Below are 57,671 nucleotides of genomic sequence, written 5' to 3'. Positions count from 1 at the left end.
ATTGCCCGAGGCGTTCTGCACGCCGCTGTTGTCCAGGATGATCAGGTTGGCGGCGTCGGTGATGTTGGCGGTCGGCGTGAAGGTTGCCGTCCAGGTGACGCCGCCATCGCTGCTGCTCACCGCGCTCAGGGCGCCGTTGGCGATGGTCAGGTCGGCGTTGCTGAAACCGCTCACTGCTTCGCTGAAGGTGATGGTCACCAGCGAGGACTCGCCGACGTTCAGGGCATTGTCGGCGACCACGATGGTGGCGGTCGGTAACACGGTGTCGATGGTGAAGTTGGCGGAGTTGCTCGTACCGCTGCCGGCGTTGCCTGCGAGGTCCGCGACTGCGCTGTTGTCCAGGATGATCAGGTTGGTCGTGTCGTTGACCGTGACGTTCGGCGTGAACGTCGCCGTCCAGGTGATGCCTCCGTCGCTGCTGCTGACCGCACTCAACGTACCATTGGGAACACTCAGATCGGCGTTGGTGAAACCGCTCACTGCCTCACTGAAGGTGATAGTCACCTGGGTCGTTTCACCGGCAATCAGGGTTGAATCGGCCATGACAATGGTCGCGGTCGGGCGTTGGCTGTCGACCGCGTAATTGTTCGAGTCCGTGGTTCCGCTGCCGACGTTGCCCGCCCCGTCGATCACACCGCTATTGTCCAGGGTGATCAGGTTGCTGGTGTCGGTGACGCCAACCGTCGGAGTAAATGTCGCGGTATATGTGATGTTATCGCTGGTGCTGAGATTGCTCAGAGTACCGTTGCTCACCGTCAGGTCGGCCAGGGAAAAGCCGGTTACCGCCTCGGAGAAGGTGATAGTCACCACCGAGGTTTCGCCCACCGCCAGCGCCGTGTCCGCGACCACGATGGTCGCCGTCGGGCGCACGGTGTCGATGGCGTAGTTGTTGGAATCGGTGGTGCCGCTGCCCGCGTTGCCCGAGATGTTCTGTACGCCGCTGTTGTCCAGGGTGATCAGGTTGTTTGCGTTGGTGATGTCGGCGGTCGGCGTGAAGGTTGCCGTCCAGGTGATGCCGCCATCACTGCTGCTCACTGCGCTCAGGGTGCCGTTGGCGATACTCAGGTCGGCGTTGCTGAAACCGCTCACGGCCTCGGAGAAGGTGATGGTCACCAGCGTGGTTTCGCCGACACTCAGGGCGTTATCGGCGACTACGATGGTGGCGGTCGGCAACACGGTGTCGATGGTGAAGTTGGCGGAATTGGTCGTACCGGTGCCGGCGTTGCCCGCCAGGTCGCTGACCCCGGCATTGTCCAGGGTGATCAGGTTGGTCGTGTCGTTGACATCGAGGGTTGGCGTGAACGTCGCCGTCCAGGTGATGCCGCCGTCGCTGCTGCTCACCGCACTCAACGTGCCGTTGGGAACACTCAGATCCACGCTGCTGAAACCGCTCACCGCCTCGGAGAAGGTGATGGTCACCAGCGAGGTTTCACCCGCGCTCAGCGTCGTATCGGCCAGCACGATCGTGGCGGTCGGGCGCAGCGTGTCGATGGCATAGTTGTTGGAGTCGGTGGTGCCGCTGCCAGCGTTGCCCGCCAGATCGCTGACCCCGGTGTTGTTCAGGGTGATCAGGTTGGTGGTGTCGTTGATGCTCGAGGACGGCGTGAAGGTTGCCGTCCAGGTGATACCGCCGTCACTGCTGCTGACGTTGCTCAATGTGCCGTTGGCGACGGTCAGGTCTGCGTTGGTGAAACCGCTCACCGCTTCACTGAAGGTGATCGTCACCAGGGAGGTTTCACCGATGGCCAGCGTATCGTCGACCACGACGATGTTCGCCGTCGGGCGCACGGTGTCGATGGCGTAGTTGTTGGAATCGGTGGTGCCGCTGCCCGCGTTGCCCGAGCCGTTTTGCACACCGCTGTTATCCAGAGTGATGACGTTGCTGGTGTCGGTGATGGCATTGGTCGGGGTGAATGTCGCGGTCCAGGTGATACCGCCATCGCTGCTGCTGACGATACTCAAGGTGCCATTGGCGATGCTCAGGTCGGCATTGGAGAAACCGCTGACGGCTTCGCTGAACGTGATGGTCACCAACGACGTTTCACCGAGTAGCAGCTCGGTGTCGGCCACCGCGATGGTGGCGGTCGGCAGCACGGTATCAATCGTGTAGTTGCCGGAGTTGGTGGTGCCGCTGCCTGTATTGCCGGCCACATCGGTCACGCCGGTATTGGCCAGGGTGATGACATTGCTCGAATCATTCACGCCGACGGTTGGGGTGAAGGTCGCGGTCCAGGTGATGCCGCCATCACTGCTGCTGACCGCGCTCAAAGTGCCGTTGGCGATGATCAGGTCGGCGTTGGTGAAACCGCTTACTGCTTCGGAGAAAGTAATGGTCACCAGCGAGGTTTCACCCGCGCTCAGCGTCGTATCGGCCAGCACGATCGTGGCGGTCGGGCGAACCGTGTCGATGGCATAGTTGTTGGAGTCGGTGGTGCCGCTGCCGGCGTTGCCCGCCAGGTCGCTGACCCCGGTGTTGTCCAGGGTGATCAGGTTGGTCGTGTCGCTGATGCTCGCCGAAGGCGTGAAGGTTGCGGTCCAGGTGATGCCGCCGTCGCTGCTGCTGACTGCGGTCAGCGTGCCGTTTGTGATCGTCAGGTCCGCGTTGGTGAAACCGCTGACCGCTTCACTGAAGGTGATCGTCACCAGCGAGGTTTCGCCGATTCTCAGCGCCGTGTCCGCGACCACAATGGTGGCCGTCGGGCGCACGGTATCGATGGCGTAGTTGTTGGAGTCGGTGGTACCGCTGCCCACGTTACCGCTGGCGGCAGCCTGCACACCGGTATTGTCCAATGTGATCAGGTTGGTCGTATCGGTGATGCTGGCAATCGGAGTGAAGGTGGCGGTCCAGGTGATACCGCCGTCGCTGCTGCTCACCGAGGTCAACGTGCCGTTGGCGATGGTCAGGTCGGCGTTGGTGAAACCGCTCACGGCCTGGTTGAAGGTGATGGTCACCAGCGACGTTTCACCAATTCTCAGCGCGGTGTCCGCCACCACAATCGTCGCGGTCGGCGGGGCAGTATCGATGGCGTAGTTGCCCGAGGAACTGATCCCGCTGCCGGTGTTGCCCGCCAGATCCGCCACGCCGGTGTTGGCCAGGCTGATGACGTTGGTCGCGCTGATGATGCCTGCTGTCGGGGTAAACGTTGCGGTCCAGGTGATGCCGCCGTCGCTGCTGCTCACCGAGGTCAACGTGCCATTGGCGACGCTCAGGTCGGCGTTGGTGAAACCGCTGACCGCTTCACTGAAGGTGATGGTCACCAGCGAGGTTTCGCCCGCTGTCAGTGTTGTATCGGCCAGCACAATGGTGGCGGTCGGGCGCACGGTGTCGATGGCGTAGTTGTTGGAATCGGTGGTGCCGCTGCCGGCGTTGCCCGACAGGTCGCTGACCCCGGTGTTGTCCAGGGTAATCAGGTTGGTCGTGTCGTTGATGCTCGCCGAAGGCGTGAAGGTGGCGGTCCAGGTGATGCCGCCGTTGCTGCTGCTCACCGCAGTCAACGTGCCGTTGGTGATGGTCAGATCCGCGTTGGTGAAACCGCTGACCGCTTCACTGAAGGTAATCGTCACCAGCGAGGTTTCACCGATTCTCAGCGCCGTGTCCGCGACCACAATGGTCGCCGTCGGCCGCACGGTATCGATGGCGTAGTTGTTGGAGTCGGTAGTGCCGCTGCCGGCGTTGCCGCTGGCGGCAGCCTGCACACCGGTATTGTCCAATGTGATCAGGTTGGTCGTATCGTTGATGCTGGCAGTCGGAGTGAAGGTGGCGGTCCAGGTGATACCGCCGTCGCTGCTGCTCACCGAGGTCAACGTGCCGTTGGCGATGGTCAGGTCGGCGTTGGTGAAACCGCTCACGGCCTGGTTGAAGGTGATGGTCACCAGCGACGTTTCACCAATTCTCAGCGCGGTGTCGGACACCACAATCGTCGCGGTCGGCGGGGCAGTATCGATGGCGTAGTTGCCCGAGGAACTGATCCCGCTGCCGGTATTGCCCGCGAGATCGGCCACGCCGGTATTAGCCAGGCTGATGACGTTGGTCGCGCTGATGATCCCTGCGGTCGGGGTAAACGTGGCGGTCCAGGTGATGCCGCCGTCGCTGCTGCTCACCGAGGTCAACGTGCCATTGGCGACGCTCAGGTCGGCGTTGGTGAAACCGGTCACGGCCTCGGAGAAGGTGATGGTCACCAGCGAGGTTTCGCCCGCTGTCAGTGTTGTATCGGCCAGCACAATGGTGGCGGTCGGGCGCACGGTGTCGATGGCGTAGTTGTTGGAATCGGTGGTGCCGCTGCCGGCGTTGCCCGACAGGTCGCTGACCCCGGTGTTGTCCAGGGTAATCAGGTTGGTCGTGTCGTTGATGCTCGCCGAAGGCGTGAAGGTGGCGGTCCAGGTGATGCCGCCGTTGCTGCTGCTCACCGCAGTCAACGTGCCGTTGGTGATGGTCAGATCCGCGTTGGTGAAACCGCTGACCGCTTCACTGAAGGTGATCGTCACCAGCGAGGTTTCGCCGATTCTCAGCGCCGTGTCCGCGACCACAATGGTGGCCGTCGGGCGCACGGTATCGATGGCGTAGTTGTTGGAGTCGGTAGTGCCGCTGCCGGCGTTGCCCGCCAGATCAGCCACGCCGGTGTTGTCCAGGGTGATCAGGTTGGTCGTATCCGTGATGCTCGCCGACGGCGTGAAGGTCGCCGTCCAGGTGATGCCGCCGTCGCTGCTGCTCACCGAGGTCAAGGTGCCGTTGGTAATGGTCAGGTCGGCGTTGGTGAAACCGCTCACCGCCTCGGAGAAGGTGATGGTCACCAGTGAAGTTTCGCCGATTCTCAACGCAGTGTCCGCCACCACGATGGTCGCGGTTGGTCGGAGTGTATCGATGGCATAGTTGTTGGAGTCGGTGGTGCCGCTGCCGGCGTTGCCCGACAGGTCGCTGACCCCGGTGTTGTTCAGGGTGATCAGGTTGGTTGTGTCATTGATGCTCGCGTTCGGGGTGAACGTGGCGGTCCAGGTGATGCCGCCGTCGCTGCTGCTCACCGAAGTCAAGGTGCCGTTGGCAATCGTCAGGTCGGCGTTGGTGAAACCGCTGACCGCTTCGGAGAAGGTGATCGTTACCAGAGAGGTTTCGCCGATTCTCAGCGCCGTGTCCGTCACCACGATGGTGGCCGTTGGACGCACGGTATCGATGGCGTAATTGTTCGAATCGGTAGTGCCGCTGCCGGCGTTGCCCGCCAGGTCGCTGACCCCGGTGTTGTCCAGAGTGATCACATTCGTGGTGTCAGTGATGCTGGCGGTCGGAGTGAAAGTCGCTGTCCAGGTGATGCCGCCATTGCTGCTGCTCACTGCGGTCAAGGTGCCGTTGGCAATCGTCAGGTCGGCGTTGGTGAAACCGCTGACCGCTTCGTTGAAGGTGATGGTCACCAGCGAGGTTTCGCCGATTCTCAGCGCCGTATCCGCGACCACAATGGTCGCCGTCGGCCGCACGGTATCGATGGCGTAGTTATTGGAGTTGGTGACACCAACGCCGGCGGTGCCCAGACCGTTGATCACCCCGGTGTTGTCCAGGGTAATGACGTTGCTCGTATCGGAAAGACTGGCGGTCGGCGTGAACGTTGCCGTCCAGGTGATGCCGCCATCGCCGCTGCTTACGGCCGTCAACGTGCCGTTGGCGATGGTCAGGTCCGCATTGGTGAAACCGGTCACGACCTCGGAGAAAGTGATCGTCACCAAGGACGTTTCGCCGATGCTCAGTGTGGTGTCAGCGACCACAATGGTCGCGGTCGGCGGCGGCGAATACGCGGTGTTGAGTACACCTCCGTCGTTGTAGATGGTCGCAACGGAGGTCGGCGAGGTGCCGGTTGTCCCCCCGCCCTGCGCGGTACCGCCTGCACCACTGGCCGCGGCATTACCGGCCAGGGCCGCGAAGTTGGCTGCCGTGATCAACAATGTGCCTTTGTTCCAGATCGCACCGACGCCCCGGCCGCCCACACCGCCATTGCTGGCATTGCTGCCCTGGCCACCGCCACCGCCACCGCCGCCACCGGCGCCAATGTTGTTGCTAATGGTCGACGTGCCAATGATGGTGATGGTGCCGCTGCTGGCGTTGTAGATCCCGCCCACCGCGTTGCCGCCAGCGCCACCCACCTTGTCCCAACCGGCCCCGCCGCCGCCACCGCCAATGGAAATCGTGCCATTGGTGGCCGTCGAACCGTTACCGCCGTTGCTGTAATAGGAAACGCCCACCCCACCAGCACCGCCAGTGGTGGTACCGCCGCGACCGCCCATGTGGGTCGCGTCATAACCGCCGCCGTAACCACCGGCGCCACCGCCGCCCGCACCACCACCCAACGTGCCGGTACCCGGCCCTGCCGAACCGCCATGCCCGCCACCCTGGCCGCCCAAACCGCCGCCGCCACCACCGCCACCGCCGTAAAAGGCGCCCGTGACACCACCGCCACCGCCGCCACCGGAAGCGCCGTTGGAAGTCACGGTTACGTTTTTCAGGGTAAGAATACCGGCGTTGAAAATGCCACCGGCCATCGCGCCCGAGGCACCGTAGCCACCGTTGCCGCCCGTGCCCGACACCAGGCCCCTGGTGATCACCAGGCCATCGAGTGTCACGGTACTGCCAGATGCCACTTCAATCACTCGGGTCCTGTACTGACCATCGAGAATCACGTCAGCCGCGCCATCGTTGTTCAAGTCGCCATCAACGGTGATGTTCTTGTTGATCAGCAGTTCGGACGTCAGCTGCACCGTCATGCTGCTGTTAAAGGTGACTAGGTCACCGTTCTGCGCCGAGGCGATGGCGGCACGCAGCGAGCCGACGCCCGTATTGGCGTTGTTGGTGGCGGTCCAGGTGGCCAGGCCCCATTGGTAATCACTCATGGCTTGTGTCGACAGCACGTTGGCGCTTTCGATGTTGCCGGTGACGATTTCCAGATCCCAGTCGCCGCCCACACCGGTGCGGTTGCTCGAAGCCGCTACATCGCGGCCGGTCATTTGCGCCAGCGAATCGACAAAGCTCAGGCCACGCTCGCCTTCGGCGGTGTAGCAGCCGTAGATCAGGATGTCGCCGCCAGCGTTGATGTCCTTGCCGATTTGCGCCAGCACCGCGCTGCGGGCGGCGACGTTGTCGGCCGACAGATAGCTGTCGCCCAGCCACAGGTCGCCGGCGTTGCCGTGGGCGATGATCTGCACCGAGCTGACGCCCTGATGCTGATCGAGGTAGTCGGCGATCTGTTGCAGTCCATCCTTGCCCGCGTCCAGCTTCACGACCTGGGTCCCGGGGGCGACGCCCTGGAGCAGGCTGTCGGCTTCTTTCACCCGGGAGTCAACGAACACCACGCTCTGCCCCGGCACCGCAATGGGGCTGGCGGCCGGTGTGGCATCGGCCTGGCCGTGGGTGTCCTTGCTGGCCGTCGGGTGATCGGCGGTCGGTGCCTTGGCGGCATCTGCTGTGGAATGGCTATCGGCCTGGGCCGCGGTATCGGCCACCGTGGCGGCGACAGCGCCGTCGAACAGCATGCGCGGTTCAAGGGACATGATCATGGGCGCCGCTGGCGTCCGTTGGCCTTCGGTTGCCCGTGACTTTGCCTTTGCCCCGTCAAAAATGGTCCACCACATGCTGCTCACCCGAATTCGAACGAATATACGTAAGGCATCAATGAAAAACGCCGCGATCAAATGTTCGCGGCGTCGGACTTCATACGAATGACATTGGCGGCGCTGGCAGAGCCATCGAGCCAAAAGGACAAGTCTGAGTATTGCTTGAACAGATCCGGCGGCAGGATGGTGCGCCGGGCCTGGACGGCAACCTTGGGCCTGACCTTGTGCAGGCCGTTCACCCCGAGGGCTTGATCGAATTCCGGGGCGTCGTATGCCAGGTTTTCGAAGTCGTGCTCGAACCAGGGTTCGTCGACAAAGTCGTAGACCAGCCGCAGCACCCGCTCCGGAGCCTGGGTCAACAAGTCATAGTCGATGATCAGCAAGGAGTCGGCATGTTCGCCGTAATAGGCTTCCTTGAGCGCCGCCCAGGCAAATCCCACCAGCCGATTGCGCTGGGCCAGGGTTTCGCAACGGCTATAGACGGTGTTGCGCTCGACGGCATCGCCGAAGAGCTTGGTGTTTTCATAGGGATTGGCGCGGTAAAGCCGCTCGATGCTGTCCATGATCCAGGCAACATTGCGCACACAGGCAATCACCTTGGCCCTGGGAAACAGATCGTTGATGGCCGGCAGCCGGGCGCTCCAAAGACGGTTGGTGTCGAACACCACCGACTTGTCAGCCTTGTCGGCGTAGAAGGAGTCAAACAGGCCGCGCAACAGACGGCGGCGCATGTCGGTGTCGATCACCGCGCCGAACTCGCTGCCAGCGCTGCACTGCTCCAGAACACCGGAAAACAGGGAACCCACCGGGCTGGTCATTCCGGCATGGAAACGCGGGTTCTGCAACAGGATTGCAGAAAGCAGGGTCGAGCCCGAGCGCGGCAAACCGGAAATGAAATGAAAATGGTGCAAGTCCCTTCACCGTTTTGATAGTCCTTTGTAGGACAAAGCGTAGTCGATCGATAACGCCTCGACTAGTGGTGTTTTGATATCAATTTGAAGCTAAACCGACCTGATACCGAGCTTTGCGCAACCAGTGAAGGACTTTAACGACGACAACCCTGGGGAAGCGTCCATCGGACAAAACAACCTCGCCACGACACCCACAATCTACGTCTACGCTGTGACGTGGCGTGACCGAGCCACGCAAAGAAAAGGAGTCGACACCCCCAGGTGCCTGGCAGCCGCGTGGCGCGCCAACCACCAACCTGAAGGATGAGGATTCATGGAAGTATTTATCGGCACTATCCAGCCTTTCGCCTTTGATTTCGCCCCCCAGAACTGGGCCCTTTGCAATGGCCAGACGTTGAGCATTGCGCAATGGAGTGCATTGTTCTCGCTGATTGGCGTGAACTACGGCGGCGACGGCCAGACCACCTTCATGCTACCCAACCTGCAAGGCCGCTTACCGATGGCCCAGGGCACCGGTACCAATCTCAGCCCGCGCACCATTGGCGAGATTTCCGGTACCGAAAACGTCACCGCGACCATCGGCAACATGCCTAACCACACCCACCTGTTGTCCGGACTGACCGCCACCACTACCCTGCAACTGGCCAATCCCTCGAGCAACCCCGTAAACGCGCCAACTGCAACCAACTCCTTCATCGGCGCTTCGAGCGGCGGACCGGGGACGGCGAATATCTACTCCGATCAACAAGGAGCGTCGGCGGTGGCACTCAAGGGCGTGAGCACCACCGTCACCGGAGAGATTGCCTCCACGGGCGGAGCCCAGCCCATGAGCGTGATGAACCCGTTCCTGGTCATCAACTTCAGCATCGCCCTGCAAGGGTATTTTCCATCGCGCAGCTGAAGATTCGCCGGGGGCCGCACGCCCCCCGGCACTGTTCATTTTTCGGAGCCTGATCATGTTGCAAGCGGTTCAAAGCCATCATTTCCAGGCCCTGCTGGGCCAGACCGTCGCCCTACGCCTGCCCGACGGCAGTGAATTGCCGATGCAGATCGAACACCTTGAAGACTCACCCGGCGCCCGCATGCGCAACAGTGAGCGCATGCCATTCAGTGTCGAGCTCAACAGCCTGGTCCCGACCGATTTTGTGGACGGTCTATGCATGCTGCAATTGCCGGAATTGGGCGAAGTGGAAAACATTTTCGTTTCCCGGGTGCCTTCGATGGGACGTGATCCGCAGCGAGGCTACTTCTACATCGCCTTCAACTGACCCTTTCTGGCTCGCAGTGCCTTCAGCCTTGCGGATACCACACCAGCCGTTGTGCCGCGACGTTGTATTCCTGCACTGCAAAGCCCAGCGCCAGGTAATGCGCAAGCGCATGGGGATTGCTGGCCCAGACCACCGTCGCCACCGGGCAACGAATCTGTTGGGCGGCTTTCTGCACCCCCTGCAATACCGCCCGCCCATACCCCTGCCCCCGCGCCGCCGGGATGAAGGCCAGATACAGCACGCGAATCTCGTTCGGCCCGAAATCAGTGCTCAATGCGCCGATCGCAGTACCAAGCTTCTCAACCACGTAATGCATGGCATTGGGGAAGTTTTCACCCAGTCCTTGCTCCTGCACCTGGAACTGCTGGGCCACAACCTGCTCGACCACCTCCACACTATCGTCGATCCATTGCAGGTCCGGTCGGGCCGATTGATACAGGCGCTGCAAAAAAGGCCCATCACTGGCTAGCGAAGGCCGTACCACCAAACCTTCGGCTGCCACAGCACTGCTGTTCGCCATCGTCGCTCTCCTTAAAAACCGCTTTCCCTGACCCCCAGCGCCGCCACGCGTCGCCAGGCGCCCCCCAATAAAGACTCGCCACCGCCCTGCAACACGACCACGCCACGCAACGGCTGCACCGGCGTCGGCGCCGGTTCGAGGGTCATCAACCGCGCGCCGTATTGCGCCTGTACCGGCTCGGCCCGTTGATGCTGATCGCGACGCACGGCAATCGGTCCGTGGTGATCGGAAGTCAGTGCCTCCTGATCGACAAACGCCACCCCGTTGGTGTCGATTTCGCTCAATTGCACCGCAATCGCCGGGTGCATCGGATCATCGGCGATAAACCGTCCGGTAGCGCCCGGTACCACGCGCCAGAGCTCTGCCTCGGCCAGATAGCCGCGCAAGCGCACGCCGTCCTCGACCACCCTGGCCAGCGGCTCCCGGGTCGACAGCCAGCGCCCCACCGTCCATTGCGACAGCAGGTCACGCACGGTGCCGGCATGGGGGGCACGCAATAGCAACCGCTCGCGCTGAGCCGCCAGCCCTCGGTATTCGGCGACCGCTTCGGCCAGGCGCTGCTCGACGATGGCGGCATCGGAAGCCGTTTCGCTGCGGCCGGCCTGTCGGCGCATTTGCAACTGCTGAATCTCGATTTCCCGGCGCGCAATAGCCTGGCGCGAATCGAGATCCGGGGACTCCAGCTCGATCAGGACTTCGCCCTGCGCCACCGACTGTCCGTCATGCACCTTCACGGCTTTGATCCGTGCCGCCACTGGCGCGTGCAAGGTGCTGACCCGGCCCGCTTCCAGCATGGCCGGCACCTCGACGGCACTGCGCCAAGGCAGGATAAGCACCGATAACAGTCCGAGCAGCACCAGGCTGCTGAGCAGCACCCGCGGTCCATGCGCCTGCTCGCGGCGGCTCCACCACTGGCGCCACTCACTCATGATGGGCACAAAGATGAACCAGACCAGCTCCACCAGCATCAGGAAAATCCCCAACACCTTGAAAAACAGGTGATAGACCGCCAGAGCGATCCCAAAAAACAATGCCGCGCGCCATAACCACGAGCCATACCCCCAGATCAGCAAACGCCGTTGCATTGTCGGCGACCAAGGCTCCGGCGCCGCTGCGCCGTAGCCGAATAAAAACTCGCGCAGACGCCACCGGCACAGGGCAAACGCCCGACCTTGCAGGTTATCGACCTGCCAGAAATCGCTGAGCAAAAAATAACCGTCAAAGCGCATGAACGGGTTGAGATTGACCACCAATGTGGTGATCCACGTGGCACTGGCGAGCATGAACGCCGCGGTGCGGGCGGGACCGTCGGGCAGCAACGACCACGCCAGCAAGGCAATGCACGCCAACAGCAACTCCGCCAGCACGCCGCCCGCGCCAATCAGCAACCGGGCCTTGCGATCATTGACCCGCCAGGCATCGCTGACATCGGTATAGAACATCGGCAGCAGCACCATGAACGCCACGCCCATGCTCTGCACCCGACAACCGGCGCGCTTGGCCATGAACGCATGACCGAATTCGTGGCAGAGCTTGGCGAAGAACAGGGACACGCCAAAAGCCAATGCACCGCCAAGGCTGAACAAATGCGGAAACGTCGCGATAAATCGCTGCCAGTCCCGCGACACCAGAAACACCCCTAACCCCAGCACAGCGGGTAATCCATAGCGCAGCGCTTGCGGGCCAAAGCGCTCCAGCCAGGGCCAGGCGCGATTGAGAAAACGCTCGGGGCGCCACAGCGGAATACGAAAAAACAGGTACTGATGCAGCAACACTTGCCACAGGCTCCGGCGCTGGGCATCCGCTTTAACGCTGTAACTGGCACGCTGCTGGGGATCGAGGGCGGTAATCAGATCGTGACTGCGCAAAAAAACCAGCAACTGCTCCAGATCCGCAGCGTCCAGCGCCAGTCCCGGTTCGCGATTGGCCGCTTGCAGGACCTGCTCGGGCTCACCCAGCGACCAGTGGCGCAACAAGCGCATCGCCGTAGTACCGAGCTTGAAGTAACGCCCCCGCACCGGGTCGGCCAGCGTCCAGCTGGGCGCACCGTCCAGCGCCGGCGCTGCCGGGGACAATTGCAGGTCGGCACGCAGACCGGGCAGGTTCACTTACAAGCCCACGCTCTGACGTAAACCGGCCAACGGTCGACGCAGCAGGTACAACGCCAGCGGTGCCCTGTCACCGAAGATTTTTGCCGTGCCGCGCAAACCGATGCGCGGAGGCGGCGCGTCGAAATTCGCATCCAGCCGATAAGCCAATTGCCCGCCCGCCGTGGGTTGCGCTTCATAAGCCGAACGTTCGAGCCTGGCCAGATGCCGTTGCAGCGGATCACTGTCGAGGAACAGGGCGACTTCAGCGCCGGGCTCCAGGGATATCGCGTCCCCCACCGCCAGCTCGATACGCAATTGCGCCTGGGTCGGATCGGCGATTTCCATCAGTCGCTCGCCGGTCTGCACCGGCTTGCCAGTCCAGCGTTCGGCATCGGCAAACACCGCAATGCCATCGCGCTCGGCGCGCACTTCGCTGCGCTTGAGCAGTTCACGGGCGTAATCTCGCTCGGCGCGTTTCTGCTCAACCCGGGCAGCCAGCAAATCCAGTTTCGAACTGGACTCGGCATCGGCGAACGAACGCTGGGAGTTGGCCTTGAGCTCCGCCTCGGCAACCCCGAGGGCACGTTCGGCGACATCAGCCTGGGCCTTGAGCGTGGTGCTTTCGAAGCGCAGCAGCAGATCGCCGGCCTTCACCGTCTGATTGGGTTTGACCAGGAACTCGGCAATCACACCGTCCAGCGGTGCGGCCACGACCCGCCCCCCCAGCGGCACCACTTCGGCCGGTGCCAATACGGACTGGCGCACCGGGATGAACAGCCCGAGCAATAGCAACGCGACCAGCAGCGCCTGGCGTTTGCAGGTCCAGCGCAGACGCCATGGCTTGCGCGGTTGCAATGCCTGCCAGGCGTGGCTGTAGGTATCGCCCAATTGCGCCAGCAGGACTTGTTCGGCAGGGTTCCACGCAACATCCCGGGCCAGCCACAACCCGCCGAACACCTCGCCCCGGCGATCGATCAGCGGCAGCCAGAACACCTGCGCAGCCGACAGGCTTTGCCATTCATCCTGCAGCGACTCGCTGAGGACATCGGCGGCAACGACCCGCGCCTGCTGCAACTGTTCGCGCTTGAACAACTGCGCCACTGCCTGCTCGACGAACGCTACAAAGGGTGAGTTCGGCTCCACCGTACTGACACCGGTCACGGCCTGCACCTTGCCGGCGATCAACAGTGCCGCATGGCGAAAACCAAACAGTGCCTGGCCATCATTGACCAGGCTGTAGGCCAATTGGGCGGGCGTTTGGGCTGCGCGGGTCTGGCGCTCAAGATCAAGGAAACGTGCGAATACCTGTTCGGCACCGCCGCTCACCGGCGCGTTCACCTGGACTCCGCGAAATGCGCCGTGCCGCTCATGCCGGCCAGCAGCCCGCTGGCGTCGGGCACGCTGGCCACCAGCAGCAGGGTCTGGCTGCCTTCATCGATTCGTGCGCCCAGGCGCTTGACTGTCGCGTCCAAAGGCTTGCCGGTTTCATCGGGGACAAAGCTGAAGGTCTGGCCGGGCTTGAGTCGGGCCATCCAGCGCGAGGGCACCAGCAGGTGGATTTCCAGGGTGCGATTGTCGACCACGTCCAGCAATGGTGCACCGGCAGGTACGCTTTCATAGCGCTGTACCTTGCGCTCGACGACCTGGCCATCGAACGGCGCCAGCACGCTGCAGCGCTTGACCTGCACTTGATACACCTGGGACTGCGCCTGGGTTTCGCTGACTTTGGCCTCGGCACGTGCCACTTCGAAACGCCCGACCGAATTCAGCGCGGCCAGTTGCCGGTTGTGCGCCAGCTCTTCACCCGCGCCACGGCTGGCCGCTTGAGCGGCATTGAGCTGCGCCTGATAGGCCGAGCAATCGAACCGCGCCAGGGTATCGCCCTTCTTGAACGATTCCCCCTCGCTGAACGGCAACTCGACAATCCGCCCAGGCACCTCACTGGCCAGTACGGCCTGATCCCGGGCCCGCAATACACCGCGAGCCTCGGTGCTGGTCGCAGCACTGGCGCCTGCATCCATTTGCGCAAGCGGATCGTCTGCCCCAGGCGTTTGCGCCTGGACAACGCTTGCGACGAAGACCAACCCCAACACACAGAAAATCCGCATGACCGTACTCCCTTTCGGATCAATCGAGTCTACGGCAGCGGTGACTAGCGTCAAGCAGATGGCCATCATTCCCTGCGTATTAACGCTGCGCGGTCTCGGTCAACGGATACACCGACTCCCACCCCCCACCCAAAGCCTTGTACAACCCGACGGCCGCCAGCGACACGCCGGTCGAACTCTCGACCCACTGCTCCTGAGTCGCCAACAACGCCCCTTGCACAGTGAGTACGGTGACGAAATCCACCACACCCTCAACGTACTGCTGTTGCGCGGTGTCCAGAGCAATGCGGTTCTGGCGCACGGCTTCGGCCAGGCTGTCGCGGCGCAACTGGCTGGCGTTGTAGGCGGTCAACTGGTCATCGATTTCATGCCAGGCGCGCAATACGGTTTGCTGATAGGCGATAGCGGCTTCCTGTTGTTGTGCTTCGCGTAACTCGAGTACGCCACGCAAGCGGCCTCCGTCGAACAACGGCAAGCTGAACTGCGGGCCGATCCCGAACGAACGCGAACCCCAGGAGCCGAAGTCGCTCAGTTGCATGGCCTGGGAACCGATGTTCCCCGACAGGGTGATTCGCGGATAGAAATCGCCCTTGGCCACGCCAATGCTGGCAGTGGCGGCATGCAGCCGCGCTTCGGCCTGGCGAATGTCCGGCCGACGAGCAGCCAGTTGCGATGGCAGGCCAATGGCGATCTGACGCGGAGTCTGTGGCACCGGTGCGTCTGTGGATAACTCCGTCGCCAATGCCTGGGGCGGTTCGCCCATCAACAGACTCAAGGCGTTGATCAGTTGCCACTGGCGCAGCTCCAGTGCGGGCAGGCGCGATTCGATGGCCGCCACCTGCGCGGCAGCTTCGGCGACATCCAGATCCGTCGCGACGCCGTCGGCCAGGCGCAACTGCGAGAGCTTCAGACTATGGCGGGCAACGTCGAGATTCTGTTCGGTGACGAGCCGGGTGTTCTGCACACCGCGCAGTTGAATGTAGTCCTGGGCGGTTTCGGCCAGCACCGACAGCAGCACGCCGCGTCGGTCGTTCTCGGCGACTTCCAGGTTGGCGTCGGCCGCTTCGGTTTCCCGCCGCACGCGCCCCCAGAAATCCAGTTCCCAGGAGGCGGAAAAGCCGGCATCCCACAGGTTGAATGCGGACTGGCCGTTGTGTCCTGACGGGTCGTTCAGGCCTTCTCCACTGTTGCGGTTGCGTCCGTAACGACCGCTGGCCGCCGTGCTGGGGTAGCGCTCGGCGGTGATGACCTGACGAACTGCGCGACTTTGCTGCAAGCGGCTGCTGGCCAGCTTCAGGTCGAGGTTGTCGGTCAGGGCGCGTTGGCTCAGGGCCGAAAGTTTGGGGTCGTGGAACACCTCCCACCAGCGCTCGGTCATCGTTTCGGCGATGGCCTGGCTGGCGGCTGCCCTTGATGGTTTTGACCATTCGGCGATTGGCTGTGCCGCAGGCTTGTGGAAGTCCGGGCCGACGGTGCAGGCTGACAGGCTCAGCACAAGCAAGACAGAAAAAATCAGGCGAGACTGATGACCTCTTCGCGAGCAAGTCGGATCGCCGCACCGCCGCTCCCACATGGGAATGCGATTCAATGTGGGAGCGGGCTTGCTCGCGAAGGCATCAGCGCGATCAACGCATATCTTCATCGCTGAACAACCTCTTTCGCCTTGGCGGTGGCCGTATCAATACTCGCCTCCACCGACATCCCCACCCGCAAGCGCTCGGCCAGCGACTGTCCCGGCTCCAGCACGATCTTCACCGGTATCCGCTGCACCACCTTGGTGAAGTTGCCGGTGGCGTTGTCCGGTTTGACCGCGGCAAACGTCACCCCCGTGGCCGGTGCAATGCTTTCGACACGACCGTTCAATGCCGCACCGCCCAGACTGTCGACGCGCACTTGCACAACCTGCCCCGGCTGCACATCCGTCAGTTGGGTTTCCTGGAAATTGGCCATCACGTATGCCTGCGCCAGCGGCACCACCGCGAGGATTTTGCTGCCCGGCGTGACGTAGGCGCCGACCCGCACCGCGCGTTCGCCGACCATGCCGTCCTGAGGCGCGACGATCCTCGTATAGGACAACTCGTAGCTGGCCATTTCCAGCTTCGCTTGCGTCCGTTTCAGCCCCCCTTCGGCCCCATCGCGCTGGGCCGTGAGGATCTCCACCTGCTTGCGTTCCGCCGCCAGTACTGCCGTAGCGTTGGCCAGCCGTGCGGAGGCCTGGTCGATGCGTGTTTTTGCCTGTTGTGCGTTTTGCACCGTGCCGGCGCCCACCCCGGCGAGGTGGTTGTAGCGGCTCAGTTCGTGCTCGGCAAAGGCCACTTCCGCCTTGGCCGAAACCACCGAGGATTGCGCCTGGGCAATCACTGACGCCTGGCGCTCGAGGGTCGCCCGGGCGTTTTGCAGTTGCGCCCTGGCCACCAGCGTTTCGGCATCGGCGGCCTCGGCGGCGGCGCGTAGATCCCGGTCGTCGATCAGTGCCAGCAACTGCCCGGCCTTGACCTGCTGGTTGTCCTCCACCAGCACTTGCTTGATAAACCCGGCAACCCGCGGCACCACCAGGGTGAAATCCGCTGAGACGTAAGCATCGTTGGTGTTCTGCCGGGTACGCTTGCCGAACAGGCCGGGCATCGCCAGGTACAGCAACACGCCGACGGCCAACGCGGCGGCCACGGCCACCGCGACTTTCTGTTTTGCTTGAGTGTTCATAAAAGCCTTCTGTATCAGTGGAGCATTCAGGTCGGTGCGCGCGGTGGAAAGATCCGCGTCGGCAGCCAGAAAATCAGCAGGATCAAGGTCACGGCGAGCCCGGCCATGCACAGGTAAAGATCAGAGGAAGTGAGCACCACGGCTTGCTCATGCAGACGATGAGCGAGACTTGCGCTGTCGTGCTCGGCCAGCGGCGAATTGCCGAGGCGATCGACCAGCATGGTCGAGTGAAAATGCAGGCGTGCCGTGGTCAACGCCTCGATCACCCCGGTGGCGATGACCGCCGACAGGCCTTTGACGGTGTTGAACCAGGCCGATGCGAACGGCCCTTCCATCGGGTTGATGCTGCCGGTGGACAGCATCAGCAGCGGCAACACTGCCATGGGCTGACCGAAAATCTGCAGCCATTGCAGCACATAGAAATCGTCGCGAATCCACGCGGACGTCAGTTGCGAGCCGCCGACGCACGACAGCGCCAGCATGCTCAGGCCGATGCCCAACACCCAGCGGCAATCGACCCAGCGAAAGTTGCACAGCGCCGCCACCAACGGCAGCGCAATCAATTGCGGCAGCGCCGCCAGCAGCATGATCGGCGCGGTCTGCACCGGGCGATAACCCTGGACTTGCGCCAGGTAGCTGGACGGAATAATGATCACCGCCTGCAACACCACCAGTACGCCCGCCAGGGTCAGCAGGGCGAAAGACAGGTTACGGATACCGAGCATCTGCATCTTGAAAAACGGAATCGGCTGCGACCACTCGCCGGTTAAAAACAGCACCAGCAACAACAGCCCGCCGCCGAGCAATCCGCAGATCAGGCTGGACTCGAACCAGTCCAGGCGGTTGCCCTGCAGGATGCCGATCACCAGCATGCAGATGGCGGGAAAACCCAGCAGCACACCACGCCAGTTGAAGGACTTGAAGCGCTCCAGGCGCAGCGGATCCCGGGGCAAGCCGTACGCCACCGCGGCCATGGCAATCAGGCACGGCGCGATTATCTGCCAGAAGGTCCATTGCCAGCCGACATATTCGGTCCACAACCCGGCCAACGGCGTGCCCAGGCCCGGGCCGAACGTCGCCGTCAGGGCATAACCGGCCAGGCCATACAACTTCACGTTGGCGGGCAGAAATCGCAGGGCCACGGTCATCAGCATGGGTGGCAATGCACCGCCCGCCAGGCCTTGCAGGGTGCGCAGCAACAACAGGCTTTCGTAATTCGGGGCGAAGGGGCACAACACACCCAGCAGGGTGAACAGGCTGATGGCGCACAGGGTGAAACGCCGCAACGAGAACGTCACCGCACACCACGGCGCGAAGGCCATGGCCGCTACGGAAGTCGCGGTGTAACAGGCCACCAGCCAGGTGCCTTCGTCGTAGCCGATGGCCAGCGCACCACGGATGTCGGCCAGGGCGACTTTGGTCACCATCTCGTTCAGGCCCGACACCAGCACCGCCAGCAACACGCCCACCAGGCCGATGATGATCCGCGGGCCGAAGACGGGTGGAGCGGCTGCCATGCTGGCCGCAGCAACAGGTGCCGTGACCGTAAGGGAAGTCATGTACTGCAAGCTCCGGCGTGGAAAGACCGAAGCATTCTAGGAAGCGTAATGCCTGACGAAAATCAACTTATCGGCAGGTTATAAGTGCGCCTTACGCAACAATACAAAACCCCTTGTGGGAGCGGGCTTGCTCGCGAAGGCGTTGGGTCAGTCGGTATCAATGTTGAATGACAAATCGCATTCGCGAGCAAGCCCGCTCCCACAGGGGGAAATTGCGCTCGACCTCAGTCCGGCTGCGCAGCCAGCCACGTCTCATCGCAACACGCCTTGAGCGTCTCACGCAACCAGCGATGGGCCGGATCCTTGTCGAAACGCGGGTGCCAGGCCTGGGTCAGCATCAAGGTCGGCAACGGGATCGGCAAGTCGAACGAGCGCAGCTTCAGGCCGAGCCGTCGCACACTCAGCAAGGCTTCCTTGGGCACCGGCAGAATCAGGTCGGAATCGGGCAAGGCAAACATTGCCGCATGAAAGCTCGGCGCGATCACCGCCACCCGCCGCTCCAGCCCCAGGGCATTGAGCGCGGTATCGATCGGCCCCCGGGCAATGCCGCGCCGGGACATGCTGATATGCGAGAAGCCCGCATAACGCTCTGCCGTGATCTCATCGTCCAGCAGCGGATGATCCTCGCGCACCAGACCAACGAAGTGGGTGGAAAACAGGTTCTGAATCTTCACTTCCGGGGTCAACGGCCGGGTGTTGCTGACGCTCAGATCGATCCGCCCTTCGCGCAACGCCTCATCATCGCCATCGCCTTCCGGGACGAAACGCAGTTCGCAGTGCGGCGCCTGCCGATCAAGGGTGTCGAACAACTTGCCGCCGTAGACACCGACAAAGAAGTCGTTGGCCCGAATACTGAACCGCCGCCGCAGCGAGCTCAGCTCCACCGCATCGGCCGAACGAAACAGCAACCCGGCCTGCTCCACCACACTGCGCACCTGCTCGCGCAACTCCAGCGCCTTGGGGGTCGGCACCAGGCCACGACCGGCGCGCACCAGGATCGGATCGCCAATGGCTTCACGGATGCGCGTCAACGTCCGGCTCATGGCCGCCGGGCTCAGATTCATCCGCCGCGCCGCGCCGACCACACTGCCCTCGTCGAGCAAGGCGTCGAGGGCGACCAACAGGTTCATGTCTGGGAGTTGCATGGTGAGCACTCATGGCTGATCTTGGTTGAGTCAAATGCAATGCTAGCAAACATCCTCCGAATGATGCTTTGACTGTACCGGCCTCTTCGCGAGCAGGCTCGCTCCTACAAGGGATCCAAGGTGGTCGCAAAATTTGTGTACGACAAAGAACCAATGTGGGAGCGAGCCTGCTCGCGAAGACGGCCGTGCAGTCACCACATCCATCTGCACCGCCCCAGGTGCGCGACTCGAGCCACTATCAGTTCTGATAGTTATCTAGTTGGGTTCAAGCGAGTAAAACATTAAGCCATATCCCACTTCCGCGAAGCTCCCCGATATGAGTCAGGCCAAACCTGTTGATCAGCAGCCCCCCAGCCAGCAACGCCCGGTCTTGCTGGCAGTAGATCTCAAAAACTCGGTATTGATCGAAGTCGATGCGGGCAATCTTAATCTCATTGCGTACTCGCCCTATGGCCAGCAATCGTCACAACTTGGGGTCATGACGCGGCTAGGGTTTAACGGCGAATTACGTGAGGTCAAACCTGAATGGTATTTGTTGGGTAATGGTTACCGTGCTTACAACCCGCAGTTGATGCGCTTTCAGAGCCCGGACAGTTTGAGTCCATTTGAAAAGGGTGGGTTGAATGCGTACATGTATTGCGGCGGGGAGCCGGTGATGAATTCTGATCCGACGGGGAAATCGATATGGGCGTTCTCCAGAGCTTTGCAGCGGCTCACCGAACGGGTGACCAATGTTGCTACGCAAACTGTCAAGACGACGGCCTATGCGACAAAAAACGCAATAAATAGCACCACTAGCCTTATTGGTAGCAGCGCTTCAAAGATGTCCGCCGCACTAGGAAACGCCAAAAAGTCCGTCATTGCTGCCACGGTAGGGAGTGAGCCATTTCCTGTTCCACCAAGTCGTGTAGTTTCACCTCCGATATCGCAGAGCACTGCTTCACGCTCGTTTGGATACTCACATCGACCCAATCAGGCCAGGCAACAAATAAATTCTGCTCAAGAAAAACCTGCCGTCTCTACTTTTCGTGGTCGAACAAAAGCGGAAAAACCTCAAATCCAATCCTCTAACTACGACCATGTACAAACGAATTTTGACGCAAGGCAGCACACTTCTCTGCTGAACAAGGGGACCGGGGAAGTTGTCGCAATCATTCGTACAACTTAGAAGCACGTGACTCTCATGAAGACTCCCAAAATGACTCAGCGCAAAACCGTTGATTCAAACAACCAAACCTGGCAACGCACCGTGCTGCTGGCAACCGACCGCAGCCAAACGACATATTGCTTGTCCATGCGGTGTTTGCGATAGAGCGTCGCAAACACCGTAGAATCTATTCCAACATTCAGATTTAACACGGCGAAGTTTCTACTTCACCGCACCATCCCCCACCGCCTAACCGTCACCCGCTCCAACGAATCAAACACCAGGTTCTCCACCAGCAACCCAATCAGAATCACCACCGCCAACCCGGCAAACACCTTGTCGGTGTACAGCTCATTGCGATTCTGAAAGATGTACCAGCCCAACCCGCCCTTGCCGCTGGTCGCACCAAACACCAGCTCGGCAGCAATCAACGTCCGCCAGGCAAACGCCCAGCCGATTTTCAGCCCGGCGAGAATTGACGGCAGTGCCGCCGGAATCAGGATGAACAGCACGAAACGCATGCCCTTGAGGCCGTAGTTGCGCCCGGCCATGCGCAGGGTTTCCGAGACGCCGAGGAAGCCGGCGTAGGTGTTCAGCGCCAGTGCCCAGAGCACCGAATGCACCAGCACGAAAATCAGGCTGTTCTGGCCCAACCCAAACCACAACAGCGCCAACGGCAGCAGGGCGATGGCCGGCAAGGGGTTGAACATCGAGGTCAGGGTGCTAAGCAGATCGCGACCGAATTGCGTCGACACCGCCAGTGTCGTCAGGGCAAACGCCAGGACGATGCCGATCAGGTAACCCTTGAGCAACACCACCAGGGAAATCCATACCTTACCCAGCAATTCACCGCTGAGCAGGCCGTCGTACAAGGCGTATGCGGTTTGCACAAAACCCGGCAGCAGCAGGTCGTTGTTCTGATACCGCGCAACGGCTTCCCAAAGCACGGCGAGCAAGATCAGGATCAGGGTTTTGCGCAACCAACCTTGTTGCCACAGTCGTTGGCCCAGGGGTAATTCCCGCTCCAGCGGCACGCTGGTCAGCGGCTGCAAAACCGTTTCGAACTCTTCACGCGGGGATGATAAATAGCTCATCGGACCCTCCTCTCAACTGGCTCAATAAGCGATGCGGATGTCGGCGAAATCCAGTTCATGCTCGGCTTGCGGTGATTGGCCTTCGTCGAACAGCAGCCGGTGAATACGTCGCGCCGATTCCTGAAACGCTACACCGCCGAGGCTGTGCAAATCGTATTGGTGGCTGTGGACTTGCGCCCTCACCCGGCCCGGATGGGGCGACAGCAACAGAATGCGATTGCCCACCACCAGCGCCTCTTCGATAGAGTGCGTGACGAACAGCAGCGTGAAGCGCACTTCCTCCCAGAGCAGCAGCAATTCTTCCTGCATCTTGCGCCGGGTCAGGGCGTCAAGAGCGGCGAAGGGTTCGTCCATCAACAGGATTTTCGGCTGCATCGCCAGCGCACGGGCGATGGCGACCCTGGCCTTCATCCCGCCTGACAAGGTGTGCGGATAGGCATCGGCAAACGCCGCCAGGCCGACCTTTTCCAGATAGTGCAGCGCTCGCTCTTCGGCCTCCCTGCGCTTGAGGGTTTTCGAGGCCAGCAGTGGAAACATCACGTTCTGCTTCACGGTTTTCCACGGCGGCAGTTGGTCGAACTCCTGGAACACCACGATCCGGTCAGGTCCCGGCGCATCGACGCGCTGGCCTTGCAGACGGATCTCGCCTTCCACTGGCTGGATGAAGCCGGCGGCGGCCTTGAGCAACGTCGACTTGCCACAACCGGATGGCCCGAGCAGGACAAAGCGGTCCGCCGGATCGATCTCGAAACTGACTTGATGGGTCGCCCGCACTACCCGCTGCGGGGTGCGGTATTCGAGGCTGACGTTATCGACCGATAGCAGCGCCTGGGCTGCCGCGATCGGTTTGCTGACCGTGTGGCCTTGCAAAGGGGCATTCATGTCGGTCAGCTCCCTTGCAGCGGCTTGGCGTCCTGGAAGAAGTAGTCCTTCCATGAATCCGGTTTGTTTTTGATCGCGCCGACGCGGTAGAGGAACTCGGCCAACGGGTAAGTGTTCTTCGGCGTGACGCTGAATTCGAACTGCGGGTTGTCGATGATTTTCAGCAACGCGGCGCGGTCGATTTTGGCCTTGGTAACGCGGATATAGGTGTCGGCTGCCGCGCCCTTGTCGTTCTGGGCAAACGTGGCCGCTTCGGTCAGCGCATCAATGAATGCCTTGTAGGTTTTCGGATTCTCATTGCGGAATTTCTCGGTGGCGAACAGCACCGTCGGCGAGTTCGGACCGAGCAGGTCATAGGTGTTCAGCACCACGTGCACGTTGGGATTGGCCAGTTCCTGATCCTGGAACGGCGGGTTGGAAAAGTGCCCGCTCAGCTCGGTGCCGCCGGCTACCAGCGCTGCCGTGGCATCAGGATGTGGAACGGCGATGGTGTACTTGTCGAGGCGATTGAACTCCTTGTCGCCCCACTGTCTGGCCGCCGCGTATTGCAGGAAGCGCGACTGCACCGACACACCCACCGCCGGCACCGCGATACGGTCCTTCTCGGTGAAGTCGGCGATGGTTTTGACTTTCGGATTATTGCTCACCAGGTAGTACGGAAAGTTACCCAGGGAAGCCACGGCTTTTACGTTCTGCTTGCCGTGGGTGCGATCCCAGATGGTCAGCAGCGGGCCGACACCGGCGCCGGCAATGTCGATCGAGCCCGACAGCAACGCATCGTTGACCGCCGCGCCGCCGGAGAGCTGGGTCCAGTCGACCTTGATATCAATACCTTCCTGCTTGCCATACTTCTCGATCAGGTTCTGATCGCGCACCACATTGAGCAGCAAGTAAACGATGCCGAACTGTTCGGCAATGCGGATTTCACCTTCGGCGTGGGCCACGGTCGGCGCCACCAGGCTGCCGGCGACCAGGCTGAACCCCAGGCCGATGGCCGCGGCCAGCGGTGCGAATGGAAGACGTTTGGACATAATCAGATCTCCGGCAAATCAGAAAGGCGCGTCGCCCTGGATGGTGGTGCGATACAGCTTGCGGCGCAGATGGCTGGGGCATCCGGCGGCGAGGTGGATCAGCGAACGGTTGTCCCAGAACACCAGGTCATGGGGCTGCCATTGATGGCGGTAGATGTTTTGCGGCAGCACGCTGTGGGCGTAGAGCTCGGTCAGCAGTTGCTGGCTCTCGTCTTCCGGCAGGCCAACGATACGGGTGGTGAACCCTTCGCTGACGAACAACGCCTTGCGGCCGTTTTCCGGGTGGGTTCGCACCACCGGATGCACCACTTCGGCGACCTGAGCGAGTTGCTCCGGGGTCAGGGTCGGACGCCAGTTGCCTTCGAACTTGGTCTCGCTGTAACGCGCCGTGTAGGAGTGCGCCGCCGAGCGACCCTCCACGGCTTTGCGCAACGCGAGCGGCAGGCTGTCCCAGGCTTTGTGCATATCGGCGAACAATGTGTCGCCACCTTCCGACGGCAGCTCCTGGGCATGCAGCATCGAGCCCAGGCTCGGCAGCTCCTTGTAGGAGAGATCGGAATGCCAGAACTTGCCGGCGTCGCCGAGACCGATGTTCTGGCCGTTTTCGACAATGTTGGACACGATGAGGATTTCCGGATGCCCCGCCAGCAGGAACTGCTTGAGCACATGGATCTGCAACACGCCAAAACGGCGACTGAAATCGATGTGTTGTTCAGGGGTGATGCGCTGGTCGCGGAACACCACCACGTGATGGTCCAGGTGCGCACGGTGAATGCGTGCGAAATCCTGATCATTGATCGGGCGGGACAGGTCGAGACCGATGATCTCGGCGCCCACCGCTCCGCTGAACGGGCGGACTTCAAAGAATTGCGGCGCGATGTTTGGCGAAGCTGAAGCTGCAGACATAAATCACTCCCACGCACGGCACGCTCAAAGGCGCGCGCGTCGATCAGAAACTCACGGAGGTCCCGTGTTGGTTCGTGTCGTGCGGCGCGCCGATTGGTCGGCAGGTACGCAGGAGATTAACTTTATAGATATAAGAATTGAAATTTAAATACCGTTAACGAATAACTATATGGCGATTGCTAAGGGAATGGAGGAATCGCGGTGTGACGTTATTTGTCACTTTCTGACAGGGTTGTGGTGTTTGGGCGGACGCTATCGCGAGCAAGCTCGCTCCCACAGGGGTCAGTGGAAACACAAAAATTGCGTTTCAACACAGATCGACTGTGGGAGCGAGCTTGCTCCGGGCGGCGTTCCGACGATGAGGTCATTAGCCTTGATGAAGATTACCGCTCGTGCAGGGCCTCGGCCCGTGCGCGAATGATCGGCTTGAGCAGGTAGCTGAGGACGGTCTTCTTGCCGGTGATGATGTCCACCGAAGCCACCATCCCCGGAATGATCAGCAACGGCTTTTCATCGGTGCCCAAGTGGCTGCGGTCGGTGCGCAGCTTGATGATGTAGTAAGTAGTCTTCTTGTCTTCATCGGTGATGGTGTCGGCGCCGATCTGCTCCAGCTTGGCCTTCAACCCGCCGTAGATGGTGTAGTCATAGGCGGTGAATTTCACCGTCGCTTCCTGCCCAGGATGCAGGAACGCGATGTCCTGCGGGCGGATCTTCGCCTCGACCAGCAAGGTGTCGTCCAGTGGCACGATTTCCACCAGGTCGCTGCCCGGCTGGATAACCCCGCCGATGGTATTGACCAGCAGCTTGTTGACGATGCCCCGCACTGGCGAAGTGACCAGCGTCCGGCTGACCCGATCCTCCAGGGCCTTACCGGTGGCCTGGGCCTTGTTCAGGTCGGTGCGCGCTTCGTTGAGTTGGGTCAGGGCTTCGCTACGGAACTTGCCACGGGTTTCATCGACCTTGCGCTGCACTTCCTTGATTGCCGACTCGGCACGCGGAATGGCCAGGGTGGTGGCGTCGAGCTGACCACGGGTCTCCGCTTCGGCACGCCTGAGGCGCAGAACTTCCACCGGCGATACCGCGCCCTGGGCCACCAACGGCTCGGACATGCTGATTTCCTGACGCTGGAAGCCCAATTGCTGGCGATACTGGGCCTGCTTGGACGTGAATTCGCGCAGCTCTTGCTGGCGCTGGATCAACTGTTCCTGCAAGCCGCCAATCTCGTCGTGCAACTGTTGGCGGCGGCTTATATAGAGCGATTCTTCACTCTTGGCCTGACCCGGCACGGCCTTGAGCACATCCTCGGGGAAGTTCAGCGGGCGATCCTCGACCTCGGCGCTCAGGCGTTCTACCCGCAGCAGCATCGACAACCGATCAGCCTCGGTTTCACCGACGTTCGAAGCAAATCGCGTGTCGTCCAGGCGAATCAGCGGTGCGCCGGCTTCAACGATCTGGCCTTCCTTGACGAACAGCTCGGCAACGATACCGCCTTCAAGGTTCTGGATTTTCTGGATCTTCGACGATGGGATCGCCTTGCCGTCGCCCTTGGTCACCTCGTCGATTACCGCGAAGTTGGCCCAGAGCATCAGGAACACAAAGAACGCAATGATCGCCCAGATCGTCAGTCGCACCACCCGTGGCGCATCCTCGATCAACGCCTTGTTGACCTCAGGTAGCGGCTGGCCCTGAAGTGAAGCAGTGCCTTTGAAGTAGCGACGGATCGAATCCTTACCCGACTTAAGCAACACTGATCTGCCCCTTCTTCAATGCTTCCATCACCGCGGCTTTCGGGCCGTCGGCGAGTATCTGCCCGCGGTCGACCACGATCAGCCGATCCACCAGCGACAACAGCGATGCCCGGTGCGTCACCAGCACCATGGTCTTGTTTTCGATCACCGCCGCCAGGCGCTGTTTGAGGCGCTCTTCGCCGGTGTTGTCCATGGCGCTGGTCGGCTCGTCGAGCAGCAGGATCGGCGGGTTGAGCAACAATGCACGGGCCAGGGCGACGTTTTGTCGTTGACCACCGGACAGGTTCTGCCCGCGCTCACCGACTTGCAGCTCATAGCCCTGCGGATGCAGGCGCGCATATTCGTGGACGCCGGCCAGCTCTGCGGCTTGCAGCACCAGTTCGTCCTCGACATACCGCGCGCCGGAAACCAGGTTGTCGCGCAAGGTGCCGGCGAGCAATTGAATGTCCTGTGGCACGTAGCCGATGTTGTAGCGCAGCTCGCTGACGTCGATCTGGCGGATATCCACTCCATCGACCAACAGCGCTCCGTCATCTGGTTGGTACAACCCCACCAGCAATTTCGCCAACGAGCTCTTGCCCGAGCCGCTTCGGCCAATGATGCCGACCTTCTCGCCGGGACTGATCGACAGGTTGATGTTCTTCAGCGCCAGGTTCTGCTGTTGCGGGTAGGTGAAGTTGAGTTGGCGGCACTCAATGCCGCCCTGCAGCACCTTGCGGCTGAGCGGACGTTCTTCGAAATTGCGCTCCTGTGGCAGCTCCATCATCTGGTCGACCGAGGTCATGGTCACCCGCGCCTGCTGATAACGAGTCAGCAGCCCGGACAGCGACGCCAGCGGGCTGAGTGCACGGCCACTGAGCATGTAGCAGGCAATCAGGCCGCCCATGCTCAGGTGACCGTCGATGATCTGGTACACGCCGAAGACGATCATGATCACCCCGGCCAGCTGCTGGATCAGCAAGGTGATGTTCATCGCCAGGCCGGAGAGCATTTTCACCCGCAACTCAAGACGACTGAGGGTGCCGATGGTCTGTTCCCACTGATACTGGCGTTCGCTTTCGGCGTTGTTGACCTTCACCGCATCCAGGCCGGCCAGGGTTTCGATCAGGCTAGACTGACGCTCGGCCCCCAGCGCCATGGTCCGCTCCATGGTCGCCACCAGGGGTTTCTGCAAGGCATAGCCGATGGCCAGGGCGATCGGGAATGCCAGTACCGGTATCCACACCAAGTGCCCGCCGAGGATCGCGATAACGATAAAGATCAGAATCGTGAACGGCAGGTCGATCAGGCTGGTGAGGGTCAGCGAGGCGAGGAAGTCCCGCAGGCTCTGGAACTCATGGATGTTCTGGGCAAAGCTGCCGACCCGCGCCGGCCGGTATTTCATGGCCATGCCGACGATGCGCTCGAACAGCGTGGCCGAGATGATCAGGTCGGTTTTCTTGCCGGCCAGATCCAGGCACAGGCTGCGCAGGCTTTTCAGGATCAGGTCGAAGAGGTAGGCGCCCGTGATGCCGAGTGCCAGCACCCAGAGCGTCGCTTCGGCCTGGTTCGGCACGACGCGGTCGTAGACGTTCATCACGAACAACGGCGCGGCCATGGCAATGATGTTGATCAGAAAACTGGCGGCGATGGCGTCCGCGTACAACCAGCGCGAACGCTTGAGGGTATCGCGGAACCACGAGCGCGCACGCGGAATCAGCGTGCCGTGATTGACGTCGAACTTGTGCTGCGGCTGGGCGAAAAAGACCTTGCCGATATAGTCGTCGGCCAGCAGTTCACGGCTGACCAGAGACTCACCGCCATCGCTTTCGCTGAGCAGCACCCGCACCTGATCTTCGCCTTGCCAGCCGAGCAGGACGGCACTGCGACCGTCCTTGAGCAGCAACAATGCCGGCATGGCAATCGCCGGAACATCCTCCAGCTTGCGTTGCAGCACCCGGCCTTGCAGCCCCGCGCGAGCGGCCGCACGAGGCAGCAACTCAACAGTCAAGCGCTGCTCGAACAGCGGCAGGCCGGTGGTCAGCATTGCCGCGCTGGCAGGTTTCTGGTGCAGCATGCAAAGAGCGAGCAGACCATCCAGTAACGGATCGTCATGCAACGCGCGCGGATCATGAATGAGTTGAACCCGACTGACTTCTGATTCCACGCTCGGCACTCTTGGCTAACAATTGAACAACGAAGGTCCTGCTCAATTCATACCGGGCAATTGGACCTTGGGCTTCACGTCGTTCTGCACAACGGATGCCAATGGTGCGACCACTCCCTGGCTCTTGAGCAACTCGCCCATGGTCGCCTTGATTCGGTACTGAGTAAATAACTGAATGTTCTTGATCTCCGCCAGACGGCGAGAGGAGGAAAACAGTTCGTTCTCACTGTCGAGCAAATCGAGCAGGGTACGCTCGCCGAGGCTGAACTGACGCTGGTAAGCGATACGCACGGCAGTGCTGTGATCGACGTATTGCTGGGCGATCGGCACCTGCGCGTTGGCATTGTTCAGGGCGTTCCAGGCCAGGCCCAGCTCTTCGTTCAATTGGCGCAGGGCGTTGTTGCGGATGTCCAGCGCCTGGTTGGACAGGTAGGACTTGGATTCCAGATCGGCCTTGTTGCTGCCGCCGGCATACAGGTTGAAGCGCATGCGCAACATGGCTTGCCATTCGTTGTTGTGGCCGTTCTGACCATCAATGTCGTTGTCCGCGGAGCGACCCAACTCAGCATCGAAGCGCGGGTAGAAAGTCGACTTGGCCGTGTCGTATTGCTTCTCGGCAGCGGCGATATCGGATTCGGCCGAGCGCAGGATCGGGCTGTTTTCCAGCATCTGTGCACGGGCTTCATTCAGGTTTGCCGGCATCAGCGCCATGAAACTCGCCGGGCGCTCCAGTTGATCCGGCATCTGGCCGACAGCGGAGAGGTAGTTGGTTTCGGCGTCAGCCAGGTTGGTCTGCTCGGTGATCAGGTTGTTGCGCGCCTGGGCCATCCGCGCCTCGGCCTGATCGAGGTCGGCGCCGCTGCCGACGCCACGCTGGGTGCGCAACTGGATCTGGTCGTAAATGCGTTGGTGGCTCTTGAGGTTTTCCTCGGCCAGGCGCACGAATTCGCGGCGAGTCAGTACGTCGAGATAGACCTGGGCCACGGTCAGCCCGGTACGCTCGGAGGTACTCAGCAGCGAGTAGGCGCGGGAGTTGACGGTGGCTTGTTGACGCCCGACTTCGCTGGACGTCGCAAAACCGTCAAAGACCATTTGGGTCAGTCGCAAACTTGACTCACTGCGATTCAGGGTTTCGAAGTGATTGTTGCTGCCATCTCGCGTCGTCACGCTATCGGTGCCTTCACGACCATAACCGCCCAGCAGGTCGACCCGTGGCAAGTACCCACCCTTCGCAGCTTTCAACTGATAGTCCGCTGCCAATCGGCTGTTGACGCCCGCCTGGACCTCCGGATGGACATCCAGCGCTTGTTGCATGGCTTCTGGTAAGGATTGCGCCTGGATGAATGACGCGGAAAGGACGAAAGGTAGAGCCATGAACAAAGGCGAACGCATTGTAGGAATTTCCCAGGACTTCTTGTCTTGAATCACAGCAAAAGAACGCGCTGTGTCGGAAGATGGCAAGCGAAATGACCGTATGTCGGAAAGTTCAAAAGCGGAACTGGATCACATACCGAGGACAGGTCACAGCTTAAATATCAATGTGACATTACTGGGACGATTGTTTAGGATGGGATCCAGAAGGTCAATAGTTTGGCATAAAGTTAATAGCGAAAAAATATAGCCAAATTATTGACGAGTTGATGCGTCAAACTTGTGCATCTATTTTGCAATGTACGTCCAGTCTGGTCGGCGCAGATGCCATCAGGTCTATGGAAGTCAACTGAACGTGACACCCCGGAGAGTCTTCAATGAGCAGTGTTGTTGCCATCGTCAAAAGCATTGTCGGTCAGGTTTTCGTGGTGTCCCCCGAGGGCATCCGCCGCGTTCTCGTTGAAGGCGACAAGCTGTTTGCCGGCGATCAGATCGACACTGGCCTTTCCGGTGCCGTGTCCCTGGAGCTGGCCGATGGCCGCACCCTGGATCTGGGCCGTGACACCCAGTGGAGCGCTGACGCCCCGGACTCAGGCACTGATCTGGCAGCCGCCACCGCGCAGGCGGCGCCGTCCGTTGAAGAGCTGCAACAAGCCATTATCGCCGGTGCCGACCCGACCAAAGACCTTGAAGCCACCGCTGCGGGTCCGACGGCGTCGGGTTCTGGTGGTGCCGCCGGTGGCGGTCACAGCTTCGTGATGCTCGATGCTACGGCTGGCCGCGTCGACCCGACCATTGGCTTCCCGACCGCGGGTATCAACTCTGCCGGGCAAACGACCCTGGAAATCCCGGGTGGCCAGACCACCAATGCCAACGTCAACGCCAATTTCAATACCAACACCGATACCGATACCGATACCGATACCCCGAGTGAATCAGTCCTCAGCCTCAGTGCCACGCCGACCATCACCGAGGCCGGTGGCGTGCTGGTGTACACCGCGACCCTGACCCAGGCACCGCTGAGCGACCTGACCGTTACCTTGTCCAACGGCGCCGTGATCGTGATTCCCGCAGGCTCGACCACCGGCACCGTCAACGTGCCATTGGCTGCGAACGACACTGTCTATAATGACGCGACCCAGATCGAAGTAACTGTCACCGGCACCAGCGGCGGCAACGGCATCACAGTAACGACGCCGACTACCCCGGCCGTGACCCAGGTCACCGATACCGTCGACGCCACCACAGTCACCCTGACGGCCGGCAATACCGTCACCGAAGGCGGTCAGATTACCTACACCGCGACACTGACCAACCCGGCGCAGACGCCAGTAACCGTCACTCTGTCCAACGGCTCGGTCATCACCATCGAAGCGGGCCAGACCAGCGGCAGCGTGAACGTGCCGACGGCGGCCAACGACGTTTACAACAATGGCAGCACCGTCAGCACCACCATCACTGGTACCACCGGCGGCAACTTCGAAAACCTGGTGCCCAACACTACCCCGGCCGTGACCACCATCACCGATTCCGTGGACAACACCGGGCTGACCCTCACCGCCACCGGCAACATCACCGAAGGTGGCCAGATCACCTACACCGCCACCCTGAGCAATCCGGCCGGCACACCGATGAGCGTGACCTTGAGCAACGGCTCGGTCATCACCATCGAAGCGGGTCAGACCAGCGGCAGCGTCAACGTACCGACGGCGGCCAATGACGTTTACAACAATGGCAGCACCGTCAGTACCACCATCACTGGTACCACCGGCGGCAACTTCGAAAACCTGGTGCCCAACACCACCCCGGCCGTGACCACCATCACCGACTCCGTGGACAACACCGGGCTGACCCTCACAGCCACCGGCAACATCACCGAAGGCGGCCAGATCACCTATACCGCCACCCTGAGCAATCCGGCCGGCACGCCGATGACCGTAACCTTGAGCAACGGCTCGGTCATCACCATCGAAGCGGGCCAGACCAGCGGCAGCGTCAACGTACCGACGGCGGCCAATGACGTTTACAACAATGGCAGCACCGTCAGCACCACCATCACTGGTACCACCGGAGGCAACTTCGAAAACCTGGTGCCCAACACCACCCCGGCCGTGACCACCATCACCGACTCCGTGGACAACACCGGGCTGACCCTCACCGCCACCGGCAACATCACCGAAGGCGGTCAGATCACCTACACCGCCACCCTGAGCAATCCGGCCGGCACGCCGATGACCGTAACCTTGAGCAACGGCTCGGTCATCACCATCGAAGCGGGTCAGACCAGCGGCAGCGTCAACGTACCGACGGCGGCCAATGACGTTTACAACAATGGCAGCACCGTCAGCACCACCATCACTGGTACCACCGGTGGCAACTTCGAAAACCTGGTGCCCAACACCACCCCGGCCGTGACCACCATCACCGACTCCGTGGACAACACCGGGCTGACCCTCACCGCCACCGGCAACATCACCGAAGGCGGTCAGATCACCTACACCGCCACCCTGAGCAATCCGGCCGGCACGCCGATGACCGTAACCTTGAGCAACGGCTCGGTCATCACCATCGAAGCGGGTCAGACCAGCGGCAGCGTGAACGTGCCGACGGCGGCCAATGACGTTTATGTCAACGGCAGCACCGTCAGCACCACCATCACTGGTACCACCGGCGGCAACTTCGAAAACCTGGTGCCCAACACCACCCCGGCCGTGACCACCATCACCGATTCCGTGGACAACACCGGGCTGACCCTCACCGCCACCGGCAACATCACCGAAGGCGGTCAGATCACCTACACCGCCACCCTGAGCAATCCGGCCGGCACGCCGATGACCGTAACCTTGAGCAACGGCTCGGTCATCACCATCGAAGCGGGTCAGACCAGCGGCAGCGTCAACGTACCGACGGCGGCCAATGACGTTTACAACAATGGCAGCACCGTCAGCACCACCATCACTGGTACCACCGGTGGCAACTTCGAAAACCTGGTGCCCAACACCACCCCGGCCGTGACCACCATCACCGACTCCGTGGACAACACCGGGCTGACCCTCACCGCCACCGGCAACATCACCGAAGGCGGTCAGATCACCTACACCGCCACCCTGAGCAATCCGGCCGGCACGCCGATGACCGTAACCTTGAGCAACGGCTCGGTCATCACCATCGAAGCGGGTCAGACCAGCGGCAGCGTGAACGTGCCGACGGCGGCCAATGACGTTTATGTCAACGGCAGCACCGTCAGCACCACCATCACTGGTACCACCGGCGGCAACTTCGAAAACCTGGTGCCCAACACCACCCCGGCCGTGACCACCATCACCGATTCCGTGGACAACACCGGGCTGACCCTCACCGCCACCGGCAACATCACCGAAGGCGGCCAGATCACCTACACCGCCACCCTGAGCAATCCGGCCGGCACACCGATGAGCGTGACCTTGAGCAACGGCTCGGTCATCACCATCGAAGCGGGTCAGACCAGCGGCAGCGTCAACGTACCGACGGCGGCCAATGACGTTTACAACAATGGCAGCACCGTCAGTACCACCATCACTGGTACCACCGGCGGCAACTTCGAAAACCTGGTGCCCAACACCACCCCGGCCGTGACCACCATCACCGATTCCGTGGACACCACCGGGCTGACCCTCACGGCTACCGGCAACATCACCGAAGGTGGCCAGATCACCTACACCGCCACCCTGAGCAATCCGGCCGGCACACCGATGAGCGTGACCTTGAGCAACGGCTCGGTCATCACCATCGAAGCGGGCCAGACCAGCGGCAGCGTCAACGTGCCGACGGCGGCCAACGACGTTTATGTCAACGGCAGCACCGTCAGCACCACCATCACTGGTACCACCGGTGGCAACTTCGAAAACCTGGTGCTCAACAACACTCCAGCAGTCACCACGGTTTCCGATGTGAATGACACGGTCACCGTTACCATCGAAAGCGCTGGTCCGGTGCTGGAGAACCAGGCACCGACTTTCACCATCAAACTCGACCAGAAGCTGGATCACGACCTGACGGTGACACTCAGCAACGGCCAGACGGTGGTCATCGCCGCAGGCGCAACTCAAGTTGGCTATGCATTGCCGGCGCAAGGTGATGACGTCTACAAGGATGGCGGCAGCGCCTCGCTGGGTATCGCTGATGCTAGCGTTGCCGGTAAGACGTTTGAGAATCTGGTCATTAGTGGTCCAGCATCGGTTGCTATCAACGACACCGTCAGCGAAGTGATCGCTACCCTGACCGCCGACAAGTCCACCGTGGCTGAAGGCGGTTCGGTGACTTACACCGTGACCCTGACCAACGCAGCCGGTCTGCCGCTGAACAATCACGGTGAACTCACTTTCACCCTCTCCGACGGTACGAAGGTAACTGTTCCAGCGAACGGGACCTCCGGCTCTGCAACCATCACTGCTGCCGATGACGTATTCAGCGGCGGCCAGGCACCGATCGTCAACAAACTGGAATCGGTTACCGGCGCGGACAACTTCGAAAAACTCACCCTGAGCCAGACCGCAGTCGACACCACCGTCACCGATGAGCCATCAGGCCAAGGCGACAAGGTCACCGTCAGCATCGAAGGCAATGGCGGCGTACAGGAAAACCTCGCGCCGACCTTCACCATCAAGGTCGACCAGAAACTCGATCACGACCTCAAGGTCACCTTGAGCAATGGCGACACCGTCACCATTGAAGCGGGCAAATTGTCGGCCATCTACACCGCGCCGGTGCAGGGCGACGACGTCTACAACGACCCGAGTAACCTGAGCCTGACCGTCGGTTCGGCCAGCGTCGACGGCAAGGCCTTCGAAAACCTGGTGATCGACGGCACCGCGGCCAACGTGGCCATCACCGACACCGTCAGCGAAGTCATTGCCACTTTGACCGCCGACAAGTCCACCGTCGCTGAAGGCGGTTCGGTGACTTACACCGTGACCCTGACCAACTCGGCCGGTCTGCCGATCAATAACCACGGCCCGTTGGAGTTCACCCTCTCCGACGGTACGAAGGTAACTGTTCCAGCGAACGGGACCTCCGGCTCTGCAACCATCGCCGCTGCCGACGACGTCTTCACCGGCGGCCAGGCGCCGATCGTCAACAAACTGGAATCGGTCAGCGGCGCTGACAACTTCGAAAAACTGACCCTGAGTCAGACCGAGGTCGCAACCACCGTCACCGATGAGCCATCAGGCCAAGGCGACAAGGTCACCGTCAGCATCGAAGGCAATGGCGGCGTGCAGGAGAACCTCGCCCCGACCTTCACCGTCAAGGTCGACCAGAAACTCGATCACGACCTCAAGGTCACCCTGAGCAACGGCGACACCGTCACCATTGAAGCGGGCAAGCTGTCGGCCATCTACACCGCGCCGGTGCAGGGCGACGACGTCTACAACGACCCGAGTAACCTGAGCCTGACCGTCGGTTCGGCCAGCGTCGACGGCAAGGCCTTCGAAAACCTGGTGATCGACGGCACCGCGGCCAATGTGGCCATCACCGACACCGTCAGCGAAGTGATCGCCACCCTGACCGCCGACAAGTCCACCGTCGCCGAAGGCGGCCAGGTCACCTACACCGTAACCCTGACCAACGCGGCCGGTCTGCCGATCAATAACCACGGCCCGTTGGAGTTCACCCTCTCCGACGGTACGAAGGTAACTGTTCCAGCGAACGGGACCTCCGGCTCTGCAACCATCGCCGCTGCCGACGACGTCTTCACCGGCGGCCAGACGCCGATCGTCAACAAACTGGAATCGGTTACCGGCGCGGACAACTTCGAAAAACTCACCCTGAGCCAGACCGCAGTCGACACCACCGTCACCGATGAGCCATCAGGCCAAGGCGACAAGGTCACCGTCAGCATCGAAGGCAATGGCGGCGTACAGGAAAACCTCGCGCCGACCTTCACCATCAAGGTCGACCAGAAACTCGATCACGACCTCAAGGTCACCTTGAGCAATGGCGACACCGTCACCATTGAAGCGGGCAAATTGTCGGCCATCTACACCGCGCCGGTGCAGGGCGACGACGTCTACAACGACCCGAGTAACCTGAGCCTGACCGTCGGTTCGGCCAGCGTCGACGGCAAGGCCTTCGAAAACCTGGTGATCGACGGCACCGCGGCCAACGTGGCCATCACCGACACCGTCAGCGAAGTCATTGCCACTTTGACCGCCGACAAGTCCACCGTCGCTGAAGGCGGTTCGGTGACTTACACCGTGACCCTGACCAACTCGGCCGGTCTGCCGATCAATAACCACGGCCCGTTGGAGTTCACCCTCTCCGACGGTACGAAGGTAACTGTTCCAGCGAACGGGACCTCCGGCTCTGCAACCATCGCCGCTGCCGACGACGTCTTCACCGGCGGCCAGGCGCCGATCGTCAACAAACTGGAATCGGTCAGCGGTGCTGACAACTTCGAAAAACTGACCCTGAGTCAGACCGAGGTCGCAACCACCGTCACCGATGAGCCATCAGGCCAAGACGACAAGGTCACCGTCAGCATCGAAGGCAATGGCGGCGTGCAGGAGAACCTCGCCCCGACCTTCACCGTCAAGGTCGACCAGAAACTCGATCACGACCTCAAAGTCACCTTGAGCAACGGCGACACCGTCACCATTGAAGCGGGCAAGCTGTCGGCCATCTACACAGCGCCGGTGCAGGGCGACGACGTCTACAACGACCCGAGTAACCTGAGCCTGACCGTCGGTTCGGCCAGCGTCGACGGCAAGGCCTTCGAAAACCTGGTGATCGACGGCACCGCGGCCAACGTGGCCATCACCGACACCGTCAGCGAAGTGATCGCCACCCTGACCGCGGATAAATCCACCGTAGCCGAAGGTGGTCAAGTCACCTACACCGTGACCCTGACCAACGCAGCCGGTCTGCCGTTGAACAATCACGGTGAACTCACATTCACCCTGACCGACGGCACCAAGATCACCGTCCCGGCCAATACCGCGACTGGCACGGCGACCATCGCCGCTGCCGACGACGTGTTCACCGGCGGCCAAGCGCCGATCGTTAACAAACTGGAATCGGTTACCGGCGCGGATAACTTCGAAAAACTGACCCTGAGTCAGACCGAGGTCGCAACCACGGTCACCGACGAACCCGGTTCGGGCACCCCGACCGACAATCAGGGCGACAAGGTCACGGTGAGCATCGCCAGCAACGGCGATGTACAGGAAAACCTCGCGCCGACCTTCACCGTCAAGGTCGACCAGAAACTCGATCACGACCTCAAAGTCACCTTGAGCAACGGCGACACCGTCACCATTGAAGCGGGCAAATTGTCAGCCATCTACACCGCACCGGTGCAGGGTGACGACGTCTACAACGACCCGAGTAACCTGAGCCTGACCGTCGGTTCGGCCAGCGTCGACGGCCAGACCTTCGAAAACCTGGTGATCGACGGCACCGCGGCCAACGTGGCCATCACCGACACCGTCAGCGAAGTCATTGCCACTTTGACCGCCGACAAGTCCACCGTCGCTGAAGGCGGCCAGGTCACCTACACCGTGACCCTGACCAACGCGGCCGGTCTGCCGTTGAACAATCACGGTGAACTCACATTCACCCTGACCGACGGCACCAAGATCACCGTCCCGGCCAATACCGCGACTGGCACGGCGACCATCGCCGCTGCCGACGACGTGTTCACCGGCGGCCAAGCGCCGATCGTTAACAAACTGGAATCGGTTACCGGCGCGGATAACTTCGAAAAACTGACCCTGAGTCAGACCACAGTCGACACCACCGTCACCGATGAGCCATCGGGCCAGGGCGACAAGGTCACCGTCAGCATCGAAGGCAATGGCGATGTACAGGAGAACCTCGCGCCGACCTTCACCGTCAAGGTCGACCAGAAACTCGATCACGACCTCAAGGTCACCCTGAGCAACGGCGACACCGTCACCATTGAAGCGGGCAAGCTGTCGGCCATCTACACCGCACCGGTGCAGGGTGACGACGTCTACAACGACCCAAGTAACCTGAGCCTGACCGTCGGTTCGGCCAGTGTCGACGGCCAGACCTTCGAAAACCTGGTGATCGACGGCACCGCGGCCAATGTGGCCATCACCGACACCGTCAGCGAAGTGATCGCCACCCTGACCGCCGACAAGTCCACCGTCGCCGAAGGCGGCCAGGTCACCTACACCGTGACCCTGACCAACGCGGCGGGTCTGCCAATTAATAACCATGGCCCGTTGGAATTCACCCTCTCCGATGGCACCAAGATCACCGTCGCGGCCAATACCGCGACTGGCACGGCGACCATCGCCGCTGCCGACGACGTCTTCACCGGCGGCCAGGTGCCGATCGTTAACAAACTGGAATCGGTTACCGGCGCGGATAACTTCGAAAAACTGACCCTGAGTCAGACCGAGGTCGCAACCACGGTCACCGACGAACCCGGTTCGGGCACCCCGACCGACAATCAGGGCGACAAGGTCACGGTGAGCATCGCCAGCAACGGCGATGTACAGGAAAACCTCGCGCCGACCTTCACCGTCAAGGTCGACCAGAAACTCGATCACGACCTCAAGGTCACCTTGAGCAATGGCGACACCGTCACCATTGAAGCGGGCAAATTGTCGGCCATCTACACCGCACCGGTGCAGGGTGACGACGTCTACAACGACCCGAGTAACCTGAGCCTGACCGTCGGTTCGGCCAGCGTCGACGGCAAGGCCTTCGAAAACCTGGTGATCGACGGCACCGCGGCCAACGTGGCCATCACCGACACCGTCAGCGAAGTCATTGCCACTTTGACCGCCGACAAGTCCACCGTCGCTGAAGGCGGCCAGGTCACCTACACCGTGACCCTGACCAACGCGGCGGGTCTGCCAATTAATAACCATGGCCCGTTGGAGTTCACCCTCTCCGACGGTACGAAGGTAACTGTTCCAGCGAACGGGACCTCCGGCTCTGCAACCATCGCCGCTGCCGACGACGTCTTCACCGGCGGCCAGGCGCCGATCGTCAACAAACTGGAATCGGTCAGCGGTGCTGACAACTTCGAAAAACTGACCCTGAGTCAGACCGAGGTCGCAACCACCGTCACCGATGAGCCATCAGGCCAAGGCGACAAGGTCACCGTCAGCATCGAAGGCAATGGCGGCGTACAGGAAAACCTCGCGCCGACCTTCACCGTCAAGGTCGACCAGAAACTCGATCACGACCTCAAAGTCACCTTGAGCAACGGCGACACCGTCACCATTGAAGCGGGCAAATTGTCGGCCATCTACACCGCACCGGTGCAGGGTGACGACGTCTACAACGACCCAAGTAACCTGAGCCTGACCGTCGGCTCGGCCAGCGTCGACGGCCAGACCTTCGAAAACCTGGTGATCGACGGCACCGCGGCCAACGTGGCCATCACCGACACCGTCAGCGAAGTGATCGCCACCCTGACCGCCGACAAGCCCACCGTCGCCGAAGGCGGCCAGGTCACCTACACCGTGACCCTGACCAACGCGGCCGGTCTGCCGGTCAATAACCACGGCCCGCTGGAGTTCACCCTCTCCGATGGCACCAAAGTCACCGTCCCAGCCAATACCGCGACCGGTTCCGCCACCATCATTGCCAAGGATGACGTCTACACCGGCGGCCAGCCGTCCATCGTAAACAAACTGGAATCGGTCAGCGGCGCTGACAATTTCGAGAAGTTGACCCTGGGCAAGGACCAGTTCACCACTGCCGTCACCGACGAAGCAGGTTCGGGTACGCCAAATACGCCAGCCAACACCGGTGACGTCACCACCATCAGCATCTCGGGTGATACATCTGTCGTCGAGGGTCAGGCCGCACATTACACCCTTGCGCTGACCAACCCGGCTCACGGTGAAGTGACCGTAACCCTGACCTACTCCGGTACCGCAGCCAATGGTGTGGACTTCACCGGTGTGACGACAGTCAAGATCCCGGCGAATGCCAGCAGCGTGCCGTTCGACATTTCGACCATCGATGACCGGATCACCGAAAGCACCGAAAACTTCGTGGTCAAGATCGACTCGGCCACCGGAGGCAACTTCGAGAACCTGGAGATCAGCACGTCCAACGGCAGCGTCGGCACTTCGATCATCGACAACGACGCACCGCCAGCACTGGACCTCGATGCCAACAACTCCAGCGGCGCCACCGGAGCCGATTACAAGGTGACGTTCACCGAAAACACTGCCGGCCCTGGCGTGTCGATTGGCGATACCGACCTGAGCATCACCGACCCGGACAGCACCCTGCTGACCGGCGCGACCATCGTGCTGACCAACCGTCAGGACGGCGATGCCCTGAACCTGGGCAACAGCGTCAACGGCATTACCATCAATGCCAACAGCACCAACGGCACCGTCACCCTGACCCTGTCAGGTAACGCGACGCTGGCCGACTACATGCAGCAGATCAAAAACATCACCTTCACCAACAACAGTGAAGATCCGAGCACCGTGCCGCGCATCATCACTGTGACGGTGACCGATGGCAGCAACTACTCCAACACCGCGACCACCACGGTCAACGTGGTGGCGGTCAATGACGCACCGGTCGCAGCACCGGTCAACGTCACCGGCACCGAAGACACGCCGCTGATCCTCGGCTGGTCGACCTTCGGCGTCAGCGACATCGACAGTCCGGCCACCAACCTGGGCGTGAAAATCACCCAGCTGCCGGGCGAGGGCAAACTGCAGTACCTGGACGGTTCGACCTGGAAAGATGTCGCCGCCAACCAGACGTTCAGCAAGACTGATATCGACGCGGGCAAACTTCGCTTCATGCCGGATGCCAACGAGTCGGGCGTGGACGGTTACGGCCCTGGCACTGGTGACCAAAAGGCTGACTACGCGCAACTCCAGTTCCAGCCAACCGACGGCCAGACGCTGGGCAACACCGGCACGATCAAGATCGACATCACTCCAGTGGCGGATGCCCCGACCCTGAGCGTTGCCGACAACAGCGTAAGGTCCACCGGGTTGATCAAGGAAGTCTGGACCGGTCTGTCGGGCCTGGGCACCAGCGGCAATGGCGCGGACTCGACCACGCTGAAAAACGTGATCGACGCCGCTGGCACGGCGAACTCCAAAGGCACCGTGACCAACGTGCAGTCCGACGGTAGCGTAACCGCCGGTACGGCGTCGAAAACTTCCGGCCTGATCTACCTCGAAGCCGGCAAGACCTACACTTTCAGCGGTATTGGCGATGACAGCCTGCTGGTGACCATCGGCGGCAAGAACGTCGCTGCGATCACCTGGGGTGCGGGCGGCAACCTCAACGGTTCGTACACCCCGACCACCAGCGGCTACTACACCCTGGACATCTACCACCACAACCAGAGTGGCCCGGGCAGCTATGACGTCAACCTGTCGGTCAATGGCAGCACGCCGATCGACCTGAGCAGTGCCGGCGTACCGATTTACACCGGCGTCCCGGACCTGGTGAATGCCGGCGTGACCGTGTCCGACTTGCACGGCACCAATGGCGAAGGCTACTACGACGGTTACAAACTCAATACCGGCGCCGAAGGCACCAGTGTGAAACTGTCCGCCATCACCACCGCGCTGACCGACACCGACGGCTCGGAAAGCCTGAGCCTGAAGATCAGCGGCATGCCGGTCGGCTCGGTGCTCACCGACGGCGCGGGACATACCTTCACGGTCACCGCGTCCAATGGCGAGGCCAATGTGACAGGCTGGAACCTCGGCTCTCTGACCGTCACCGCGCCACCGTACTACAACGGCCAGTTCAACCTGACCGTGACCTCGACTTCCACCGAGGCCCTGGGTGGTTCGGCCAGCAGCACTTCGCAGATCCCCGTGACCGTGTACCCGGCGGCCTACAACGCTGTCACCGCCACCGCGGCCGATGACACCGTCACCGGCACCGACGGCAATGACATCATCGTCGCCGACATCGGCGGCCTGACCGTGGTGCCGGGCACCAACTACAACATCGCGTTCATGGTCGACAGCTCCGGCAGTATGAGTTCGTCGTCGATCAGCTCGGCCAAGGACTCGCTGACGTCGGTGTTCAACACCCTCAAGCAAAGCCTGGGCAGCAACTCGGGTACGGTGAACATCTTCCTGGTGGACTTCGACACCCAGGTCAACAAGTCGGTGTCGGTGAACCTCAATGACTCGAATGCGCTGACTCAGTTGAAGGCGACTCTGGACTCGATGTCGTCCGGCGGCGGCACCAACTACGAGGACGTGTTCAAAACCACGGCCAACTGGTTCCAGAGTGCGGACGCCGTGGCCAACACCGGGGCGAAGAACCTCACGTATTTCATTACTGACGGCAAGCCGACTTACTACCAGAGCGGCGAGTCGACCAACCCGACCCTGTATGGCAGCACAACGCTCGATAGCCTGATCACCACCAGTAACTATCAGTTGGGTAAAGCGATCAGCCTGTTCCCCGACAGCACGCACCAGATCGACATTTCCGCCTCGGGCCAAGTGACGGTCTGGACCAAGAGCAGCAACGGCAATAACGGAAATGGCAACGGCAACGGCAACGGAAGTAGCTGGTCATCCAAGGACTTCGGCTATCTGCATGCCCAGGGTGACGGCACCTACGAGTTCTCGGGGCGTGACGGCGACGGCAGCAGCACTGACTGGGACACCACCAGCAACTCCACCGGCAGCTTTGCACTGCTAAGCAACCTGTCGAATGTCGAGGCTATTGGCCTCAACAACGGCGTGAGCCTCAACGACCTGAAGCCGTATGACTCGAATCAATTGCCACAAACCAACATCGATCCGAAGGATCTGGCCAACTCGATCATCGGCCACACCGAAGCGACGATGCCGGGTCACGACACCGTCAGCGGTGGCGAAGGCAACGACATCCTGTTCGGCGACCTGGTGAGCTTCAACGGCATTGCCGGCGAGGGTTACCAGGCCATGCAAGCCTTCGTGGCGCAGCAATCCGGCGTGGAAGTCAGCAAAGTCACCACCAGTAATGTGCACCAATACATCACCGAGCATTACAACGCGTTCGATCTGTCCGGTGCCCATGACGGCAACGACACCCTGCTGGGCGGTGCCGGCAATGACATCCTGTTCGGCTCGGGCGGCAACGACAACCTCGACGGTGGCAAGGGCAATGACATCCTGCTCGGCGGCACCGGTAACGACACGTTGATGGGCGGACAGGGCAGCGACATCCTGATCGGTGGTTCCGGCGGTGATACCTTCGTCTGGAAAGCGGGCGATACCGGCAACGACGTGATCAAGGACTTCAAGGCCAGCGAAGGCGACCGGATCGACCTGCGTGATCTGTTGCAGGGCGAAACCGGCAGCACCATCGACAACTTCCTGAAGATCAGCACCGTCGATGGCGTGTCGTCGTTGCAAGTCAGCTCGGCCGGCCAGTTCAACTCGGGCAACGCCGCAGCCGCCACGCCGGACGTGACGATCAAGCTGGAAGGCAACAACTGGTCGAGCGCTAACCTGCACAACCTGATTGCCGGTAGCGACCCGACCATCAAAATCGATCACAACAACAGCTGATGCACGGAAACGGCCGCCCCCTATGGGGCGGTCGTCACGATTGCGTCCACTGCCCGGTGACGATTTCGTCGCGGCGCCACATACTGGCGTGCAGTTGACCTATGCTGCTGACAGCACGACGCTGGTTCCATTCCGAGGGATGCTCAATGTTTTACGTGCAACGCGATGCGCAGGGCCTGTTGATACGCGTGGAACCCGCCGCCTACGCCGAGGCCACGGAAACGCTGGCGGCCGACAATCATGAGATTCAGGCCTGGTTTGCCAACGCGGCTGTGGAGAACAGCCTCAAACAGCTCAAGCAAAGTGACCTGGAAATGATCCGGGTACTCGACGACTTGATTCAGGTGCTGACCCAGAAAGGCGTGATCCGCGTCACCGACCTGCCGACGGCGGCCCAGGCCAAGCTCATGGACCGAAACCAGGCCCGTGAAGCCTTGGGTGGCTTGAGCCAATTGATCGATGATGAAGAGACCGGGCTGATCTGACGCGCCCCTGCGATCATTCCCACGCACGGCGTGGGAGCGATCACATCAACCCCAGGGCTTGGGCTCGCCGAACAACTGGCCCTGTACACCGTATAACCCCATCTCGCGAATCACCGACAACTCGCCTTCAGTCTCGACCCGCTCGGCAATCAGCGGCAGATCAATGCTGTGCGCCGCTCGCTGGATCGCTTCGATGAACAGGCGTTTGTCGCTCTCCTCGTCAATCGACCGAATGTAGCTGCCATCGATTTTCAGGTAAGCCAGCCCCAACCGAGCCAGGTTGCCGATCATGCTGAAGCGGCCACCAAAACGTTGCAGGCTCAGGGAGAACCCGAGTTCGCGCAGGCGCCGGGTCAGTTGCTCCAGCACCGCCTGGTCAGGCAGTTGCTCTTCGCCAATTTCCAGGGTCAGGCGCGGGCCGAGGTTGGAGTGCGCGCGCAGTATCTCGAAGATTTTGTTTTGCGCCTGCGGGTCGGCCAGGGTAGCCGACGACAGGTTCAGCGCCAGCGACTCCTCATGCCCGCTCATTTGCTCCAGCACCCGCTCGAGCATCAGCCGATCCAGACGTGCAGTCCAGCCGAAGCGCTCCAGCCAGGGCAGAAAACGCCCGGCGGGGATGGTCTGGCCGTGTTCGTCGAGCAGTCGCGACAACACTTTGTAGTGCAGCACCAGTTGCGTGTCCTGGGCGGCCACTACCGGTTGGAAATACAGCTCGAAACGCCGCTGTGTCAGCGCCTGGTCGAGCATCCGGTGCCAGGCGTGGTGATCGTCGCCGACACTGGCCGCGAGACTGTGCTCGATACAGGCCCAGTTCTGCTCGCCCTGGCCTTCGGCCTGCGCCAGCGCCTGGTCGCCAAGGCTGAGAACGGTTTGCGGCGAGTCGCCATGAGCAAAAGGCGCCAGGCCGATAGACGCCACGGCAGCCACATCGGTGGCGCCGGTCGCGTGAAGACTGGCCAGGGCACTGTCGAGGTTCTGTGCCAATTGCAGCGCTTCCGCGCGCACCAGCCCCGGTGCCAGTACGGCAAATTCGCCGCCACGGATACGGGTGACCAGGTTCTGGGTTTCGGGGTATTTGGCGCACTCACGAGACAGTTGCTCACCGACGGCCTTAAGCACTTCATCGGTGCGCTGGCCACCGAGTCGCTGGTTGAGACCGGCCAGATCCTTGACCCGCAAAAGCAGCAGATAACCGGAACTGGCCTGCTCCGGGTTGCTTACCCGCGCATTCAGTTGCATCTCGAAATATCGCCGATTGGCCAACCCGGTCAACGAGTCCTGATAGGACTCGACCCGCAGTTTTTCACTGCGTTCGGCCTGCTCCTGGAACAGCGCCTTGAGCTTTTCGACCATCTGGTTCATGGCCTGCACTACCCGGCGAAGTTCTGGGGTACGCGGCAGTTCCGGCAGGCTGAGGAATTCCCGCCGGGCGATGGCGTGGGATTGCTTGACCATGTAATCCAGCGGTCTCAATTGCTGACGCAGCAACAGCGCGCCGAGTACCGCACTGACCGCGCCACACAGCAGCAACCAGCCCAGGCTACCCAAAGCACTTTGCCACAACTTGGCCAGCGCGAACATCGGGTGGCTGACCACCTCGACCCGGGCAGCCTGTTCCCAGCCACGGCTGACGATCGCATCACCACCGGCGGGTTCAAGGCCGATCAGTTTGACGAACCAGTCCGGAACATTGTTGACCGCCGGAATACCCGTACGCTCGACCAGGGTCTGGTCGGTCTTCAGATCGACCACGCGGATACTCGCGTAGTAACCGCTGTCGAAAATCGAGCTGACCAGCAACTCAACCATCGCCGGGTCGTCGATGTTCGGTGTCAGGGACAGCGCCAGCGCCGTCGCGGCGTCCTGGGCATGGGAGCGCAACTGGTTGACATACTGAGTACGCGAGCTCTCCAGACTGACCATGAAACTGCCGGTGAAGGCGACCACCAGGAACAGACAGATAGCAATCAACAGCTGTTTGAACAAAGACATCTGAGCACGTGCTCCTAGTTAGTCGTCTCGACCGGGAATCCTTCGGCCTGCATTTTTTTCAACACATCCTGCCAACGCGAAAGGCGTTTGGTATCGCCGACCTTTTTATTGCCCTTGGCACCCGGCAACCACATCCCTTCGGCATTGAAAGAGTAGACCGGCAGCAAATCCTTCCGTTGGCCTGCCGGCTTGATTGCATCAATCAGGCTGTCGAGTACCAGGGGCTCGGCTTCCGGGCTCGCGTAGTAAGTCAGTACCATGTGCGCACGGTTCTGGGTCAGCGCCTTGACATAGGTGATACGCAGCTTTTCACTGGCTACACCGAGGTGCCGCAGGCTGAAGTACTTGGCGATAGCGTAGTCTTCACAGTCGCCCGCGCCTTTCCAGAGGGCTTGGATCGGGGTTTCCCAGTAGTCGACTTCATGCCACAGATCGATGTCTTCGACGTATCGCAGCTGCTGGTTGAAGAAGTGATTGACTACATTGAGTTGTTCCAGCTCGCCGATCTGCTTCTGGCTAGTCAATAAGTATTGCCAATCATTAATGCGTTGCTGACCTTCTCCCAAAGGTCCGTACAATGCCTGCGCCCGCCGGCTGATCAGGGAAAAATCCCAATCGGCGCTCAAGCTGCCCAGCATTACGCCAGTCAGCAGCAATGCGCTGCACAGCCAGCGTAAAACCCGGGGGATCGTTAAACTTGCCGCCAATGCGAGGCATCCTGGATAGGCAGGAGGGAATCGTTCGAATGGTGAAGGTTAGCCCGGAAAAAGACAATGGCACGGTGAGATCACTGGCGGCGCGCTAAACTGCAAGAAAGGCACTCGAGAGCCTGTTTGACAAGCAGTCAGTCAGTTACTAGTGTCATTTGGATCCAAAAATATTCCATCAATCAGGGTGCGTTTAGTGACACAAAAGCCCAACCCTCTCAGCCGTATCAAGGTCAACGGGCCGATTCCCGCACACATGGCACGCTCGGTGATCGAAGAAACCCTGCGCGCGGCCATACTCGACGGGCGCATTCCTTGCGGTGCGGCCCTGCGCCAGCAAGACCTCGCCGACCTGTTCGGCGTCAGCCGCATGCCCGTACGCGAAGCCTTGCGCCAACTCGAAGCACAGTCGTTGCTCAACGTGGTTGCCCACAAGGGTGCCGTGGTCGCGCCGCTGGTCCAGGGCGATGCCGTGGAAACCTACGCGCTGCGCATCCTGCTGGAATCCGAAGCCCTGCGTCTCTCGGTGCCACTGCTTCGGGAAGAAGATCTCGAAGAGGCTGCCCGCTACATCGACGAACTGGAAACGGAAAGCGACTACACCGAAATCGGTCGGCTCAATCGCTTGTTCCACATGACGCTTTACAGCCAGGCGCCGAATCGCCGGCTGTTGAAACTGGTCGAAGACGGCCTGAACGAAGAAGAGCGGTTCCTGCGCTTCAACCTGGAAGCCATGGGCCTGGGCAAACTGTCCCAGGATGACCACAAGGCACTGTTGCAGGCTGCTGCAGAGCGGGACGTCGAACGCTCCGTGAAGCTGCTCGAACATCACCTGAACCGAGGGGTCGAGGTCATTACGCGCTACCTCAACAGCCCTGAAGTCCAGGCCAGGAACAGGTCGAAGTAACCCTCGGCGGCAAGCCCCGGGGAGCGTACCGAAGGGTTCACCCCGCTTGCCGCGCATCCCTCCAAATGCTCCGCGAATAATTTGATTACAAATCCCCTTCCCCCATACCACGCCGCCCTTGCAGCGCCATACCGCGCCGCAACGCCTCGCCGCCTTGAAACCCGACCATTGCAACATTTGCGTGATGCCTCAGTAATGGCGGCCACCTCGATTTACGCCCACTCTGGATAACCAGGACAAAAAACGGGTGACGCTCCGTTCGAATGGAGCAACCCCTGCCCCCAGAAGCGAAGGAAGGAGCCTCATCACGGGAACGGAAGGATCGGCATCGCTCGCGACCCGCTTCCACCCCCTCAGACATTCCCAACGACGCCCGTAAAAAGTTACTTCGAGTGAGGCATTCACTCTTTATTCAATTCTGACTCATATAAGCCGGAAGGAGTAACTACGCCAAAATAAAACCAACCTAAATAGTTTTATTGGAACTTGTCATTCTCGAAAAAGTTGAATATTGAAATAACAACAAAACAACTTGATCAACACTTTATATGTGTATTAGTTTTTCTTCGTCGCCAGCCACAAACGGCTGCAACGCCTAACCCACTTGGCATCCATGGCACTGAAAAAGATCAATTAGTTTGAGGTACCCGTTCGCCAGGAAAAAACTTCCAACGAACTTCAGTGCTTGATGACTTCTCACCAAGGATCATTTACAGGCTCATCCATGAAACCAACTAAAGAACGTCTGTTTCAAAAAAAATCAGAACTTGGCAAACACCCGATCTTCTCTGAAATACATTCGCTGCCGGTCCTGCGACGCTTCATGGAAACCCACGTGTTTGCCGTATGGGACTTCATGTCGCTGACCAAGCGCCTGCAACAGGAGCTGACCTGCGTGCGACTGCCCTGGCTTCCACCGCAGGATCCCCAGGCCGCGCGGTTGATCAACGAGATCGTACTGGGTGAGGAGTCGGATGATCGCCCGGCTCTGGGTCACTACAGCCACTTCGAGTTGTACCTGGATGCAATGCGCGAGGTCGGCGCCTGCACCGTTGCCATCGAGCGTTTCGTGGCCCTGCAGCAAGAAGGCGTGAACTACGACATGGCCTTGCAGAGCGTCAAGATCGATCCGGCGGCCGCCAATTTCGTCCGTCATACGCTTCACACCGCACTGCATGCGCCGGGTCATAGTGTGGCCGCAGCGTTTCTGCACGGTCGCGAGAGCGTTATCCCGCAGATGTTCCAGCGCATCCTCGACGATTGGGGCATCGGCATCGAGCAAGCGCCGACTTTCCGGTACTACCTCGAACGGCACATTGAGGTCGATTCCGAGGACCACGGCCCGGCAGCGGAAAAGCTCCTGTCACGGATGGTCGATAGCGACCCGCAACGGCAGGAAGACGTGTATGCGAGCGCCATCGCTGCCGTGGAAAGTCGTATCGCCCTGTGGGACGGGTTGCGCCTGAGCATGAACGAATACGTCGTGGAGGTGAACGCATGAACGCCGCCGACTACCAATCCTTCGCCGACGCCTGGGAGAGCCGCGCGACCATCCGCACCCGCCCGCGCCGCGTGCTGGAGAACGACGACAAACTGATCTACCCCTTGAGCCGCCAACCGTTGGCGCTAAGCGAAACCTTTCTGCGCGAATGCCCGGAACAGCGCGACTTCGCCCTGGTACAGACCCTCTACAAGTTCATCAGCGATGTGGTGATTTTCGAAACCGAGATCGTCGACAGAACCGCCCGCAGCATTGCCAAGAATCGTTTTGCGGTCGAGTTTCCGTTCGCCTGCCGCTACGACGCCATGACTGTGGTGGTGGACGAGGATTACCACGCGCTGGTGGCGATGGATTTCATGCAACAGACCATCGCCATGACCGGCATCCCCCCCATTGAATTGCCGGATGAAATCGAGCTGAGCCGGGCGATACCGGTGGCCGTGGCACTCGCTCCGGAGCACCTGCGCAGCGCCGTAGAACTGATCTGTGTGGCCATCGCCGAAAACACGGTGACCGGTGATGTCGCCGCGTTCGCCAAGGACGACACGGTCAAGCAATCGATCAAGGGCCTGATGGCCGATCACTTGCTCGATGAGGGGCGCCATTCCGGTTTTTGGGCGCGGCTGGTACGCATCTACTGGCATGCCGCAAGTGCAGAAGACCGCCAGTGCATCGCGCAGATCCTGCCGGTGTTCATTGCTCATTACCTGACCAACGACATCCAGAAATCCTTCGACTTCCGCTTGATCGACGCACTGCAGATCAACGACGCGACGCGTCACGCCCTCAAGAACGAAGTGTCTGCACTGGCCTTCCCGATCAATCGCCATCACCCGCTGGTGGCCAACATTGTGCGGTTTTTCCACAGCAGTTCGCTGCTTGATTCGCTGTGCGTACAAACCGCCCTCAGCGCCTACCTGGTTTGACGAGGAGCCCATCATGAGACGTCTCGACATCTTGCTCACCGGAAAAAGCCAGGCCCTGACCGACCTGGCATTGGAACTCGAACAACACGGTCACTCACTGACGCGGATATCCGCACTCGACGAAATGCCGGGGCCTGCGGATCTACTGATCGACGATGGCACGTCGCTTGAGTTCACCTGTCAGGCGCCACGCCTGACATTGCAGTTGGGCCTTCGCCTGCCGCAGGCGTCCGGCCTGCCATCGCTGGACGTACTGTGCTGGCATGGTTCAACACTGCTGAGCCGCGCACCCATCGCCGATGAACCGTCGGGTAACGGCCAGGCGTTGCGTATGCAGGCCATGACAGCACTGGTTGACCATGTGGCGCTGCTGGTCAGCCGCTACTCGCGCGATGCCGACTATTTTCGGTTCGTCGAACCCGCCGTATCTGCCCGCTTCGAGCGCATCGAGAGCCTGCGGTTCCTGGAAAGCCTCACGTTCGTGCATCGGCTCAATGCCACCGCTGACCCAAGACTGCAGCAACTCGCGTTAACGCCGATGATCGAAAGCCTGGAACAGCAATGCATCCAGAGCGCCGACCATCCGGCCTTGAGCATCGACGGCGACACCCTCGACTATCGCCAGTTGCACGCCCACAGCCGCGCCATCGAGCAACGTCTGCGACCGCTTCTGGAGCAGCATCAAGGCCCGGTCGTCATCGGGATCTGCTTACCTAAATGCAGCGCGCTGTATGCGGGAATCCTGGCGATCCTGGGCAGCGGCGCGGTGTACTTGCCGCTGGAGCCGGGCCATCCGTTGCAACGTCAGCAGTACATCCTGTCGAATGCCGGCGCGGTGTTGTTGCTGCATGACGGTGAGCATCCCCTGGCGTACGAGATGCCAGGGCTGGACATCAGCAGAATCGACGTCCATGACGCAGACCTCACTCAACCCTTGATGCGCCAACGCCCCGACCTCGATGCGCCTTGCATGGCGCTCTACACCTCGGGTACCACCGGTCATCCGAAGGGCGTGTTGCTCAGCCAGGCCAACCTTGCGCACTTCACCCACTGGTACGCCGACTATGTGCAGCTGACCCGCCAGAGCCGGGTATTACAGTTTTCTTCGTTGGGATTCGACTCATCGCTGATCGACATCTTCCCCACCCTGTTGCAAGGCGCCGAGATGATCGTGCCCGGCGATGACCAACGCCGCGATCCGCTGCAACTGGTGGAGCTGATTCGTCATCGGCAACTGAGCCACGCCTTTTTACCGCCGGCCTTGTTGAGCATCCTCCCGCTGGAACAATTGCAGTGCCTGGATCATGTGATGACCGGCGGCGATGTCTGCGAGCCGTGGGTCATCGAACAACTGAGCCGCCAGGGCAAGCTCTACAACCTCTACGGGCCCACCGAAGCCACGGTGCTGATTACCGCGCGCAAACTCCAGGCAGGCGACAGCAACCGTTCTCTGGGCGCTCCAATCGCCAACAGCCAGGTGTTGATTCTCGATGACGACTTTCACCCCGTGGCCGAACAGACCGTTGGTGAGTTGTACATCGCCGGCCCGGGTGTGTGCCTGGGTTACCTGAACAACCCGCAGCAAACCGCTGAACGCTATCTGCACTTGAACTTGCCTGATGGCCGGAGGTTGCGTGTCTATCGCACCGGAGACATGGCAAAGTGGACGGCTGAAGGGATCGAGCTGTGCGGTCGGCGTGATCATCAGGTGAAGATTCGCGGCTTCCGGGTCGAGCCGCAAGAGATTGAGCGCTGCCTGCGCGACAGCCAGTTGTACCGCCAGGTTGCCGTGGTCATCGATAGCCAGCGACGGATACTGGCTTTCGTTGCCCAGCCCCGGGACGACCAGCCCGATAGCGTTCGCCAGTTGAAGGCCCACGCGACACAACTCCTGCCGGACTACATGCGCCCCCTTGCATGGACCGAGCTGACAGCCATGCCCTATGCAAGTAATGGCAAGGTTGACCGCAAGGCGCTTCTGGAGCTGGCGCTCAACGTCACCGAGCACTCTCCACGACGTCTGCCCGCCAGCGCCGATGAGGCCCTGCTGCTGGATATCTGGGCCGAGTTGCTGGAGCTCCCGGCGAGCGATATTTCCACCGACGAAAGCTTCTTCAATCTGGGCGGGCACTCGATCCTGCTGTCGCGCATGCTCCTGCGATTGCGCGAGGAGTTCGGGCGCAGCATCTCGATAAACCGTTTCATCGAACTCCCCACTCTCGAGAAACTGGCGACTTTGGTGCGGGGTTCCGGCAGCGAAGAAGTGCTGAGCGAACAGGCCATGCGCGATGCCTTCCGCGAGCTGGATGTTCAGCCGCTGCCCGTCAGCCGCATGGGCGATGTGCACAAGGTGATCGTCACCGGTGCCAACAGTTTTGTCGGTGTACACATCGTCGATGCGTTGCTGGCCTGGGGTGCCAGCGAAGTCGCTTGCCTGGTTCGCGATGGCAACGGGCAATCGGCGGACGAGCGCTTTGCCCAGGCGTTGCGGGAGAACCGTCTGGAGCATCTGGATATGAACCGGGTGCGGGTTTACGCGGCAGACATCACGCGGCCGGAACTCGGTTTGGCGGCTGAGGTTTACCAGCGACTGGATCAGGAGTTTGGCGCACTGGTGCACAACGCGGCGAACGTCAATCACGTCCTCGATTACGAGTCGCTGGCCCGTGACAACGTCGAGCCGATTTTCGAATGTTTGCGCCTGTGCGAAGGACGCAGCAAAAAAATCTTCAACTTCGTCTCGACGCTCTCGGCCTCCAGCACGATATCCGCCGACGGCCGAGTGCTTGAGTTGCCGGCTGCACCCACACCACCGATCTACATCAAGAACGGCTACAACCTGTCCAAATGGGTCGGCGAGCGGATCCTCGAACGGGCGCGGGAGCTTGGGGTGCGGGTCAATCTCTACCGCCCCGGCAACATCAGTTTCAACAGCCTCACGGGCGTGTGCCAGCCGCACAAGAATCGCCTGATGCTGATGCTCAAGGGCTCGATCCAGCTGGGGCAGGTGCCGGAGTTCGCCTTGAACTTCGACTTGATGCCGGTGGACTTTCTCGCCCGATTCATCGCTTTCCACGCCAGTCGTTATCAGCCGGAGCAAGCGGTATTCAACCTGCACAACCCCGAGCCCTTGAGCTGGGACAACTACGTGGCGTCCTTCCGCGAAGCAGGGCGCGAATTCGCGATGGTCAGCGTTGCCGACTGGCAGCAGCAACTGGGTCGGGTCGACAGCGACAACGCGTTGTACGGCGTGCTGGGGTTCTACCTCAACGGCTTCGAGGAGGACATCGGCGACATCTCGATGATCGGTCACGACAACGCCCAGGCCGGTGTTCGGCTGATGGGCACGCACTACCCGCAAAAGTCCCCGGCGCTGCTGCGTCGCGGCTGCGACTACCTCAAAGAAATCAATTTCATCTGACTCAACCCAACGGAGCAAGACCATGAGCACTCTGCAACCCGACACGCTGATCAAAAACCCTCAAGGCTGCCACGTGGCGTCCTCGGTGGACGTACCTGCCGATGCCACTCAGGTATGGGCCGTAGTCGGCAATTTTGCCGGCTTCGATCGCTTCATCCCGGCGCTGTCGCACATTGAGATGACCGGTGATGGTGTGTCATCGCTGCGCAAAAAGTTTTTCAAGGATGGCAACCTGGTAGTCGAGCAACTCAACTCCCGGGACGACCAGGCACGGCACATGACCTGGACCACTATCTACAACACCCTGGGTGTGGCCAATCTGTGGGCAGCGATGAGCGTTGAACCACTGGGTGCGGGCCAGTCCCGAGCCACCTGGACCATCATCGCCGAACCTGCCCAAGGTGGCGCCGAGGCGATACCGGGCTTCAAGGCTTTCGTACAGGGTTTTGCCGATGATGCGATGAACAATGTGCTGAAGCTGTTTGCTTAAGACGAAAAAGCCCGTTGTGGAGAGACTCCACAACGAGCTTTTCAGTACCCCTGAAACGACAAAACCCCTGTCTGCGTTAGCAGACAGGGGTTTCGGAATTCAATCTTGACGATGACCTACTCTCACATGGGGAAACCCCACACTACCATCGGCGATGCATCGTTTCACTGCTGAGTTCGGGATGGGATCAGGTGGTTCCAACGCTCTATGGTCGTCAAGAAATTCTGTGACCAGCCCGTTAGAACTTTAACGTGCCGGTGAAAACTGGTGACTTCTACTAAAAACAAAACCCCTACCTGCGTACGCAGATAGGGGTTTCGGAATTTAATCTTGACGATGACCTACTCTCACATGGGGAAACCCCACACTACCATCGGCGATGCATCGTTTCACTGCTGAGTTCGGGATGGGATCAGGTGGTTCCAACGCTCTATGGTCGTCAAGAAATTCGGGTACTGAGTCGTGGCCGGATGGCCTCGCTTCAGCAAATTGGGTATGTGATAGTTTGGTGTTTTGTGAGTATCTCGAACTTTCGGTTCGTTTCGTCTTCACACACCGCAATCTGATGCTCTTTCGAGTAGTCAAATTGCTTGGGTGTTATATGGTCAAGCCTCACGGGCAATTAGTATTGGTTAGCTCAACGCCTCACAGCGCTTACACACCCAACCTATCAACGTCGTAGTCTTCGACGGCCCTTCAGGGGACTCAAGGTCCCAGTGAGATCTCATCTTGAGGCAAGTTTCCCGCTTAGATGCTTTCAGCGGTTATCTTTTCCGAACATAGCTACCCGGCAATGCCACTGGCGTGACAACCGGAACACCAGAGGTTCGTCCACTCCGGTCCTCTCGTACTAGGAGCAGCCCCTCTCAAATCTCAAACGTCCACGGCAGATAGGGACCGAACTGTCTCACGACGTTCTAAACCCAGCTCGCGTACCACTTTAAATGGCGAACAGCCATACCCTTGGGACCGGCTTCAGCCCCAGGATGTGATGAGCCGACATCGAGGTGCCAAACACCGCCGTCGATATGAACTCTTGGGCGGTATCAGCCTGTTATCCCCGGAGTACCTTTTATCCGTTGAGCGATGGCCCTTCCATACAGAACCACCGGATCACTAAGACCTACTTTCGTACCTGCTCGACGTGTCTGTCTCGCAGTCAAGCGCGCTTTTGCCTTTATACTCTACGACCGATTTCCGACCGGTCTGAGCGCACCTTCGTACTCCTCCGTTACTCTTTAGGAGGAGACCGCCCCAGTCAAACTACCCACCATACACTGTCCTCGATCCGGATAACGGACCTGAGTTAGAACCTCAAAGTTGCCAGGGTGGTATTTCAAGGTTGGCTCCACGCGAACTGGCGTCCACGCTTCAAAGCCTCCCACCTATCCTACACAAGCAAATTCAAAGTCCAGTGCAAAGCTATAGTAAAGGTTCACGGGGTCTTTCCGTCTAGCCGCGGATACACTGCATCTTCACAGCGATTTCAATTTCACTGAGTCTCGGGTGGAGACAGCGCCGCCATCGTTACGCCATTCGTGCAGGTCGGAACTTACCCGACAAGGAATTTCGCTACCTTAGGACCGTTATAGTTACGGCCGCCGTTTACCGGGGCTTCGATCAAGAGCTTCGCGTTAGCTAACCCCATCAATTAACCTTCCGGCACCGGGCAGGCGTCACACCCTATACGTCCACTTTCGTGTTTGCAGAGTGCTGTGTTTTTAATAAACAGTCGCAGCGGCCTGGTATCTTCGACCGGCGTGGGCTTACGGAGCAAGTCCTTCACCCTCACCGGCGCACCTTCTCCCGAAGTTACGGTGCCATTTTGCCTAGTTCCTTCACCCGAGTTCTCTCAAGCGCCTTGGTATTCTCTACCCAACCACCTGTGTCGGTTTGGGGTACGGTTCCTGGTTACCTGAAGCTTAGAAGCTTTTCTTGGAAGCATGGCATCAACCACTTCGTGTTCTAAAAGAACACTCGTCATCAGCTCTCGGCCTTGGAATCCCGGATTTACCTAAGATTCCAGCCTACCACCTTAAACTTGGACAACCAACGCCAAGCTGGCCTAGCCTTCTCCGTCCCTCCATCGCAATAACCAGAAGTACAGGAATATTAACCTGTTTTCCATCGACTACGCTTTTCAGCCTCGCCTTAGGGACCGACTAACCCTGCGTCGATTAACGTTGCGCAGGAAACCTTGGTCTTTCGGCGTGGGTGTTTTTCACACCCATTGTCGTTACTCATGTCAGCATTCGCACTTCTGATACCTCCAGCAAGCTTCTCAACTCACCTTCACAGGCTTACAGAACGCTCCTCTACCGCATCACCTAAGTGATACCCGTAGCTTCGGTGTATGGTTTGAGCCCCGTTACATCTTCCGCGCAGGCCGACTCGACTAGTGAGCTATTACGCTTTCTTTAAAGGGTGGCTGCTTCTAAGCCAACCTCCTAGCTGTCTAAGCCTTCCCACATCGTTTCCCACTTAACCATAACTTTGGGACCTTAGCTGACGGTCTGGGTTGTTTCCCTTTTCACGACGGACGTTAGCACCCGCCGTGTGTCTCCCATGCTCGGCACTTGTAGGTATTCGGAGTTTGCATCGGTTTGGTAAGTCGGGATGACCCCCTAGCCGAAACAGTGCTCTACCCCCTACAGTGATACATGAGGCGCTACCTAAATAGCTTTCGAGGAGAACCAGCTATCTCCGAGCTTGATTAGCCTTTCACTCCGATCCACAGGTCATCCGCTAACTTTTCAACGGTAGTCGGTTCGGTCCTCCAGTCAGTGTTACCTAACCTTCAACCTGCCCATGGATAGATCGCCCGGTTTCGGGTCTATTCCCAGCGACTAGACGCCCTATTAAGACTCGCTTTCGCTACGCCTCCCCTATTCGGTTAAGCTCGCCACTGAAAATAAGTCGCTGACCCATTATACAAAAGGTACGCAGTCACCCAACAAAGTGGGCTCCCACTGCTTGTACGCATACGGTTTCAGGATCTATTTCACTCCCCTCTCCGGGGTTCTTTTCGCCTTTCCCTCACGGTACTAGTTCACTATCGGTCAGTCAGTAGTATTTAGCCTTGGAGGATGGTCCCCCCATATTCAGACAAAGTTTCTCGTGCTCCGTCCTACTCGATTTCATGACCAAGAGATTTTCGCGTACAGGGCTATCACCCACTATGGCCGCACTTTCCAGAGCGTTCCGCTAATCTCAAAGCCACTTAAGGGCTAGTCCCCGTTCGCTCGCCACTACTAAGGGAATCTCGGTTGATTTCTTTTCCTCAGGGTACTTAGATGTTTCAGTTCCCCTGGTTCGCCTCTTGCACCTATGTATTCAGTACAAGATAACCATCTTATGATGGCTGGGTTCCCCCATTCAGACATCTCCGGATCAAAGTCTGTTTGCCGACTCCCCGAAGCTTTTCGCAGGCTACCACGTCTTTCATCGCCTCTGACTGCCAAGGCATCCACCGTATGCGCTTCTTCACTTGACCATATAAC

General features: G+C 60.4%; 29 protein-coding genes and 3 rRNA genes (1 of these 32 cut by a window edge). 10 read left to right on the top strand and 22 right to left on the bottom strand.

Features of this window, described 5'->3' with window-relative positions:
• Together ACMDB8_RS00175 and ACMDB8_RS00170 are read right to left on the bottom strand one after the other, a co-directional pair.
• Positions 1-7,533 carry the 5' portion of an Ig-like domain-containing protein gene (locus ACMDB8_RS00175; protein ID WP_409079522.1) on the bottom strand. It extends 3,057 nt beyond the left edge of the window, so 7,533 of the gene's 10,590 nt are visible here — the first part of the coding sequence; the start codon lies at positions 7,531-7,533; the stop codon falls past the left edge of the window.
• A 131-nt stretch (positions 7,534-7,664) separates the two neighbouring features.
• Positions 7,665-8,501, bottom strand: coding sequence for a sulfotransferase family protein (locus ACMDB8_RS00170; protein ID WP_056726993.1), 837 nt, complete (start codon positions 8,499-8,501; stop codon positions 7,665-7,667).
• Between the two features lie 313 nt (positions 8,502-8,814).
• On the opposite strand from ACMDB8_RS00170, the gene ACMDB8_RS00165 reads away from it, so the two are divergent.
• Positions 8,815-9,402: a phage tail protein gene (locus ACMDB8_RS00165; protein ID WP_409079067.1), complete on the top strand. Its 588-nt coding sequence runs from the start codon at positions 8,815-8,817 to the stop codon at positions 9,400-9,402.
• Between the two features lie 55 nt (positions 9,403-9,457).
• Positions 9,458-9,769 carry a DUF6916 family protein gene (locus ACMDB8_RS00160; RefSeq protein ID WP_056726995.1) on the top strand — a complete coding sequence of 104 codons (312 nt, stop codon included), beginning with the start codon at positions 9,458-9,460 and terminating at the stop codon, positions 9,767-9,769.
• Positions 9,770-9,791: 22 nt separating this feature from the next.
• Here ACMDB8_RS00160 and ACMDB8_RS00155 read toward each other — a convergent pair whose 3' ends face one another.
• From ACMDB8_RS00155 to ACMDB8_RS00120, 8 genes are all read right to left on the bottom strand, one after another.
• Positions 9,792-10,289, bottom strand: coding sequence for a GNAT family N-acetyltransferase (locus ACMDB8_RS00155; RefSeq protein ID WP_056726996.1), 498 nt, complete (start codon positions 10,287-10,289; stop codon positions 9,792-9,794).
• Between the two features lie 11 nt (positions 10,290-10,300).
• Positions 10,301-12,397 carry a biotin/lipoyl-binding protein gene (locus tag ACMDB8_RS00150; RefSeq protein ID WP_056726997.1) on the bottom strand — a complete coding sequence of 699 codons (2,097 nt, stop codon included), beginning with the start codon at positions 12,395-12,397 and terminating at the stop codon, positions 10,301-10,303.
• The gene (locus ACMDB8_RS00145) at positions 12,398-13,717 is read right to left on the bottom strand and encodes an efflux RND transporter periplasmic adaptor subunit (RefSeq protein ID WP_409079066.1); all 1,320 of its coding nucleotides are present in this window, start codon (positions 13,715-13,717) and stop codon (positions 12,398-12,400) included.
• Positions 13,714-14,487: an efflux RND transporter periplasmic adaptor subunit gene (locus ACMDB8_RS00140; protein ID WP_056726999.1), complete on the bottom strand. Its 774-nt coding sequence runs from the start codon at positions 14,485-14,487 to the stop codon at positions 13,714-13,716. The genes ACMDB8_RS00145 and ACMDB8_RS00140 overlap by 4 nt, the downstream gene beginning before the upstream one ends.
• A gap of 79 nt (positions 14,488-14,566) precedes the next feature.
• Complete coding sequence (locus ACMDB8_RS00135; RefSeq protein ID WP_409079065.1) at positions 14,567-16,129, bottom strand: efflux transporter outer membrane subunit; 1,563 nt, start codon at positions 16,127-16,129, stop codon at positions 14,567-14,569.
• Positions 16,126-17,190: an HlyD family secretion protein gene (locus tag ACMDB8_RS00130; RefSeq protein WP_056727001.1), complete on the bottom strand. Its 1,065-nt coding sequence runs from the start codon at positions 17,188-17,190 to the stop codon at positions 16,126-16,128. Before ACMDB8_RS00130 ends, ACMDB8_RS00135 begins: the two co-directional genes overlap by 4 nt.
• A 26-nt stretch (positions 17,191-17,216) precedes the next feature.
• On the bottom strand, positions 17,217-18,749 hold the full coding sequence (locus tag ACMDB8_RS00125) for an MFS transporter (protein ID WP_056727002.1): 1,533 nt from the start codon (positions 18,747-18,749) through the stop codon (positions 17,217-17,219).
• 224 nt (positions 18,750-18,973) lie between these two features.
• A complete protein-coding gene (locus ACMDB8_RS00120) occupies positions 18,974-19,894 on the bottom strand; it encodes a LysR family transcriptional regulator (RefSeq protein ID WP_056727003.1) in 921 nt (306 codons plus the stop codon).
• Positions 19,895-20,210: 316 nt separating this feature from the next.
• On the opposite strand from ACMDB8_RS00120, the gene ACMDB8_RS00115 reads away from it, so the two are divergent.
• Positions 20,211-21,062, top strand: coding sequence for an RHS repeat-associated core domain-containing protein (locus tag ACMDB8_RS00115; RefSeq protein WP_082563009.1), 852 nt, complete (start codon positions 20,211-20,213; stop codon positions 21,060-21,062).
• A gap of 206 nt (positions 21,063-21,268) precedes the next feature.
• On the opposite strand, the gene ACMDB8_RS00110 is transcribed toward ACMDB8_RS00115, so the two are convergent.
• The 7 genes from ACMDB8_RS00110 to ACMDB8_RS00080 all read right to left on the bottom strand — a co-directional run bounded on the left by ACMDB8_RS00110 (position 21,269) and on the right by ACMDB8_RS00080 (position 30,240).
• Positions 21,269-22,135 (bottom strand): ABC transporter permease, encoded by an 867-nt coding sequence (locus tag ACMDB8_RS00110; RefSeq protein WP_223542292.1) that lies wholly within the window; start codon positions 22,133-22,135, stop codon positions 21,269-21,271.
• A 21-nt stretch (positions 22,136-22,156) separates the two neighbouring features.
• Positions 22,157-23,017, bottom strand: coding sequence for an ABC transporter ATP-binding protein (locus tag ACMDB8_RS00105; protein ID WP_056727006.1), 861 nt, complete (start codon positions 23,015-23,017; stop codon positions 22,157-22,159).
• A gap of 5 nt (positions 23,018-23,022) precedes the next feature.
• On the bottom strand, positions 23,023-24,048 hold the full coding sequence (locus tag ACMDB8_RS00100; RefSeq protein ID WP_056727007.1) for an ABC transporter substrate-binding protein: 1,026 nt from the start codon (positions 24,046-24,048) through the stop codon (positions 23,023-23,025).
• Positions 24,049-24,066: 18 nt separating this feature from the next.
• Positions 24,067-24,954 (bottom strand): TauD/TfdA dioxygenase family protein, encoded by an 888-nt coding sequence (locus ACMDB8_RS00095; RefSeq protein WP_056727008.1) that lies wholly within the window; start codon positions 24,952-24,954, stop codon positions 24,067-24,069.
• A gap of 383 nt (positions 24,955-25,337) precedes the next feature.
• The gene (locus ACMDB8_RS00090) at positions 25,338-26,702 is read right to left on the bottom strand and encodes an HlyD family type I secretion periplasmic adaptor subunit (protein WP_056727009.1); all 1,365 of its coding nucleotides are present in this window, start codon (positions 26,700-26,702) and stop codon (positions 25,338-25,340) included.
• Positions 26,692-28,848: a type I secretion system permease/ATPase gene (locus tag ACMDB8_RS00085; RefSeq protein ID WP_056727010.1), complete on the bottom strand. Its 2,157-nt coding sequence runs from the start codon at positions 28,846-28,848 to the stop codon at positions 26,692-26,694. The genes ACMDB8_RS00090 and ACMDB8_RS00085 overlap by 11 nt, the downstream gene beginning before the upstream one ends.
• 42 nt (positions 28,849-28,890) lie before the next feature.
• On the bottom strand, positions 28,891-30,240 hold the full coding sequence (locus tag ACMDB8_RS00080) for a TolC family outer membrane protein (protein WP_056727011.1): 1,350 nt from the start codon (positions 30,238-30,240) through the stop codon (positions 28,891-28,893).
• Positions 30,241-30,596: 356 nt separating this feature from the next.
• Between ACMDB8_RS00080 and ACMDB8_RS00075 the strand changes: the two genes are divergently transcribed.
• Entirely contained in the window at positions 30,597-43,742 is a 13,146-nt protein-coding gene (locus ACMDB8_RS00075) for a retention module-containing protein (RefSeq protein WP_413966564.1), read from the top strand.
• Between the two features lie 146 nt (positions 43,743-43,888).
• A complete protein-coding gene (locus ACMDB8_RS00070; RefSeq protein ID WP_056727017.1) occupies positions 43,889-44,227 on the top strand; it encodes a hypothetical protein in 339 nt (112 codons plus the stop codon).
• 45 nt (positions 44,228-44,272) lie between these two features.
• On the opposite strand, the gene lapD is transcribed toward ACMDB8_RS00070, so the two are convergent.
• Both lapD and lapG read right to left on the bottom strand, forming a co-directional pair.
• Entirely contained in the window at positions 44,273-46,219 is a 1,947-nt protein-coding gene (gene lapD / locus ACMDB8_RS00065) for a cyclic di-GMP receptor LapD (RefSeq protein WP_056727018.1), read from the bottom strand.
• Positions 46,220-46,233: 14 nt separating this feature from the next.
• A complete protein-coding gene (gene lapG / locus ACMDB8_RS00060) occupies positions 46,234-46,926 on the bottom strand; it encodes a cysteine protease LapG (RefSeq protein ID WP_056727019.1) in 693 nt (230 codons plus the stop codon).
• A gap of 196 nt (positions 46,927-47,122) precedes the next feature.
• Here lapG and ACMDB8_RS00055 point away from each other — a divergent pair, with 196 nt between their 5' ends.
• From ACMDB8_RS00055 to ACMDB8_RS00035, 5 genes are all read left to right on the top strand, one after another.
• Entirely contained in the window at positions 47,123-47,833 is a 711-nt protein-coding gene (locus tag ACMDB8_RS00055) for a GntR family transcriptional regulator (protein ID WP_056727020.1), read from the top strand.
• Positions 47,834-48,557: 724 nt separating this feature from the next.
• On the top strand, positions 48,558-49,334 hold the full coding sequence (locus ACMDB8_RS00050; protein WP_409079474.1) for a DUF3050 domain-containing protein: 777 nt from the start codon (positions 48,558-48,560) through the stop codon (positions 49,332-49,334).
• On the top strand, positions 49,331-50,260 hold the full coding sequence (locus ACMDB8_RS00045; RefSeq protein WP_056727022.1) for a diiron oxygenase: 930 nt from the start codon (positions 49,331-49,333) through the stop codon (positions 50,258-50,260). The genes ACMDB8_RS00050 and ACMDB8_RS00045 overlap by 4 nt, the downstream gene beginning before the upstream one ends.
• Before the next feature lie 13 nt (positions 50,261-50,273).
• Positions 50,274-53,681: an amino acid adenylation domain-containing protein gene (locus ACMDB8_RS00040; protein ID WP_409079475.1), complete on the top strand. Its 3,408-nt coding sequence runs from the start codon at positions 50,274-50,276 to the stop codon at positions 53,679-53,681.
• Positions 53,682-53,703: 22 nt separating this feature from the next.
• Positions 53,704-54,171 carry an SRPBCC family protein gene (locus ACMDB8_RS00035; protein WP_409079476.1) on the top strand — a complete coding sequence of 156 codons (468 nt, stop codon included), beginning with the start codon at positions 53,704-53,706 and terminating at the stop codon, positions 54,169-54,171.
• A gap of 103 nt (positions 54,172-54,274) precedes the next feature.
• Here ACMDB8_RS00035 and rrf (ACMDB8_RS00030) read toward each other — a convergent pair.
• The 3 genes from rrf (ACMDB8_RS00030) to ACMDB8_RS00020 form a co-directional block, all read right to left on the bottom strand.
• Positions 54,275-54,390 (bottom strand): 5S ribosomal RNA (gene rrf, locus ACMDB8_RS00030).
• Positions 54,391-54,499: 109 nt separating this feature from the next.
• Positions 54,500-54,615 (bottom strand): 5S ribosomal RNA (gene rrf / locus ACMDB8_RS00025).
• 157 nt (positions 54,616-54,772) lie between these two features.
• Positions 54,773-57,664: ribosomal RNA gene (locus ACMDB8_RS00020) — 23S ribosomal RNA — on the bottom strand.
• Positions 57,665-57,671 lie beyond the last annotated feature (7 nt).

The organism is Pseudomonas monachiensis (assembly GCF_047345015.1).
Taxonomy (GTDB): Bacteria; Pseudomonadota; Gammaproteobacteria; order Pseudomonadales; family Pseudomonadaceae; genus Aquipseudomonas; species Aquipseudomonas monachiensis.
Note: the sequence above shows the minus strand (reverse complement) of the source record. Positions and strands in the feature narration are given on the sequence as shown.

Coding starts and splice junctions, on each gene's coding strand:
- ACMDB8_RS00165 (WP_409079067.1), top strand. CDS start 8,815: ATGGAAGTATTTATCGGCACTATCCAGCCTTTCGCCTTTGATTTCGCC.
- ACMDB8_RS00160 (WP_056726995.1), top strand. CDS start 9,458: ATGTTGCAAGCGGTTCAAAGCCATCATTTCCAGGCCCTGCTGGGCCAG.
- ACMDB8_RS00155 (WP_056726996.1), bottom strand. CDS start 10,289: ATGGCGAACAGCAGTGCTGTGGCAGCCGAAGGTTTGGTGGTACGGCCT.
- ACMDB8_RS00140 (WP_056726999.1), bottom strand. CDS start 14,487: ATGCGGATTTTCTGTGTGTTGGGGTTGGTCTTCGTCGCAAGCGTTGTC.
- ACMDB8_RS00135 (WP_409079065.1), bottom strand. CDS start 16,129: ATGAAGATATGCGTTGATCGCGCTGATGCCTTCGCGAGCAAGCCCGCT.
- ACMDB8_RS00130 (WP_056727001.1), bottom strand. CDS start 17,190: ATGAACACTCAAGCAAAACAGAAAGTCGCGGTGGCCGTGGCCGCCGCG.
- ACMDB8_RS00125 (WP_056727002.1), bottom strand. CDS start 18,749: ATGACTTCCCTTACGGTCACGGCACCTGTTGCTGCGGCCAGCATGGCA.
- ACMDB8_RS00120 (WP_056727003.1), bottom strand. CDS start 19,894: ATGCAACTCCCAGACATGAACCTGTTGGTCGCCCTCGACGCCTTGCTC.
- ACMDB8_RS00115 (WP_082563009.1), top strand. CDS start 20,211: ATGAGTCAGGCCAAACCTGTTGATCAGCAGCCCCCCAGCCAGCAACGC.
- ACMDB8_RS00110 (WP_223542292.1), bottom strand. CDS start 22,135: ATGAGCTATTTATCATCCCCGCGTGAAGAGTTCGAAACGGTTTTGCAG.
- ACMDB8_RS00105 (WP_056727006.1), bottom strand. CDS start 23,017: ATGAATGCCCCTTTGCAAGGCCACACGGTCAGCAAACCGATCGCGGCA.
- ACMDB8_RS00100 (WP_056727007.1), bottom strand. CDS start 24,048: ATGTCCAAACGTCTTCCATTCGCACCGCTGGCCGCGGCCATCGGCCTG.
- ACMDB8_RS00095 (WP_056727008.1), bottom strand. CDS start 24,954: ATGTCTGCAGCTTCAGCTTCGCCAAACATCGCGCCGCAATTCTTTGAA.
- ACMDB8_RS00080 (WP_056727011.1), bottom strand. CDS start 30,240: ATGCGTTCGCCTTTGTTCATGGCTCTACCTTTCGTCCTTTCCGCGTCA.
- ACMDB8_RS00075 (WP_413966564.1), top strand. CDS start 30,597: ATGAGCAGTGTTGTTGCCATCGTCAAAAGCATTGTCGGTCAGGTTTTC.
- ACMDB8_RS00070 (WP_056727017.1), top strand. CDS start 43,889: ATGTTTTACGTGCAACGCGATGCGCAGGGCCTGTTGATACGCGTGGAA.
- lapD (WP_056727018.1), bottom strand. CDS start 46,219: ATGTCTTTGTTCAAACAGCTGTTGATTGCTATCTGTCTGTTCCTGGTG.
- ACMDB8_RS00050 (WP_409079474.1), top strand. CDS start 48,558: ATGAAACCAACTAAAGAACGTCTGTTTCAAAAAAAATCAGAACTTGGC.
- ACMDB8_RS00045 (WP_056727022.1), top strand. CDS start 49,331: ATGAACGCCGCCGACTACCAATCCTTCGCCGACGCCTGGGAGAGCCGC.
- ACMDB8_RS00040 (WP_409079475.1), top strand. CDS start 50,274: ATGAGACGTCTCGACATCTTGCTCACCGGAAAAAGCCAGGCCCTGACC.
- ACMDB8_RS00035 (WP_409079476.1), top strand. CDS start 53,704: ATGAGCACTCTGCAACCCGACACGCTGATCAAAAACCCTCAAGGCTGC.